General features: G+C 55.1%; 46 protein-coding genes and 5 tRNA genes (1 of these 51 only partly in view). 34 read left to right on the forward strand and 17 right to left on the reverse strand.

The genetic code is table 11. The annotated features are described in order from the left end of the window. The first annotated feature begins 20 nt into the window (after nucleotides 1-20). A complete protein-coding gene (locus FHC51_RS06290) occupies nucleotides 21-491 on the forward strand; it encodes a 4Fe-4S dicluster domain-containing protein (protein WP_220435130.1) in 471 nt (156 codons plus the stop codon). Nucleotides 492-495: 4 nt separating this feature from the next. Here FHC51_RS06290 and avtA read toward each other — a convergent pair whose 3' ends face one another. After that, nucleotides 496-1,752 (reverse strand): valine--pyruvate transaminase, encoded by a 1,257-nt coding sequence (gene avtA, locus FHC51_RS06295; RefSeq protein WP_103177762.1) that lies wholly within the window; start codon nucleotides 1,750-1,752, stop codon nucleotides 496-498. 172 nt (nucleotides 1,753-1,924) lie between these two features. Beyond that, entirely contained in the window at nucleotides 1,925-3,955 is a 2,031-nt protein-coding gene (locus FHC51_RS06300; RefSeq protein WP_220435131.1) for an alpha-amylase, read from the reverse strand. A 313-nt stretch (nucleotides 3,956-4,268) separates the two neighbouring features. On the opposite strand from FHC51_RS06300, the gene FHC51_RS06305 reads away from it, so the two are divergent. Then, nucleotides 4,269-5,096, forward strand: coding sequence for a protein bax (locus FHC51_RS06305; RefSeq protein ID WP_103824347.1), 828 nt, complete (start codon nucleotides 4,269-4,271; stop codon nucleotides 5,094-5,096). A 39-nt stretch (nucleotides 5,097-5,135) separates the two neighbouring features. Here FHC51_RS06305 and xylR read toward each other — a convergent pair whose 3' ends face one another. The 4 genes from xylR to xylF form a co-directional block, all read right to left on the reverse strand. Beyond that, entirely contained in the window at nucleotides 5,136-6,314 is a 1,179-nt protein-coding gene (gene xylR, locus FHC51_RS06310) for a D-xylose utilization transcriptional activator XylR (RefSeq protein WP_103177765.1), read from the reverse strand. Nucleotides 6,315-6,356: 42 nt separating this feature from the next. Continuing rightward, nucleotides 6,357-7,538 (reverse strand): xylose ABC transporter permease XylH, encoded by a 1,182-nt coding sequence (xylH, locus tag FHC51_RS06315; protein WP_220435132.1) that lies wholly within the window; start codon nucleotides 7,536-7,538, stop codon nucleotides 6,357-6,359. Beyond that, nucleotides 7,516-9,057 (reverse strand): xylose ABC transporter ATP-binding protein, encoded by a 1,542-nt coding sequence (locus FHC51_RS06320; protein ID WP_114385533.1) that lies wholly within the window; start codon nucleotides 9,055-9,057, stop codon nucleotides 7,516-7,518. The genes xylH and FHC51_RS06320 overlap by 23 nt, the downstream gene beginning before the upstream one ends. A gap of 71 nt (nucleotides 9,058-9,128) precedes the next feature. Continuing rightward, nucleotides 9,129-10,121, reverse strand: a complete 993-nt coding sequence (gene xylF, locus FHC51_RS06325) for a D-xylose ABC transporter substrate-binding protein (RefSeq protein ID WP_103177768.1) — start codon at nucleotides 10,119-10,121, stop codon at nucleotides 9,129-9,131. Nucleotides 10,122-10,491: 370 nt separating this feature from the next. On the opposite strand from xylF, the gene xylA reads away from it, so the two are divergent. The 3 genes from xylA (at nucleotide 10,492) to yiaA (ending at nucleotide 13,995) form a co-directional block, all read left to right on the forward strand. Then, nucleotides 10,492-11,814 carry a xylose isomerase gene (xylA, locus tag FHC51_RS06330; protein ID WP_114316199.1) on the forward strand — a complete coding sequence of 441 codons (1,323 nt, stop codon included), beginning with the start codon at nucleotides 10,492-10,494 and terminating at the stop codon, nucleotides 11,812-11,814. Between the two features lie 101 nt (nucleotides 11,815-11,915). Beyond that, the gene (xylB, locus tag FHC51_RS06335; RefSeq protein WP_220435133.1) at nucleotides 11,916-13,370 is read left to right on the forward strand and encodes a xylulokinase; all 1,455 of its coding nucleotides are present in this window, start codon (nucleotides 11,916-11,918) and stop codon (nucleotides 13,368-13,370) included. A gap of 202 nt (nucleotides 13,371-13,572) precedes the next feature. Further along, entirely contained in the window at nucleotides 13,573-13,995 is a 423-nt protein-coding gene (yiaA, locus tag FHC51_RS06340) for an inner membrane protein YiaA (protein WP_375373805.1), read from the forward strand. Between the two features lie 81 nt (nucleotides 13,996-14,076). On the opposite strand, the gene FHC51_RS06345 is transcribed toward yiaA, so the two are convergent. Next, on the reverse strand, nucleotides 14,077-15,072 hold the full coding sequence (locus FHC51_RS06345; protein ID WP_103824354.1) for an acyltransferase: 996 nt from the start codon (nucleotides 15,070-15,072) through the stop codon (nucleotides 14,077-14,079). A gap of 189 nt (nucleotides 15,073-15,261) precedes the next feature. On the opposite strand from FHC51_RS06345, the gene FHC51_RS06350 reads away from it, so the two are divergent. From FHC51_RS06350 to FHC51_RS06365, 4 genes are all read left to right on the forward strand, one after another. Beyond that, a complete protein-coding gene (locus FHC51_RS06350) occupies nucleotides 15,262-15,558 on the forward strand; it encodes a YsaB family lipoprotein (RefSeq protein WP_370463904.1) in 297 nt (98 codons plus the stop codon). 159 nt (nucleotides 15,559-15,717) lie between these two features. Beyond that, the gene (glyQ, locus tag FHC51_RS06355; RefSeq protein ID WP_003860141.1) at nucleotides 15,718-16,629 is read left to right on the forward strand and encodes a glycine--tRNA ligase subunit alpha; all 912 of its coding nucleotides are present in this window, start codon (nucleotides 15,718-15,720) and stop codon (nucleotides 16,627-16,629) included. A 9-nt stretch (nucleotides 16,630-16,638) separates the two neighbouring features. Then, the gene (glyS, locus tag FHC51_RS06360; RefSeq protein ID WP_103824356.1) at nucleotides 16,639-18,708 is read left to right on the forward strand and encodes a glycine--tRNA ligase subunit beta; all 2,070 of its coding nucleotides are present in this window, start codon (nucleotides 16,639-16,641) and stop codon (nucleotides 18,706-18,708) included. A gap of 239 nt (nucleotides 18,709-18,947) precedes the next feature. Then, entirely contained in the window at nucleotides 18,948-20,567 is a 1,620-nt protein-coding gene (locus FHC51_RS06365) for an ABC-F family ATP-binding cassette domain-containing protein (protein WP_220435134.1), read from the forward strand. Between the two features lie 40 nt (nucleotides 20,568-20,607). Here the strand turns inward: FHC51_RS06365 and FHC51_RS06370 are convergent, their stop codons facing one another. Beyond that, nucleotides 20,608-20,898 carry an HTH-type transcriptional regulator gene (locus FHC51_RS06370; RefSeq protein ID WP_103177777.1) on the reverse strand — a complete coding sequence of 97 codons (291 nt, stop codon included), beginning with the start codon at nucleotides 20,896-20,898 and terminating at the stop codon, nucleotides 20,608-20,610. Between the two features lie 332 nt (nucleotides 20,899-21,230). On the opposite strand from FHC51_RS06370, the gene FHC51_RS06375 reads away from it, so the two are divergent. Next, the gene (locus FHC51_RS06375) at nucleotides 21,231-21,941 is read left to right on the forward strand and encodes a DUF3053 domain-containing protein (RefSeq protein ID WP_103177778.1); all 711 of its coding nucleotides are present in this window, start codon (nucleotides 21,231-21,233) and stop codon (nucleotides 21,939-21,941) included. 335 nt (nucleotides 21,942-22,276) lie between these two features. After that, nucleotides 22,277-22,489 (forward strand): RNA chaperone/antiterminator CspA, encoded by a 213-nt coding sequence (cspA, locus tag FHC51_RS06380; RefSeq protein WP_032615822.1) that lies wholly within the window; start codon nucleotides 22,277-22,279, stop codon nucleotides 22,487-22,489. A gap of 54 nt (nucleotides 22,490-22,543) precedes the next feature. Here the strand turns inward: cspA and ghrB are convergent, their stop codons facing one another. From ghrB to FHC51_RS06410, 6 genes are all read right to left on the reverse strand, one after another. Beyond that, nucleotides 22,544-23,518: a glyoxylate/hydroxypyruvate reductase GhrB gene (gene ghrB, locus FHC51_RS06385; RefSeq protein ID WP_103824358.1), complete on the reverse strand. Its 975-nt coding sequence runs from the start codon at nucleotides 23,516-23,518 to the stop codon at nucleotides 22,544-22,546. A gap of 27 nt (nucleotides 23,519-23,545) precedes the next feature. Next, nucleotides 23,546-24,826 carry an MFS transporter gene (locus FHC51_RS06390; protein ID WP_103824359.1) on the reverse strand — a complete coding sequence of 427 codons (1,281 nt, stop codon included), beginning with the start codon at nucleotides 24,824-24,826 and terminating at the stop codon, nucleotides 23,546-23,548. 96 nt (nucleotides 24,827-24,922) lie between these two features. Continuing rightward, nucleotides 24,923-25,861 (reverse strand): sugar kinase, encoded by a 939-nt coding sequence (locus tag FHC51_RS06395; RefSeq protein WP_103824360.1) that lies wholly within the window; start codon nucleotides 25,859-25,861, stop codon nucleotides 24,923-24,925. Nucleotides 25,862-25,864: 3 nt separating this feature from the next. After that, the gene (locus FHC51_RS06400) at nucleotides 25,865-26,614 is read right to left on the reverse strand and encodes a sugar phosphate isomerase/epimerase (RefSeq protein WP_156237487.1); all 750 of its coding nucleotides are present in this window, start codon (nucleotides 26,612-26,614) and stop codon (nucleotides 25,865-25,867) included. 102 nt (nucleotides 26,615-26,716) lie between these two features. Next, nucleotides 26,717-27,733, reverse strand: coding sequence for a LacI family DNA-binding transcriptional regulator (locus tag FHC51_RS06405; RefSeq protein WP_220435135.1), 1,017 nt, complete (start codon nucleotides 27,731-27,733; stop codon nucleotides 26,717-26,719). A 111-nt stretch (nucleotides 27,734-27,844) separates the two neighbouring features. Next, on the reverse strand, nucleotides 27,845-28,507 hold the full coding sequence (locus tag FHC51_RS06410; protein WP_103824363.1) for an OmpA family lipoprotein: 663 nt from the start codon (nucleotides 28,505-28,507) through the stop codon (nucleotides 27,845-27,847). A 168-nt stretch (nucleotides 28,508-28,675) separates the two neighbouring features. Here FHC51_RS06410 and FHC51_RS06415 point away from each other — a divergent pair, with 168 nt between their 5' ends. Then, the gene (locus FHC51_RS06415) at nucleotides 28,676-31,003 is read left to right on the forward strand and encodes a molybdopterin guanine dinucleotide-containing S/N-oxide reductase (RefSeq protein ID WP_220435136.1); all 2,328 of its coding nucleotides are present in this window, start codon (nucleotides 28,676-28,678) and stop codon (nucleotides 31,001-31,003) included. Here FHC51_RS06415 and FHC51_RS06420 read toward each other — a convergent pair. Both FHC51_RS06420 and tag read right to left on the reverse strand, forming a co-directional pair. Beyond that, nucleotides 30,966-31,412: an N-acetyltransferase gene (locus tag FHC51_RS06420; RefSeq protein ID WP_220435137.1), complete on the reverse strand. Its 447-nt coding sequence runs from the start codon at nucleotides 31,410-31,412 to the stop codon at nucleotides 30,966-30,968. The genes FHC51_RS06415 and FHC51_RS06420 overlap by 38 nt on opposite strands. After that, nucleotides 31,390-31,971 (reverse strand): DNA-3-methyladenine glycosylase I, encoded by a 582-nt coding sequence (gene tag, locus FHC51_RS06425; RefSeq protein ID WP_114385546.1) that lies wholly within the window; start codon nucleotides 31,969-31,971, stop codon nucleotides 31,390-31,392. The genes FHC51_RS06420 and tag overlap by 23 nt, the downstream gene beginning before the upstream one ends. 179 nt (nucleotides 31,972-32,150) lie before the next feature. Here tag and FHC51_RS06430 point away from each other — a divergent pair, with 179 nt between their 5' ends. The 9 genes from FHC51_RS06430 (at nucleotide 32,151) to dppF (ending at nucleotide 42,746) form a co-directional block, all read left to right on the forward strand. After that, the gene (locus FHC51_RS06430; protein WP_220435138.1) at nucleotides 32,151-32,855 is read left to right on the forward strand and encodes an autotransporter domain-containing protein; all 705 of its coding nucleotides are present in this window, start codon (nucleotides 32,151-32,153) and stop codon (nucleotides 32,853-32,855) included. A 205-nt stretch (nucleotides 32,856-33,060) separates the two neighbouring features. After that, on the forward strand, nucleotides 33,061-34,263 hold the full coding sequence (locus FHC51_RS06435; protein ID WP_103824368.1) for an MFS transporter: 1,203 nt from the start codon (nucleotides 33,061-33,063) through the stop codon (nucleotides 34,261-34,263). Nucleotides 34,264-34,529: 266 nt separating this feature from the next. Further along, nucleotides 34,530-36,221, forward strand: coding sequence for a kdo(2)-lipid A phosphoethanolamine 7''-transferase (eptB, locus tag FHC51_RS06440; protein WP_103824369.1), 1,692 nt, complete (start codon nucleotides 34,530-34,532; stop codon nucleotides 36,219-36,221). Nucleotides 36,222-36,312: 91 nt separating this feature from the next. Further along, nucleotides 36,313-36,389, forward strand: a tRNA-Pro gene (locus FHC51_RS06445). A 643-nt stretch (nucleotides 36,390-37,032) separates the two neighbouring features. Continuing rightward, nucleotides 37,033-38,640: a dipeptide ABC transporter periplasmic-binding protein DppA gene (gene dppA, locus FHC51_RS06450; RefSeq protein ID WP_103177792.1), complete on the forward strand. Its 1,608-nt coding sequence runs from the start codon at nucleotides 37,033-37,035 to the stop codon at nucleotides 38,638-38,640. 177 nt (nucleotides 38,641-38,817) lie between these two features. After that, nucleotides 38,818-39,837 (forward strand): dipeptide ABC transporter permease DppB, encoded by a 1,020-nt coding sequence (gene dppB / locus FHC51_RS06455; RefSeq protein ID WP_103177793.1) that lies wholly within the window; start codon nucleotides 38,818-38,820, stop codon nucleotides 39,835-39,837. Between the two features lie 9 nt (nucleotides 39,838-39,846). Further along, nucleotides 39,847-40,743: a dipeptide ABC transporter permease DppC gene (gene dppC / locus FHC51_RS06460; RefSeq protein WP_103177794.1), complete on the forward strand. Its 897-nt coding sequence runs from the start codon at nucleotides 39,847-39,849 to the stop codon at nucleotides 40,741-40,743. Between the two features lie 10 nt (nucleotides 40,744-40,753). Then, nucleotides 40,754-41,746 carry a dipeptide ABC transporter ATP-binding protein gene (gene dppD, locus FHC51_RS06465; RefSeq protein WP_103824372.1) on the forward strand — a complete coding sequence of 331 codons (993 nt, stop codon included), beginning with the start codon at nucleotides 40,754-40,756 and terminating at the stop codon, nucleotides 41,744-41,746. Then, nucleotides 41,733-42,746 carry a dipeptide ABC transporter ATP-binding subunit DppF gene (dppF, locus tag FHC51_RS06470; RefSeq protein ID WP_220435139.1) on the forward strand — a complete coding sequence of 338 codons (1,014 nt, stop codon included), beginning with the start codon at nucleotides 41,733-41,735 and terminating at the stop codon, nucleotides 42,744-42,746. The genes dppD and dppF overlap by 14 nt, the downstream gene beginning before the upstream one ends. A 53-nt stretch (nucleotides 42,747-42,799) precedes the next feature. Here the strand turns inward: dppF and coaA are convergent, their stop codons facing one another. Further along, entirely contained in the window at nucleotides 42,800-43,750 is a 951-nt protein-coding gene (gene coaA, locus FHC51_RS06475) for a type I pantothenate kinase (RefSeq protein ID WP_220436658.1), read from the reverse strand. A gap of 336 nt (nucleotides 43,751-44,086) precedes the next feature. Here coaA and FHC51_RS06480 point away from each other — a divergent pair. From FHC51_RS06480 to rpoC, 13 genes are all read left to right on the forward strand, one after another. Beyond that, nucleotides 44,087-44,162, forward strand: a tRNA-Thr gene (locus tag FHC51_RS06480). An 8-nt stretch (nucleotides 44,163-44,170) separates the two neighbouring features. Continuing rightward, nucleotides 44,171-44,255: transfer RNA gene (locus tag FHC51_RS06485), tRNA-Tyr, on the forward strand. Nucleotides 44,256-44,372: 117 nt separating this feature from the next. Further along, a tRNA-Gly gene (locus FHC51_RS06490) sits at nucleotides 44,373-44,447 on the forward strand. A gap of 6 nt (nucleotides 44,448-44,453) precedes the next feature. Next, nucleotides 44,454-44,529 (forward strand) — tRNA-Thr (locus FHC51_RS06495). A 118-nt stretch (nucleotides 44,530-44,647) separates the two neighbouring features. Beyond that, nucleotides 44,648-45,832: an elongation factor Tu gene (gene tuf, locus FHC51_RS06500; RefSeq protein ID WP_059307073.1), complete on the forward strand. Its 1,185-nt coding sequence runs from the start codon at nucleotides 44,648-44,650 to the stop codon at nucleotides 45,830-45,832. Nucleotides 45,833-46,061: 229 nt separating this feature from the next. Continuing rightward, on the forward strand, nucleotides 46,062-46,445 hold the full coding sequence (secE, locus tag FHC51_RS06505) for a preprotein translocase subunit SecE (protein WP_003862342.1): 384 nt from the start codon (nucleotides 46,062-46,064) through the stop codon (nucleotides 46,443-46,445). A gap of 1 nt (nucleotide 46,446) precedes the next feature. After that, nucleotides 46,447-46,992, forward strand: a complete 546-nt coding sequence (gene nusG, locus FHC51_RS06510) for a transcription termination/antitermination protein NusG (RefSeq protein ID WP_003862341.1) — start codon at nucleotides 46,447-46,449, stop codon at nucleotides 46,990-46,992. 154 nt (nucleotides 46,993-47,146) lie between these two features. After that, complete coding sequence (rplK, locus tag FHC51_RS06515; RefSeq protein WP_004097640.1) at nucleotides 47,147-47,575, forward strand: 50S ribosomal protein L11; 429 nt, start codon at nucleotides 47,147-47,149, stop codon at nucleotides 47,573-47,575. Between the two features lie 3 nt (nucleotides 47,576-47,578). Then, the gene (gene rplA, locus FHC51_RS06520) at nucleotides 47,579-48,283 is read left to right on the forward strand and encodes a 50S ribosomal protein L1 (RefSeq protein ID WP_103177798.1); all 705 of its coding nucleotides are present in this window, start codon (nucleotides 47,579-47,581) and stop codon (nucleotides 48,281-48,283) included. Between the two features lie 289 nt (nucleotides 48,284-48,572). Then, on the forward strand, nucleotides 48,573-49,070 hold the full coding sequence (rplJ, locus tag FHC51_RS06525; RefSeq protein ID WP_004097644.1) for a 50S ribosomal protein L10: 498 nt from the start codon (nucleotides 48,573-48,575) through the stop codon (nucleotides 49,068-49,070). 66 nt (nucleotides 49,071-49,136) lie between these two features. Then, on the forward strand, nucleotides 49,137-49,502 hold the full coding sequence (gene rplL / locus FHC51_RS06530; RefSeq protein WP_103177800.1) for a 50S ribosomal protein L7/L12: 366 nt from the start codon (nucleotides 49,137-49,139) through the stop codon (nucleotides 49,500-49,502). A 318-nt stretch (nucleotides 49,503-49,820) separates the two neighbouring features. Further along, nucleotides 49,821-53,849 carry a DNA-directed RNA polymerase subunit beta gene (gene rpoB, locus FHC51_RS06535; protein ID WP_103177801.1) on the forward strand — a complete coding sequence of 1,343 codons (4,029 nt, stop codon included), beginning with the start codon at nucleotides 49,821-49,823 and terminating at the stop codon, nucleotides 53,847-53,849. Between the two features lie 76 nt (nucleotides 53,850-53,925). Continuing rightward, nucleotides 53,926-57,671, forward strand: the 5' portion of a protein-coding gene (gene rpoC / locus FHC51_RS06540) for a DNA-directed RNA polymerase subunit beta' (protein ID WP_103825466.1). It continues 478 nt past the right edge of the window; only the first 3,746 of its 4,224 coding nucleotides appear in the window; it begins with the start codon at nucleotides 53,926-53,928; its stop codon lies beyond the right edge, outside the window.

Below are 57,671 nucleotides of genomic sequence, written 5' to 3' on the forward strand. Positions count from 1 at the left end.
CAACAAGGATGGAGCAGGCGATGAACCCGTTTATTGTTGCGGACCCGGCGAAATGTATTGGCTGTCGCACCTGCGAAGTGGCCTGCGTGGTATCGCACCAGGAGAATCAGAATTGTGCCGCCGTGACGGCAAAGACCTTTACCTCCCGCATCCGGGTGGTGAAAGGCGGGACGTTCACTACGGCGGTCACCTGCCACCAGTGTGAAGATGCCCCCTGCGCCAACGTCTGCCCGACGCAGGCGATCCAGCGTGAGCAGGGGGTCTGGCGGGTGGAGCAACAGCGCTGTATCGGCTGTAAAAGCTGCATGATTGCCTGCCCGTTCGGGGCGATGCAGATGACGGGAGAGGCGGAAGCGGTGCAGGCGCTGAAGTGCGACCGTTGCGAGCACCGCGAAGGTGGACCCGCCTGCGTGGAGGCCTGTCCAACCCGCGCGTTAAGTTGTGTCGATCCTGCCAGATTACGTGCCGAACGGCTGCGTTATCTGGCATAGATCATTACTGACCGTTTTCCCGCCAGGCGAGGTCGATCTCCTCGGCGAGGATCTTCACGCCCGCTTCGATTTTTTCCGGGTCCGGGACATAGTTCATGCGCATGCACTGGTGGGTGTGCGGCCACGGCTTGTCCAGCCCCGGGAAGAAGTAATCCCCCGGCACCATCAATACTCCGCGCTTTTTCAGACGCTGATAGAGCAGCTCGGTAGTGATCGGCAGATCCTTAAACCACAGCCAGAGGAAAATTGCCCCTTCGGGTTTGTGGATCAGACAGCGCTCTTCCGGGAGATAGCGGCGGATAGTCGCAATGGTCTCCTGGACGCGCTGATAGTAGAAGGGCTTAATCACCTCGTTGGACAGGCGCAGCAGATCGTTGCGCTTAATCATCTCGCACATCATCGCCGGGCCGATCCCGCCAGGGGAGAGGCTGATGATGCCGTTCATGTTGGTAATGGCGGTGATAATTTTCTCATTGGCGATGATAATCCCGCAGCGGCTACCCGGCAGACCCAGCTTGGAGAGGCTCATGCACAGCACAATGTTCGGGTTCCACAGCGGACGCGCTTCGCTGAAGATAATGCCCGGGAAGGGAACCCCGTAGGCGTTATCGATCACCAGCGGAATATCATGCTGGTTCGCCAGCGCATCCAGCTTAATCAGCTCTTCATCGGTGATGACGTTGCCGGTCGGGTTGGTGGGGCGCGAGACGCAGATCATCCCCGTCTCTTCGCCAATATGCAGATGCTCAAAATCGACGTGATACTTGAACTGGCCTTCCGGCAACAGCTCGATGTTCGGGCGCGCGGCGACGAAAAGATCGTCCTCAAGGCCGGAGTCGGCATAACCGATGTACTCCGGCGTCAGCGGAAACAGCACCTTTTTGGTGGTGCCGTCGGCACGTCGTCCCGCGAAGAGGTTAAATAAGTAGAAAAACGCGCTCTGGCTGCCGTTTGTCAGAGCAATGTTCTGTGGATCAATCTCCCAGCCGAGGGTGTCGCGCAGCATCTCCGCGAGGGCAGCGAGCAGCTCGGTTTTGCCCTGCGGGCCGTCGTAATTGCACAGCGCATCTCTGGCTTTGCCATTTTCCAGCATGTCCGCGAGGAGCGTCTGAAAATATGCGTTCATCTCGGGGATTTGTGCCGGGTTACCGCCGCCGAGCATGATGGCGCCCGGTGTGCGCAGCCCGTCGTTGAGATCCTCCATCAGGCGGGTAATGCCTGAATGGCGGGTGAATTTGTCGCCGAAAAGTGAAAAAGTCATAGCAGGTGATCTGTCGAGCGTGTTCTAAGTGTGGCTCACCATAACGCTACAACTGCGCAGGTGCAAATCAGCGTCGAAACGAAGATGTGTGACTTTATGTTGTTAGTTTGCCATCAGGCAGCAAGTTATCCTGCTTCCCTCTCCCGTGGGAGAGGGATTTTGCCCCTGCCGATCAGCGATTGCCTGCCCACACCACCATCACTTTGTCGCCCTGATGCTCGCGTACAAAGCCGTAGCCCTGAGGCAAGGTTAACGTGGTTTGTCTGCCTTCACCGATCGCCGGATGGCGGGCGCGGAACTGCCCGAGCCGCTGCCAGTGGGCGACGGTTGCAGCCTGCGCGCCGCTGATATCCTGCCAGTTCATGTCCGAGCGCGTGCCCTGTAAAGGATCGGAACCCGTCGGGCCGAACGGTCTTGCAGATTCATCGCCATAAAAGATCTGCACGCTGCCCGGCGCCAGCAACAGCAGCTCTGCCGCACGCTGGTCACCCTCGCGGAACAGACGGGTGTCATGGGAGGAGAGATAGCTCAGGACGTTAAAGCTCTGCAGCTTTTCCGCCATCTGCTGCCAGGTCAGGTCGATGTCGGCCAGGCAATCTACCGCTTTGGCCGCCTGCTCCTGGTAATCAAAATTGATCATCGCATCGAAGCCGTGACGGTAGTAATCGCTCTGCATCACCCCGTGCCCCCAGGATTCACCGGTCATCCAGAACGGCGCATCGTCGAGTTTTTTCTCCGGGTTAGCCGCTTTCCATGCTTTAAGGGCATCGCTGGCCTGGTCTTTCAGCTGCTGCCAGCCCGCCAGCTCAACGTGCTTGGCGGTATCGACGCGGAAACCGTCGATACCGTATTCACGCACCCACTGACTCAGCCAGTGGGTGAGGTAATCCCGGGGCGTGTAACCGTCAATGGCCTTCGCCCGGGTGTCGGGCTTGTGGCGATAAAAATTCGGTAAGCCTGATGGGGTGGTCGATTCCGTTTTCAGGTCCGGCAGGAAGGCCAGCGACATGGTCAGATCGTCGAAGCCGGGGTTGTCGTAGTCACCAATGTCGGTACGTACCCACTTCTTGCCCCACCAGTTTTCCCAGCCCGCTTTATCGCTGAAGTTGATGTAGTCATTAAAGCTGTGCCAGCTCTGTCCGGTGCCCGGTTTCCAGTCGGTCCAGCGTTCGCCCAGGGTTTTCTTCAGCTCTTCCCCCTGCAGATAGAGCGAGCCGAACTGGTACTCCTGCATATCGGCCAGCGTCGCGTAACCGGTGTGGTTCATCACCACGTCAAAGAGGATGCGAATCCCCCGGCGATGGGCTTCATCCACCAGCTGACGTAAATCATCCTCCGTACCCATGTTGGCATCGAGCCGGGTCCAGTCCTGGGTGTAATAGCCGTGATAGGCGTAATGTGGGAAATCCCCCTTGGTGCCGCCGCCGACCCAGCCGTGGATCTGCTCCAGCGGGGAGCTGATCCACAGGGCGTTAACGCCAAGCTGTTGCAGATAATCCAGCTTGCTGGTGAGCCCTTTCAGGTCGCCGCCGTGAAAGGTGCCGATCTCCTGCATACCATCTTTATGGCGCCCGTAGCTGTTGTCGTTGCCCGGATCGCCATTCTCAAACCGGTCGGTGAGAACAAAATAGACGGTGGCGTTTTGCCAGCTGAACGGGGCGGGCTTGTCCGTTTCTGCCCGTTCAAGTAACAGCAGGCCGTTGCTCCCCGGTGCGGGTTGCAGGGTAATTTTACCCTGCTGCACCGTCGCGGTCTGTTTGCTGTAAAAATCACGCACCACGCTCCCTTCCGGGAAGGTATTGCTGACATCGAGCGTCAACGGTTTGCCGTCCCATTTGGGACACTGGCGCACTACCGATGCCACCGCCTGTTCGTTGGCGCTGGCAACGGTCAACATCAGCGTTGGCGTGCCGGAGCGGGTATCAATTCGTGCCTGATAATCCCCGTCGCGGAAGATGCGCCACTGCGCCGGATCGCCTTCGCACGGCTTCAGTGACATCATCTCGTTGAGTTTTATGGCGTTGGTGGGTTGCCAGCACGCCTTGTCAAAACTCAACGTCAGCGGGCGAGTACCCTTCGTCAGCTTTGCCTGTGCCGTGAAGACCCCCGATCCTTCAGCGGTAAAGGCCGGAAAGCCGGGGGCGGACCAGTCGGCGCTGGCCAGTGCAGGCAAGAACAGAAGAGCGAGAGCAGAACGTTTCATACCATTTTCCTGTCACAGCATTTTGCTCAGTTTGCCATCTATTTTAGTGGGCAAACTCATCCCCTGGCGCTATCGCGCAGGGAGGAGCAAAGAGGGTGAGTGATCTCACGCTAAGTACGCTGTTTAACTGCGATATTGAGCACGTTTTCGCGAAAATGATGCTGAAACGCGCAGATTCCAGGTGACAGGGTTTCGGATTTGGACTATTTCTAAGGATGCTCTTCTCGTCTATTCTTGCTAGGATTTGAGATTCGCCTCTCAATTTTCGAAAAAAATAAGGTGTTGGAATGTTTCTATCCGACCAGGAGACCTAATGATATCGACTCCCATTCGACGATATGGGGCTGCGATACTCATGTTACTCACCACGGCATTTTCTGGTGGGGTGCTTGCAAAGACGCACACGGATACAACGAGTAAGAAAGCCCACGTCATAAAGACGACAACAAGTAGTAAGGTTAGCAGTAAACAAGAGTATTCTCGCAATAGTGCAAAGAGTAGTTCACTTCCTGATTTGCGAAAATACCCTTCCGGAACACCAAGGAAAAAAGCGTTTCTCCGGACGGTAATGCCTTACATCACAAGTCAAAATGCCGCGATTACGGCGGATCGTAACTGGCTTATTTCCAAGCAGTACGACAGCCGCTGGTCGCCGTCCGAGCGTGCGCGCCTGAAAGAGATAGCCAAAAACTATAAAGTGAGCTGGAACGGGAACACACGTCGTGTACCGTGGAACACCTTGCTTGAGCGTGTGGATATCATCCCAGGCAGCATGGTCGCAACGATGGCAGCAGCCGAAAGTGGCTGGGGCACCTCTAAGCTGGCCCGTAGCAATAACAACCTGTTCGGCATGAAATGTGCGAAAGGTCGTTGTACTAATGCGCCGGGCAAAGTGAAAGGTTACTCGCAGTTTGAATCGGTAAAAGATTCCGTGAATGCGTATGTCGTGAACCTGAACACGCATCCGGCCTATAAATCCTTCCGTAAGTCGCGCGCGCAGCTGCGTAAAGCAGACCAGGAAGTGACGGCGAGCAATATGATCCACAAGCTGAAAGGTTACTCAACCCAGGGCCAACGCTATAACAACTATCTGTTTGCGATGTACCAGGATAACCAGCGCTTAATTGCCGCTCATATGTAATCTTAAAAAAAGGCCTTCCATCCGGAAGGCCTTTTTTATTTATATCAGTACTTCACTGTAGCGATCGCGATACTCTTTCGGCGTGGTGTCATACTCTTTTTTAAAGACCGAATAGAAATACTGCAACGACGGATAACCGCACATCTGCGAAATCTCGTTAATGGAGAGCGAGGTCGAAATCAGCAGGCTGCGGGCTTTCTCCAGTTTTTCCGCATGGATAACCGCATGGATCGTCTCGCCCACCTCTTCTTTAAAGCGCTTCTCCAGATTTGAACGCGAAATCCCTACCGCATCCAGCACCTGATCCACTTTGATGCCTTTGCAGGCGTGGTTACGAATGTAGTGCATGGCCTGAATGACGGCCGGGTCGTTCAGCGAGCGGTAATCCGTTGAGCGTCGCTCCACCACACGAACCGGTGGCACCAGCAGACGTTGCAGGGGAAGATTTTCGTTATCCAGCAGCCGGTGCAGCAGCTTGGCCGCCTGATAGCCCATCTGACGTGTTCCCTGCGCCACGGACGACAGCGCCACGCGTGACAGGTAGCGGGTGAGCTCTTCATTATCGATCCCGATGACGCACAGCTTTTCCGGCACCGGAATATGCAGATGTTCGCACACCTGCAGCACATGCCGGGCGCGGGCATCGGTCACGGCGATAATGCCAGTCTGCGGCGGCAGGGTTTGCAGCCAGTCGGCGAGACGGTTCTGCGCGTGCTGCCAGTTTTCCGGGGCCGTTTCCAGCCCCTGATAAACCACGCCGCGATACTTCTCCTTTGCGACCAGCTGACAGAAAGCGTATTCCCGTTCCGCCGCCCAACGTTTTCCGCTGGACGTGGGCAGGCCATAAAAGGCGAAGCGGTGCACTCCTTTCTCCTTTAGATGGAGAAACGCGCTCTCTACCAGAGCGTGATTGTCGGTGGCAATATAGTGAACGGCAGGGTAGTGTTCCGGCTGGTGGTAAGAGCCGCCGACGCCGACGATGGGCACATCGACATCGACCAGCAGTTGCTGGATAACAGCGTCGTCAAAATCCGCGATGACGCCGTCGCCCAGCCAGTCTTTGATATTTTCGATTCGCGTGCGGAAATCTTCTTCGATGAAAATATCCCACTCGGATTGCGACGCCTGCAAATATTCCCCAACGCCCTCGACGACCTGACGGTCATAAGCTTTGTTGGCATTGAATAACAACGTAATGCGGTGACGCTTCTCAAACATGGCGCTATTTTTCCAGTATCAGTGACAGATGAAAAGGCATCCTCAGGCGCGCCGTTTGGTAGCGGAATCCATCCATACCGCCAGCAACAAAATGGCACCCTTGACGATATACTGCCAGAATGTCGGGACGTCCATCATACTCATTCCGTTATCCAGCGACGCCATAATAAATGCCCCCATAACTGCCCCTGCGACGCTACCGACACCTCCGGCAAGACTGGTTCCGCCGATGACACAGGCGGCGATGGCATCGAGTTCGGCAATATTCCCGGCAGACGGCGAGCCCGCACCCAGACGCGAGCTTAAGATCAGGCCCGCTACGGCAACCATCAGGCCATTAATGGCAAAGACGGCAAGTTTGGTGCGTTCAACATTAATACCTGACAGACGTGCGGCCTCAAGGTTGCCGCCGATGGCATAAATACGCCGACCAAAGGCGGTGCGGGTCGCCATAAACATGCCTGCCAGTAATAACAGAACCAGTATCAGCACCGGCGTCGGCACGCCACGATAGTCGTTCAGCAGCCAGATTGCCCCCAGCACGATCACCGCAGTCAGCGCCTGACGCCCGACGACAGAGGTGGAAGGCGCTGTGGCTAACCCTAACGTCTGACGGCGCATTCTGCCGCGCCATTGCCAGGCAACAAACGCCATCAGGCCAATCGCGCCGAGACTAAAACCCACTCCGCCGGAGAGATAGCTCTGCCCAATCTGCGACATGGAGGCGCTGGTGGGGGAGACGGTGGTGCCGTTGGTGATACCAATCAGAATGCCGCGGAAGGCCAGCATTCCCGCCAGCGTGACGATAAACGACGGTACTTTGCGGTAGGCCACCCACCAGCCGTTCCAGGTGCCGAGCAGCAAGCCGAGCAGCAGGGTGACCACGATAGTGAGCGGCAGTGGCCAGCCCAGCCAGACGTCGAAAATTGCCGCCACGCCCCCCAGCAGGCCCATCATCGAACCCACGGAGAGGTCGATTTCCGCGGAGATAATCACAAACACCATCCCCACCGCCAGAATGCCGGTAATGGCGGTCTGGCGCAGCAGGTTGGAGACGTTACGGGCGCTGAGATAGGAGCCGTCGGTCATCCATGTGAAGAACAGCATGATCGCCACGATAGCGGCAATCATGACAAACACCTGCAGATTGAGCGCTTTTAGCCCGGAAAACAGACCCGGTGCGGGTGCCGTGACTTTTAACTCAGAGGGGTTGCTTTTCGACATGGCGTTCGCTCCTTAGTGCGGCTTCCATCACCTGTTCCTGCGTCAGGTTCTGGTTTATCAGGTTGGCTTTCAGTTTTCCTTCGTGCATCACCAGTACCCGGTCACTCAGACCCAGCACTTCGGGAAGCTCCGAGGAGATCACAATCACGGCGATACCCTGCTGGACCAGCTGGTTGATCAGCTTGTAGATTTCGTATTTCGCACCGATATCAATCCCGCGGGTGGGTTCATCGAGGATCAGGATGCGCGGGTTGAGCAACAGGCAGCGGGCGAGGATCGCCTTCTGCTGATTACCCCCGCTCAGGCGGCCAATCGCCAGCTCCGGGGAGGAGGTTTTGACTTTCAGCTGCTGTAAAGAGTGAAGAATGCAGTGCTGTTCCGCGGCATCATCCAGACTGCTCAGCGTGCCGCTGAACTGATCTAATGCGGCAAGGGTGATATTTTTGCCCACCGCCATCACCGGTACGATGCCATCTTTTTTGCGATCTTCCGGCACCATCGCGATACCCTGGGCGATGGCCTGCTGACAGTTTTTGATCTCTACCTGCTGCCCATCAATAAAGATGCTGCCCTCCCAGCGACCAGGCCAGACGCCGAACAGACACTGCACAGCCTCGGTGCGCCCGGCGCCAACCAGCCCGGCCACCCCCAGGATCTCACCGCGATGCAGGGAGAAGGAGACATCATTAACCCGTTTAATATGGCGATTCACCGGATGCCAGGCGGTAAGGTGCTCCACGCGCAGCACCTCTTCCCCCAGGGTGTGGGGTTCGTTCGGGTAGAGTGCGGTGAGCTCACGGCCCACCATCATGGTAATAATGTCGTCCTCGCTCATCCCCTGCGCTTCCCGGGTGCCGATATGCTGCCCGTCGCGAATTACGCACACCGTGTCCGAAATCGCTTTCACTTCGTTGAGCTTGTGGGAGATATAAATGCAGGCAATCCCGTGGTTTTGCAGGTCACGAATGATGTCCAGCAATACCGCGGTTTCCTGTTCCGTCAGCGATGCTGTTGGTTCATCGAGGATCAGCAGACGCACCTGTTTGTTCAGGGCCTTGGCGATCTCCACGAGTTGCTGCTGTCCCAGACCTAAATCACCCACCCGGGTGTCGGGAGAGATCGTCAGACTGACCTGCGCCAGCAGCTTTTCGCAGCGCAAGGTCATGGTGTCGTAATCCAGGACGCCGTGGCGGGTTATCTCGGCGCCGAGGAAGATGTTCTCCAGCACGGTCAGATGCTTCACCAGCGCCAGCTCCTGGTGAATGATGGCGATCCCTTTGCGCTCGGTGTCGCGGATATGTGTGGCCTGCAGCGTTTCGCCGGAAAAGACAATTTCACCCTCGTAGCTGCCGTGAGGATAGATGCCACACAAAACCTTCATTAAGGTGGATTTGCCCGAGCCATTTTCGCCGCATAACGACATGATCTCGCCGGGGTTTAAGCGCAAGCTGACGTTGTCGACGGCCTTCACCGCGCCAAACGCTTTGGTGATACTTTTCATTTCAAGTAAATAAGACATAACTGCTCCACATGACCCGAAGGAAAACAGTACAAGTCGATGTGCCCCCGCAAGCCGGGGGCGATGATGGATTACAGTTCGCTCTTTTTATGGAAACCGTCTTTCACAACGGTGGCGTCAATGTTCTCTTTATTGACTTCGATAGGGGTAAGCAGTCGGGAAGGCACATCTTTCAGGCCGTTGTTTAAGCTGGCATCCGCTTTAGGCTGTTGGCCATTGCCGAGCTCAACGGCAATTTCTGCGGCGGTGGTGGCAAGCTCGGTGATCGGCTTATATACCGTCATGGTCTGGGTGCCAGCCACGATACGTTTCACCCCGGCAAGGTCCGCATCCTGCCCGGAGATCGCCACTTTTCCGGCCAGACCCTGGGCGCTGAGTGCCTGAATAGCGCCGCCTGCGGTTGCATCGTTAGAAGCCACCACGGCATCGATTTTGTTATTATTGGCGGTGAGGGCGTTTTCCATAATTTTTAACGCGTTTTCAGGTAACCAGCCGTCCGCCCACTGATCGCCAACGATCTTAATTTTGCCTTCATCAATATAGGGCTTCAGCACCTTCATCTGTCCGGCGCGGAAGAGTTTGGCGTTGTTGTCCACCGGGGAGCCGCCCATCAGGAAGTAATTGCCTTGTGGGACTTTGGCGACCAGGCTTTGCGCCTGTAATTCGCCGACTTTTTCATTGTCGAAGGAAATATAATAATCAATGTCCGCATTATTAATCATGCGGTCGTAGGCCAGCACTTTAATCCCTTCGCGCTTGGCTTCTTTTACCACGTTACTTAAAACCTGACCGTTATAAGGAATAATAACCAGCACGTCGACGCCGCGGTTTATCATATTTTCGATTTGCGACATTTGCGTTTCTTCATTGCCATTGGCAGACTGGACGAAAACTTTCGCACCTAATGCTTCTGCCTTATTGACAAAAATATCGCGATCTTTTTGCCAGCGCTCCAGACGGAGGTCATCAATCGCCATGCCGATTTTGACTTCTTTTGCATGACTCGCCGTACTCGCCAGCAGTAGCGATGCACAAAGAGTGAGGCACAGGTTCTTTATCTTCATAATTGTATTGCCTTTTGTAGGGTTAGGTTGCTGAGATAAAAGAAACAATCATTGCAAGAGACGTAGCAAATTCTTAACGGGGAATGGCAGGCTGGCAATTACAGATTTTTATCTTCTCGTTATGATATTTGGTTTATTTTCGAATTTATGACCGCGATCGAATTTTAAATTCTATAAGCTCTTAATTACACGTGATTATGGAATTTGTGCTGTGAAATTTGTTTGTCTGCAAATTGATTTTGCGAGCCAGCGCACGTTTGTGCATTCTCTCAATAGCAGTGTGAAATAACGTAATTGAGCAACCTGCGATCCCTATTCAGTATTACTCCAGTATCAACTCTTTGCTGTATCCCTGATTATGGAGCTCACTATGCAAGCTTATTTCGATCAACTCGATCGCGTTCGTTATGAAGGTCCGAAATCCTCAAATCCTTTAGCGTTTCGTCATTACAACCCGGACGAGCTGGTGCTGGGTAAGCGCATGGAAGATCACCTGCGTTTTGCTGCCTGCTACTGGCACACCTTCTGCTGGAACGGTGCCGATATGTTTGGCGTGGGCTCATTCGATCGTCCGTGGCAGCAGCCAGGCGAAGCGCTGGAGCTGGCAAAACGCAAAGCGGATGTCGCCTTTGAGTTCTTCCACAAGCTGAATGTCCCTTATTACTGCTTCCACGATGTGGACGTTTCACCGGAAGGCGCATCGCTGAAAGAGTATCTGAATAACTTTGCGCAGATGGTCGATGTGCTGGCCGAAAAACAGCAGCAGAGCGGCGTGAAGCTGCTGTGGGGCACCGCCAACTGCTTTACCCATCCGCGCTATGGCGCAGGCGCTGCCACCAACCCGGACCCGGAAGTCTTCAGCTGGGCGGCCACGCAGGTGGTGACGGCAATGAATGCTACCCATAAGCTGGGCGGTGAAAACTATGTGCTGTGGGGCGGGCGCGAAGGCTACGAAACGCTGCTCAATACTGACTTACGTCAGGAGCGCGAGCAGATTGGCCGCTTCATGCAGATGGTGGTCGAGCATAAACACAAAATCGGCTTCCAGGGTACGCTGCTGATTGAGCCAAAACCGCAGGAGCCGACCAAGCATCAGTACGACTACGACGTGGCGACGGTCTACGGCTTCCTGAAGCAGTTCGGGCTGGAAAAAGAGATCAAGGTGAATATCGAAGCCAACCACGCGACGCTGGCGGGCCACTCGTTCCATCACGAGATCGCCTCCGCTATCGCGCTGGGCATTTTCGGCTCCGTAGATGCCAACCGCGGCGATCCGCAGCTCGGCTGGGATACCGACCAGTTCCCGGTCAGCGTGGAAGAAAACGCGCTGGTGATGTACGAAATTATCAAAGCGGGTGGCTTCACCACCGGCGGCCTGAACTTTGACGCCAAAGTGCGCCGTCAGAGCACCGATAAATACGATCTCTTCTATGGCCATATCGGGGCGATGGATACCATGGCGCTGTCGTTGAAAGTGGCTGCCCGCATGATTGAAGATGGCGAGCTGGATAAGCGCGTGGCGAAACGTTATGGCGGCTGGAACAGTGAGCTGGGTCAGCAAATTTTGAAAGGCCAGTTATCACTGACCGAACTGGCGAAGTACGCTGAACAGCATAACCTTGCGCCGCAGCACCAGAGCGGTCATCAGGAACTGCTGGAAAATCTGGTGAATCATTATCTGTTTGATAAGTAACCGGGTATTGCCGGGCAGCGCGACGCTTGTCCGGCTTACGGTTAGCCCAGGCCCGGAACCGCTGCAAGCGTCCGGGCATTTCTGTTAAAGGAGTCACCGCAATGTATATCGGGATCGATCTTGGCACATCGGGTGTGAAAGCCATTCTGTTAAATGAACAGGGCGACGTGCTGGCAACGCAAACAGAAAAACTGCACGTTTCACGGCCACACCCGCTCTGGTCTGAACAGGATCCTGAAGCCTGGTGGCTGGCCACGGATCGCGCCCTGAAAGCGCTTGGCGAGCAACACTCTCTGCGCGAGGTAAAAGCGCTGGGCATTGCCGGACAGATGCATGGTGCCACGCTGCTGGATAAGGACAACCGCGTTCTGCGCCCGGCGATTTTATGGAACGATGGCCGCTGCGGTGAAGAGTGCGCCCTGCTGGAAGAGTGCGTCCCAACCTCGCGGGAGATCACCGGCAACCTGATGATGCCGGGCTTTACCGCGCCAAAACTGCTGTGGGTGCAGCGCCATGAACCCGAAATTTTTAGCCAGGTGGCGAAGGTACTGCTGCCGAAAGATTATCTGCGGTTGCGCATGACCGGAGAGTACGCCAGTGATATGTCCGATGCCGCTGGCACTATGTGGCTCGACGTCGCAAAGCGTGACTGGAGCGAGACGATGCTCGAGGCCTGCCATCTTACCCGCGACCATATGCCTGCGCTGTTTGAAGGCTGTGAGCAGACGGGCACGCTGCTGCCGTCGGTGGCGCAACAGTGGAATATGCCGGCTGTTCCGGTCGTGGCGGGGGGCGGGGATAACGCCGCCGGCGCGGTTGGCGTAGGCATGGCCGATGCCGGGCAGGCGATGCTGTCGCTGGGTACCTCCGGCGTTTACTTCGCCGTGAGCGACGGCTATCGCAGTAATCCTGACAGCGCAGTGCACAGTTTCTGCCATGCGCTGCCCGGAAAATGGCATCTGATGTCGGTGATGCTCAGTGCGGCGTCTTGCCTGGACTGGGCGGCGAAACTGACCGGATTAGAGAGCGTGCCGGCTCTGCTCGATGCCGCGCAGCAGGCGGATGAAAACGCCGATACCGTCTGGTTCCTGCCCTATCTTTCCGGCGAGCGCACGCCGCATAACAACCCCCAGGCGAAAGGGGTGTTCTTTGGCTTAACCCATCAACACGGCCCGGCTGAACTGGCGCGTGCGGTGCTGGAAGGGGTGGGCTATGCGCTGGCCGATGGGATGGATGTGGTGCATGAGTGCGGACTCAAACCGACCAGCATTACGCTGATTGGCGGGGGAGCACGTAGCCCTTACTGGCGCCAGATGCTGGCGGATATCAGCGGACAACAGCTCGATTACCGTACCGGTGGGGATGTCGGGCCTGCGCTGGGTGCGGCGCGGCTGGCGCAAATTGCAATGAATCCGGGCAAGCCGCTGGCGTCGCTGTTGCCGCAGCTGGCGCTGGAACAGCAGCACACCCCGGACCCCGATCGTCATGCCCGCTATGCAGGGCGTCGGGACGTGTTCCGCAAAATCTATCAGCAGCTTCTGCCACTGATGTCGTGATACAGCGCCGGGTGGCGGCTTCGCCTAACCCGGCCTACCCATCTCTATATTTTAAATGATTGATTCTAAATAATTATTGATTTGTATGGTTTTCTTCCGAATTCGGACTTCTCCGCGCCCTTCATTGCAGTGGATCGCAAGACTTCATCCATAATGCCTCGTTTAGTTCCCTGGTGAGGTTTATGTGAAAATGGAAAGAGACGTGACAAATAGCTCCCCTGCTTTTAATGCCGTATCCTGGCTTGCCCTTCTTGGTGGGATCATTAGCTATCTGGTTGGTTTATGGAATGCGGATATGCAGCTCAATGAGAAAGGGTATTACTTTGCGGTCATTATCCTTGGCTTGTTTTCTGCCGCCTCTTATCAGAAAACCGTTCGTGACAAATATGAAGGGATCCCGACGACGTCGCTCTACTATATGACGTGCCTGACGGCATTCATTATCGCCGTCGCGCTTTTAGTGGTGGGTTTGTGGAATGCCACTCTGTTGCTGAGCGAAAAGGGCTTTTATGGTCTTGCGTTCTTCTTAAGCTTGTTTGGTGCGGTGGCAGTGCAAAAAAACGTGCGGGACAGTGCGGCGCACACTTCGTCTGATACGATCGCAGAACAGAAAGAGATCGTCTGAAAAAGCGCCCGGTGGCGCTTCGTTTGCACAGCCTTGTAGGCCCGTGCAAGCGAAGCGCCGCCGGGCAAACAAGCCGCACACTCAGCTCACAAACCTGCGCGTATCAACGCGCTGTAACAGCATCGACAGTAGCAGGCTGACCGCCACCGTTATGGAGAAGATCCAGACGATATCCAGAAGCGGCCAGCTCTTTAACTCCACGCCACGGGTGCGCAGAGCGTGGATCACCAGCGCGTGAAAACCGTAGATCCCCAGCGAGTTCCGTGAAATTAACCCCAGCAGCGGCAGGGGGCGCGCATTGAGCGTGTTTTTCACCAGGGTAAATAACGAAACCGCGCAGATAAAGACCATCGGGCCACAGTAGAGATACCAGGTATCGGCGAAAGTGCCGCGCCACTGCAGCTCATGCAGCGTACCGCGAGAGATAATCGCCACCGCGGCAATAAACAGGGCGGCACACAGGGCATTCAGCCAGCGTTTGCGGGTATCCATCATTCCCAGGGCGCGGCCCAGCATGCCGTACAGCACGTAATAGAAGGTGTCGCCGTTGATATAGAGATTGATGGGCAGCCATTCAAACCCGCCCATTTTTTGCGAGACCGTATTGGGGTTCGCCACGATGCCAATCACGACCATCAGCGCCAGCAGCATTTTGCCGCTCGTGCTTTTCACCTGCACCAGCGGGGAGAGCAGATAAATCACGATAATGGCGAAGAAAAACCACAGGTGATAGAAGACCGGCTTTTGCAGCAGGTATTTCAGCGACAGCTCGCTGTTGATCGAGGTAAAGAGCACGATATAGAGGAATGCCACGGTGCTGTAAAACAGCAAACACAGACCGATGCGTAAAAAGTGGCGCGGTTGCGCGCTGCGTTCGCCAAAAAAGAGATAGCCGGAGATCATGAAAAAGAGCGGCACGCTCACCCGCGAGGCGGAGTTGAGCACGTTGGCGACATCCCAGTTTATAAGACTGACGGCGGGGGCGTTGGTGATATACCAGGTGGTGGTATGGATCATCACCACCATCAAACAGGCGATTCCCCGCAAATTATCAATCCAGTTAATTTTTTCCTGCATCCATCCCTCTGTTTACACATTAAAAAGAGTCTGACTGTGATATTGATTCAGACGCTCGTTGGAAAATTCTGAGTTTGCATCGTCCTGCTTGTGCCGGGGCGGTGAGATTCGCAGAATGCCGGACCATAATCTATAAAGTTTAGAGTTTAAAAATAACAGCCACAGCAGAGGGCGGTAATATAAATGATGATGCGTGCGATATGGCTTTTGCTACCCGCGCTACTGGCCAGCTGCGCGGCTCAGGAGACCTCCCCGGCGCAAAAAGCGCAAACCCAAAAAGTCAGCCCGGAGCGTTCCCTGGATATGGAACAGCTGTGTAAGGATCGGGCGGCCCAGCGCTACAATACCGGCGCGCAAAAAATCGACGTCACCGCCTTTGAGCAGTTTCAGGGTAGCTACGAGATGCAGGGCTTCACTGCCCGCAATGAGAGTTTCATCTGTTCTTTTGACGCAGATGGCCATTTTTTACACCTTTCGATGCGTTGAGATAGCCGCTTAATGCGGTGGCTGCGCCTGCAGGGTGCTGTCAGCTATGCTTATTTCCCAATTTTCCCTAAACAACCCCGTTTCGTACTGTATATCTTGCACTCAGCGGGTATACTGAACCCTTCCATTTAAAACCACACGTATCCAGCACGAAATACTATGCAAAAGTTTGATACTAAGACCTTCCAGGGCCTGATCCTGACCTTACAGGATTACTGGGCTCGCCAGGGCTGCACCATTGTTCAACCTTTGGACATGGAAGTGGGCGCCGGCACTTCACACCCGATGACCAGCCTGCGTGCACTGGGGCCAGAGCCGATGGCTACCGCCTATGTACAGCCATCCCGCCGCCCGACCGATGGTCGCTACGGTGAAAACCCGAACCGTTTACAGCATTACTATCAGTTCCAGGTGGTGATTAAGCCATCACCAGACAACATTCAGGAACTGTATCTCGGGTCGCTGAAAGAGCTGGGTATGGATCCGACCATTCATGACATTCGTTTCGTGGAAGATAACTGGGAAAACCCAACGCTGGGTGCCTGGGGTCTGGGTTGGGAAGTGTGGCTGAACGGAATGGAAGTGACGCAGTTCACCTACTTCCAGCAGGTTGGCGGTCTGGAATGTAAACCGATCACCGGTGAAATCACCTACGGTCTGGAACGTCTGGCCATGTATATTCAGGGCGTAGACAGCGTTTACGACCTGGTCTGGAGCGACGGCCCGCTGGGTAAAACCACCTACGGCGACGTGTTCCATCAGAACGAAGTGGAACAATCCACCTATAACTTTGAATACGCGGACGTGGACTTCCTGTTCACCTGCTTCGAGCAGTACGAGAAAGAAGCCCAGCAGCTGCTGGCGCTGGAGACTCCGCTGCCACTGCCTGCCTACGAGCGTATTCTGAAGGCCGCCCACAGCTTCAACCTGCTGGACGCCCGTAAAGCGATCTCCGTGACTGAACGTCAGCGCTACATTCTGCGTATTCGTACCCTGACCAAAGCCGTTGCAGAAGCTTACTATGCGTCCCGTGAAGCCCTTGGCTTCCCGATGTGCAACCGAAACAAATAAGAGGCGGCCATGTCTGAGAAAACTTTCCTGGTGGAAATTGGCACCGAAGAGCTGCCACCAAAAGCCCTGCGCAGCCTGGCGGAATCTTTCGCTGCGAACGTGACTGCTGAGCTGGATAACGCTGGTCTGGCGCACGGTAAAATTGAGTGGTTTGCTGCTCCGCGTCGTCTGGCGCTGAAAGTGGCTAACCTGGCGGCATCTCAGCCCGATCGCGAAGTTGAAAAACGCGGCCCGGCGATTGCCCAGGCGTTCGACGCCGAAGGCAAACCGAGCAAAGCGGCAGAAGGCTGGGCGCGTGGTTGCGGCATCACCGTTGACCAGGCCGAGCGTCTGACTACCGACAAAGGCGAATGGCTGCTCTATCGCGCCCACGTGAAAGGCGAAAGCGCAGAAGCGCTGCTGCCAAACATGATTGCCACCTCGCTGGCGAAGCTGCCAATTCCAAAACTGATGCGCTGGGGTGCAAGCGACGTGCACTTCGTGCGTCCGGTTCACACCGTGACCCTGCTGCTGGGCGATACCGTTATTCCTGCCACCATTCTGGGTGTTGCGTCCGATCGCGTGATCCGCGGCCACCGCTTCATGGGCGAGCCGGAGTTCACCATCGACAACGCCGATCAGTACCCTGAAATCCTGCTGGAACGCGGTAAAGTCATTGCTGACTACGAACAGCGTAAAGCCAAAATTAAAGCGGACGCGGAAGAAGCGGCCCGCCAGATTGGCGGTAAAGCCGATCTGAGCGACAGCCTGCTGGAAGAGGTGACCTCCCTGGTGGAATGGCCGGTTGTGCTGACCGCGAAGTTCGAAGAGAAGTTCCTCGCGGTTCCGGCGGAAGCGCTGGTTCACACCATGAAGGGCGACCAGAAGTACTTCCCGGTCTATGCCAACGATGGCAAGCTGCTGCCGAACTTCATCTTCGTGGCGAACATCGAATCGAAAGATCCGGTGCAGATCATCTCCGGTAACGAGAAAGTGGTTCGTCCACGTCTGGCGGATGCCGAGTTCTTCTTCAATACCGACCGTAAAAAACGTCTGGAAGATCACCTCCCGCGCCTGCAAACCGTGCTGTTCCAGCAGCAGCTGGGTACCCTGCGCGACAAGACCGACCGTATCGCAGAGCTGGCTGGCTGGATCGCCCGTGAAATCGGTGCCGACGTTAACCACGCTACCCGCGCAGGTCTGCTCTCCAAGTGCGACCTGATGACCAATATGGTGTTTGAATTTACCGACACCCAGGGCGTGATGGGCATGCACTACGCGCGTCACGATGGCGAAGCGGAAGATGTGGCCGTCGCCCTGAACGAGCAGTATCAGCCGCGCTTTGCCGGTGACGATCTGCCGTCCAACCCGGTAGCCTGTGCCGTGGCGATTGCCGACAAGATGGACACCCTGGCGGGTATTTTCGGTATCGGTCAGCATCCGAAAGGGGATAAAGACCCGTTCGCGCTGCGTCGTGCTGCGCTGGGCGTGCTGCGTATCATCGTTGAGAAGAACCTCAACCTCGATCTGCAAACCCTGACGGAAGAAGCGGTGCGTCTGTACGGCGACAAGCTGACCAACGCCAACGTAGTGGATGAGGTTATCGACTTTATGCTGGGCCGTTTCCGCGCCTGGTATCAGGACGAAGGCTACAGCGTTGACACCATTCAGGCGGTGCTGGCGCGTCGTCCAACCCGTCCGGCCGATTTCGATGCCCGTATGAAGGCGGTCTCCCACTTCCGTACCCTGGAAGCGGCATCGGCGCTGGCTGCGGCCAACAAGCGTGTCTCCAACATCCTGGCGAAATCCGATGAGACGCTGAACGAGCGCGTAAATGCCGCGACGCTGAAAGAGCCGGAAGAGATCGCCCTGGCGATGCAGGTTGTTGTGCTGCGCGACAAGCTGGAGCCGGCCTTCGCTGAAGGTCGCTACCAGGAAGCGCTGGTGGAACTGGCTGAACTGCGCGACGTTATCGACGCCTTCTTCGAGAAAGTGATGGTGAACGTAGAGGATAAGGATCTGCGTATTAACCGCCTGACCATGCTCGAAAAACTGCGCGAGCTGTTCCTGCGTGTGGCGGATATTTCTCTGCTGCAGTAAGGGACTTTTGCCCGGCGGCGCTACGCTTGCTAAAAAACCCGCTTCGGCGGGTTTTTTTATGGCGTGCCGTTGAAAATTTAACCTTGAAACCCTGAACAAAAACCGGCTATCCTTTCTTCGGTTACTTTTCGCCCTCTGGAGCGCCCCCCAAAAATGAACAAACACGACTGATGAATTTCGATCCTTGCTAAACGCCACCGCGTCGGCAGGGGATGTTTTGATTTCATTCAGGAGTGCTTATGGCTCATTTTGCGCAATCCCCTTCTTTTATTTTGCATCAGGTCACCTGTCAGTTTCCGACAGGCGATACCCTTTTTGGCCCGCTGAATCTCTCGCTGGAGCCCTCGCTGTGCGCACTGGTTGGCCGTAACGGCAGCGGCAAGACCCGTCTCCTGCGCCTGCTGGCCGGGCTGGACTTGCCTGCCAGCGGCCATATCGAGCGTTTCGGCACGCACTGCTATGTGGCGCAACAGCACGATATTTCTCCCCACACCACGCTGGCCCAGCTGCTTGGCTATGAAAACCTTTTCGCAGCCCGCGAGCGTATCGACAGTGGTGATTATCTGCCTGAGGATCTGGAGCGTCTCGACGGTTACTGGGATTTAACGGAACGACTGAGAGAGGCGTTTATCGGCGCCGGGCTTGCGCCGTTTGATCCCAACAGGCTGGCCGCTGAACTGAGCGGCGGCGAGCGGGTTCGCGCTCTGCTGTGCGGCGCGTTTACGGCGAATGCGGACTCTCTGCTACTGGACGAACCCACAAACCACCTCGACAGGCAGGGGCGGGCGTGGTTTTACGAGCAACTTGCCCGACATGCCGGTTGCGTGCTGGTCGCTTCACACGATCGTGAGCTGCTGGCACAGGTGCCGCGCATTCTGGAACTCAGCGCGTCGGGGTTACACAGCTACGGTGGCAATTACGCGGACTATCAGCGCCAGCGGAATGCGGAGCAGCAGGCCGCCCGCGCGGCACTGGAGCATGCAACCACCGAGCGCAAACGCACCCGTGCCCGTCTGCAAAAGGAGCATGACGACAGCCTGCGCCGGTCAGCGAAAACCCTGCGCACGGTGGATAGTCTTAATATCGCCTCGTTTGAGCGCGTTAAGTATAAAGGGGCAGCAAAGGAGCGTCCGGGCGCGTGGCGCAAACAGCATCATGAGCAACAGGATGCGATGAACGCGGCGGTCAATCAGGCGCGGGAGCGGGTGGAAGAGGAAAACCCGGTGATGTTTACCCTGCCAGGCAGCCAGATTGCGGAGGGGAAACAGGTGCTGGTGCTGGAGGATCTGGTGCTGCCGCACGTCACGATGGCGCCGCTTAACTGGCGCATGGATGGGCCGATGCGGGTGGCGTTGCGGGGGCCGAATGGCTGCGGGAAATCCACCTTGCTGAAAGCTATCCTCGGCCAGTGCCTGCCTGTTTCGGGACATTGCCGGACGTCGGTCACGGTGGCGTATCTCGATCAGCACTTATCGCAGCTGGATTTGTCGCAATCCGTTATCTCCCACCTCAATTTGCATAACACGCCGCTGGAGGAGGGGGTACTGCGCAGCCGTCTGGCCCAGCTGCAGCTGGGCGCCGATCGGGTGATGCTCCCGCTTTCAGCGCTCAGCGGCGGCGAACGCTTAAAAGCGGCGCTGGCTTGTGTGCTGTGGCGGGAAGAGGCGACGCAGCTCTTGCTGCTCGATGAACCGACTAACCATCTGGATCTGGCTTCGACACGTGCTATCGAGGCGGCGCTGGCTGGCTTTACAGGCGCACTGCTGGTGGTATCGCATGACGACGCTTTTCTGGATGGTCTGAAGCTGACCCATGAACTGGCATGGCTGGACGGGGAGTGGCGCGGTGAAAGGCGGTAATAAAAACACAAACCCCCGCAAATGCGGGGGCTAAACATTACTACTCAGTCAACTGCTTGCGGAGTGCTGGGTTAGCCTGAATCAGGCTCATCAGCTTCAGCTCGGTCATGGAGGGCTTCACTCTTTTTGATTCCCACTCCTGAACCATCGCTACGCTGACACCCATTGCTCGTGCGAAATCATCGGTTTTCATCCCTGTCCCTTTGCGTAAGCGCTCAAATTCCGTAAAGGGGTTAGACTTTTGCGAACGGGTCACCGTCTGCGGTGCATCCTTAAAAACAATCTGTTCCAGACTGCTTAGCAGATCAAACATAGGATCTTTTAATTCCATTGAGAACTCCTCATAAATCACACTGCGGGATCGTGAACATTAGAGAGCAATTTAAGAATAGTCGCTAAAACTGAGAACAGATCGTAACGTGCGTGATTAATTGTTAGAGATACGTTTCGCTGGCTCGCTTTTCAAACCGACTGAGTATGCTAATGACTTGATTATTCAGTAGCGCCATAGCACCAGGTATTTTTTTGTAAATAGTAAGAATTTATATGGCAATAATCGTTTTACATGAAAAGGGTATCTTGCGGGCCTGACCTGGACTATTCTGTCACCGTTGGGCACGCGTGTGCCGGTGTGCGCTTTTTTGGGTGAAAGGAGTAATAACAATGGCGACAGGAAAGCCCTGCTCTCGCTGGTTTGCGCCGCTTGCGGCGTTGTTAATGATAGTTAGCCTGAGTGGGTGTTTCGATAAGGAAGGGGATCAGCGCAAAGCGTTTATCGACTTCCTGCAAAATACTGCGATGCGTAGTGGCGAGCGTTTGCCAACGCTGACTGCGGATCAGAAAAAACAGTTTGGTCCCTTCGTTTCTGACTATGCCATTTTGTATGGTTATTCACAGCAGGTGAATCAGGCGATGGACGCCGGACTGCGTCCGGTGGTGGATAGCGTGAATGCGATTCGCGTACCGCAGGATTACGTGACCCAGCGTGAACCGCTGAGCCAGTCAAACGGTGCACTGGGTGTGCTGGGCCAGCAGCTGCAGAACGCCAAAATGCAGGCCGATGGCGCGCGCTCTGCGCTTAAGCAGGGCGAAGATCTGAAGCCTGTGTTCGACAAAGTGTATGAAAAAGTGGTGACCAAACCTGCCGAAGCTCTGCAGCCGCTTATTCCAGCAGCTCAGATCTTTACACAGCAGCTGGTGCAGGTAGCGGATTATATTTCCCAGCAGGGCACCCAGGTGAGCTTTGTCTCCAACGGTATTCAGTTCCCGACCTCGCAGCAGGCCAGCCAGTACAATGCGCTGATTGGGCCGCTGGCCGCGCAGCATCAGGCGTTCAGCCAGGCGTGGAGCGCGGCGATGGCCGCAACGGAATAACGTCTGAAAGCGTACTCGCATTTTGCCGGGCAATGCTGCGTAAACCTGTAGGCCCGCGCAAGCGAAACGCTGCCGGGCACATTCCAGAATAAAAAACCCCGCTGCAAAGCGGGGTTTTTTATCTTCTCAGAAAATAAAGCTTGTCTTTGATCCGCGAACTATGTCTTAATACACCTCGTCGGTTTGTTACACAGACCTAGAGCAGTTTAGTTAAGCAGTCCAGATGCGTTATCTTAGATACCCTTCGTAGTGACCCTTCCTTCATCGCTTAAAAATCTGTAACACATTCCATCATCGCGCCGGAAGGCAAAACAAATTTTTAAAAGGTAATATCTATGTCTGGTAAAATGACTGGTCTGGTAAAATGGTTCAACGCTGATAAAGGTTTCGGCTTCATCACTCCTGACGATGGCTCTAAAGACGTGTTCGTACACTTCTCTGCTATCCAGAACGATGGCTACAAATCTCTGGACGAAGGTCAGAAAGTTTCCTTCACCATCGAAAGCGGCGCTAAAGGCCCAGCAGCTGGTAACGTTGTAAGCCTGTAAGCTTCCAACTCAGCGAAAGAATTTAAAAACCCGCCTCTGGCGGGTTTTTTTCGTTTAAGGTTTAACTTGCGGATTGACGCAGTTTTTATCCACCTTGCCCTGCAGGGCGTCGATCAGGTTTTCCACCGCACAGGCCGCCATGTTATAGCGCGTTTCGTGGGTGGCGGAGCCAATATGCGGCAGCGCGACCACGTTTGGCATTTTCAGCAGTTCCGAGCTCACCGGTAGTGGCTCCTGCTCAAATACGTCCAGCCCCGCGGCGTGGATCTCACCGTTTTTCAACGCTGCAATCAGCGCCTGTTCATCCACCACCGGACCGCGTCCTGCATTAATAAAGATGGCGGATTTCTTCATCTTCTCAAACTGCGCTTTGCCGAACATATGGTGAGTTTCATCGGTCAGCGGCAGGATCAGGCAGACGAAATCCGCTTCCTGCAACAGGGTATCCAGGTCACAGGGACGGGCGTTAAAGCGTTCTTCAGCTTCTTTATGCTGGCGGCGCGCGTTATACAGAATCGGCATGTTGAAACCGAAGTGGGCGCGCTGGGCCAGCGCCATGCCGATGCGGCCCATCCCGACAATACCCAGCGTTTTGCCATGCACATCGACACCAAACCAGTCCGGGCCGATGCTTTTAGTCCACTCTCCAGCTTTAACGCGCTCGGCCACTTCCACCACGCGGCGCGCGCTGCTGAGCACCAGCGCCATCAGCGTATCCGCCACGGTTTCGGTGAGCACGGTTGGCGTGTGCATCAGCAGGATGTTGCGGGCATTCAGCGCATCGACGTCAAAGTTGTCATAGCCTACCGAGATGGTCGAGGTTGCACGCAGCGCAGGCATTTTTTCCAGCAGTGCGGCATCCACCTTTTCGCTGGAGCCCAGCAGCCCGACGGCACCGGCGAACGCCTCAGCATGCTGCTCCACCGTCTCCGGGCTCAGGTTGTTAACCCGGGTAACGGTGAAATGATCTTCAAGGCGCTGCTGCAGGGCATCAGGCAGGGCTTTATACAAAATGACGGACGGCTTCATGCTAATCTCCGTTGATTTTAAAAGGGTTCAGGCGTGGCGTGCGCCGACGGGAAGGTTCTGATTATTAGCAGGCTTAACAATTAAAGTAAGCCACACCGAGGCAAAAAGCGCCACCCCCATAAAGATGTACGAGGCTGACGGGCCGCCGGTCACACCGTTCAGATAGCCCACGAACCATGAACCAAAGAATGAGCCCAGCGCACCCATGCTGTTGATGAGCGCCATCGCACCGCCCGCCACGTTACGCGGCAGCATTTCCGGGATGATGGCAAAGAACGGACCATACGGGGCATACATCGCGGCACCGGCAATCACCAGCAGCGTATAGGAAACCCAGAAGTGGTTCGCGCCCACCGCCCACGAGCCGATAAAGGCACAGGCGGCAATCAACAGCAGCGGCCAGACGAACAGCTTACGGTTTTGCAGTTTGTCCGACGCCCAGGAGACCACAATCATGGCGATGGTTGCTGCCAGATAAGGCACGGAGGAGAGCCAGCCCACTTCAACCATGCCGAGGTTATCGCCCGCGCTGCGGATGATAGACGGCAGCCACAGAACGAAACCGTAAACACCGATACTCCAGGTGAAATATTGCATGCACAGCAGTACCACGTTGCGGGAGCGGAAGGCTTCGCCGTAGTTACGCACCGCTTTCAGTCCCTGCTGCTCTTTATCCAGCTGCGCCTGCAGGGCCGCTTTTTCATCTTCAGAGAGCCATTTGGCCTGGGCCGGTTTGTCTTTCACCAGCACCCACCAGCAGAAGGCCCAGATAATGGCCGGCACACCTTCAATAATGAACATCTCACGCCAGCCGAAGGACTGGATCAGATACCCGGAGACCACCGACATCCACAGTACCGTGACCGGGTTGCCGAGAATAAGGAAGGTATTGGCGCGCGAGCGTTCGGATTTGGTAAACCAGTTGCTGATGTAGATCAGCATCGCGGGCATGACCGCCGCTTCCACTACGCCGAGAATAAAACGAATGGCCGCCAGCGCCGGGATGTTATTCACCACCCCAGTGAGGGAGGCGCAGGCACCCCAGAGGATCAGGCAGATGAAGATCAGTTTGCGGACGCTGCGGCGTTCGGCATAGATGGCGCCAGGGATCTGGAAAAAGAAGTAACCGAGGAAGAAGAGGGCGCCCAGCAGCGAGGAGACGCCTTTGGTGATCCCCAGGTCTTCCGTAATGCCTGCGGCAGACGCGAAGCTAAAGTTCGCACGATCAAGGTACGCCAGGCTGTACGTGATAAACACGACAGGCATGATGTACCACCAGCGTTTTACTGCGTTTGTTGCATTGTTCATAGGCTTGCCTCTGTCGTTGAGGGGGTTACCGCCGTTGTCTGTAGGGTACACGGTGGTTTAATCGTTAGCCCACTCTCCCCTGTAGGGAGAGGGAATTTATGCGTCCAGTTGCGCCCGGGTGGGTAATCCTTCGCTGTCGCCCTGAACCTGGATCGCCAGCGAGCCGATAACATTGCCGCGCGTGACGGCCTGATGCAGCGTTTTGCCTTCCAGCAGGGCGCTGACCACGCCCACGGCAAAGCCGTCTCCCGCGCCGACGGTATCGACGACGTTCTCGACCTTCACTGCCGCCACGGCACCTTGCTCGCCATCGGCGGTTTTATACCAGGCGCCGTCGGCACCGGTTTTCAGGATCACGGCCTTCACGCCCCGGTTCAGATAAAAATCGGCGATCCCTTCCGGGGTGTTTTCCCCGGTCAGGATGAGGCCCTCTTTCAGGCCGGGTAATACCCAGTCGGCCTGGAAGGCGAGGTGGTTCAGCTTCTCCACCATCTCCGCTTCGCTTTTCCACAGCACCGGGCGCAGATTGGGATCGAACGAAATGGTTTTCCCCGCGGCTTTCATGGCACCCGCCGCGTGATCGAGCAGGGCGTAAGAGCTGGCGGACAGCGCTGCTGCCACGCCGCTCAGGTGCAGATGCCTTGCTGCGGTAAACCCGATCGGATTGAAATCTTCAACGGAGAGGTGGCTGGCCGCCGAGCCTTTGCGGAAATACTCCACAATGGGATCGGTTCCATCGGTGACTTTTGATTTAAGCTGGAAGCCCGTCGGATAACGGTCGTCTATGGTCACGCCTGCGGTCTCGATCCCCTCTTTTTTCAGGGTGTCGAGCACAAACTGGCCGAAGCTGTCATTGCCGACGCGGCTCACCCAGCCCACCTTCAGGCCAAGGCGTGCCAGCCCGGTGGCAACGTTCAGCTCGGCACCCGCGACGCGCTTCATAAAGTGATCGACTTCGCTTAAGTCACCGGTGTGGGTAGCCACAAACATAGCCATCGCTTCACCAATGGTGATGACATCCAGAGTATTCGGCATCGCTTACGCCTCCCGCAGTAAATTGACGTAATGACGGGTGACCGCCGTCAGATCGGGCCCTTCAAGCGGAAACTCGATCCCGCGTGGGACATCGCCGGGCAGTTGCTCCAGCAGGGCCTGCCAGCGGGTGCTGTCCTGGTCCGGCGGCACGGCGCGATACTGCTGCTGATGAGGAACGGCGGCCTTAACGTGGATATAGCTCACCGCGGGCGCCAGATGCTTCGCGGCTTCTTCCGGTGATTCACCCACCCACAGCCAGTTGCCCATATCAAATGTCAGCGTGACCGGCAGGCTCATTACCCGGCAGGCCGCCTTGAAACGCTGCATCGGCGCCAGCTGGCCGCAACGCGTCTGGTCGTTTTCCACCACCAGCGTCATGCCGGTTTCATCGAGCAGGGCGCGCAGCGCATCGAGCTGCTGCTTATCGCTGAAGTTGCCGAGGGAGACCTTCAGCCACAGGGCGTTGAGCGTCGCGGCCTCGGCAAGGTAGCGGGGCAGCAGTGGGTTGAGGGTGCCATCCGCGCTAAACAGCGCATCGGGAGCGGAGTAGCAGGCCAGCAGGCCGAGCAGTTCAATGGACTCGGCCAGGGTGGGTAAGGTTGCCAGTTCGGCATCGCTGAATAACTCCCGGCGGATCTCGACGCCATCGGCGCCTGCCCCGGCGATAACCGGCAGCATGGCGCGCTGCCCACCCGCTTGCCGTACCTGGTCAGCGCCATACGCGGCGGTGACAACAATAATTTTTCTGCCCATCGGCGGACTCCATCACGTAGCTGATACTCTTTACGCTAGATGGAACCGGTTCCAAAGAAAAGTTCAGGATGCCGGATTTATGATCGCCATCACGAAGGGGGATTAACGCGCCGTGGAACCGCGCACGATCAGCTCGCCGGAGAAGACCTGCTCCCGGACCGCTTCATCGGTGCCGTTGATCCGGCGAACCACCTGCTCGACGGCGGCGAAGCCAATCTGCCAGGTGGGCTGTTTGAGGGTGGTGATGCCGACACCGGCCAGCTCGGCCCACTCCAGCTCGTCAAAGCCCAGCAGACCGATATCGCTGCCCCAGTGCAGGCCGATGCGCTTAAGCGATCGGGCGACCTGTAGCGTTAAGGCGCCGTTAGCGGAGATGACCGCCTTGCGCATGCCGCGATGACGGGTATGGAACTGGCGCAGGGCATTATCCATCTGCCCGGCTTCATGGAGGGGGATTTCGACGTTCTCGGCGATCACGCCAGTATAACGGGCGAGGGTCGCGCGAAACGCGCTGAGGCGCTCGCGACGGGTGTTGACCATCCCCAGCGGTTCGCTCAGGAACAGAATCGCTTCAAACCCTTGTTCTATCAGGTGTTCCGTGGCGGTGGTGGCGGCCTGGGTGTTGTCCAGCCCTACCACATCACAGGCGAAATCCGGGATTTTGCGGTCAATCAGCACCATCGGCAGGGCGGACTGTTGCAGGCGGTTCAGCCCCTCTTCACGCATTCCCACGGCGTTAACCACAATGCCCTCTACCTGATAGCTGCGCAGCAGATCGAGGTAGTGCAGCTCCTGGTCAAGTTCGTTGTTGGTGTTACACACCAGCGGGGTAAAGCCTTTTTCCCGGCAGGCGGCTTCGATGCCGCTAAGGACGTTAACAGAGTAGGGGTTGGTGATATCGGCGAGGATAAGCCCGATCAGGCGGGTTCGCCCGCGCTTCAGTCCCCTGGCCATCAGGCTGGGACGATAGTCGAGTTCGGCGATGGCCTGTTCAATGCGGGCTAACAGCGCGTCGGACAGCAGGTGTTTTTCGCCGTTGAGGTAACGGGAGATGCTGGTCTTACCGGTTTTTGCGGCTTTCGCCACATCGCTGATGGTGGGCCGTGTTGATTTGCTCATCGCTGGTTTCCTTGCCTTGGGTGAGCATACCTTAGCGCGAAAATGCCCGGTGGCGCTACGCTTACCGGGACGACTGGCCGGGCAGGGCGATGCCGCCACCCGGCACACCCCTTACTGAATCGGGCTTAAGGTGATCTCAACGCGACGGTTCTGGGCTTTGCCTTCCGCCGTGCTGTTGCTGGCGATCGGATTCGCCGGGCCCATACCGCTGGTGCGAATACGGGTCGCCGCTACGCCCTGGGTGATCAGCGAGCTGGCCACCGCGTCAGCACGTTGCTGGGAGAGACGCATATTCAGATCCTGGCTGCCGGTGCTGTCGGTATAGCCCAGCACGTTTACCGCGGTTTTTTCGTACTCCTTGAGCACCATCGCCACGCCGGTCAGGGTATTGGCACCCGCTGGTTTCAGCGTTGCGCTGTTACTGTCGAAGGTGACGTTGTTTGGCATGTTCAGAATGATGTTATCGCCGCTGCGGGTTACGCTCACGCCGGTGCCCTGCATTTTGTCGCGCAGCTTCGCTTCCTGCACGTCCATGTAATAACCGACACCGCCGCCCAGGGCTGCGCCTGCTGCGGCGCCAATCAGCGCGCCTTTGCCGCGATCTTTCTTCGAGGAGGAGAGTGCGCCAACACCTGCGCCTACCAGGGAGCCGAGGCCTGCGCCAATGCCTGATTTACCCGCTTCGCGTTCGCCGGTGTAAGGGTTGGTGGTGCAGCCTGAAACAACCAGTGCGCCGCTCACCACGGCGGCAATCATAAGTGCGCTTTTTTTCATCTTCTTTCCTTAAGCTTTTTTATTCTTTGCCACGACGGGCGTGGCGGTTGATTATGACGTGCAGTTACGGAGAAAATTCCGGGGATAACTCTTAAATTTGTGTCTAATCATAAACAGCCTCAATGAAGGCTGAGAAAACCTGCAACAGGCAATCCAGGAGCACACGCTGTGACCACTTCAACGAAAACCATTCTGACTGCAGCCCACTGGGGGCCGATGCTGGTCGAGACCGACGGCGAGACGGTACTGTCATCCCGCGGCGCGTTGCCGACAACGTATCCCAACTCCTTGCAGACCGCGGTGCGCGACCAGGTGCACAGCAAAACGCGTGTGCGCTGGCCAATGGTGCGTAAGGGCTTTCTCGCCTCGCCGGATAATCCGCAGGGGGTGCGCGGGCAGGATGAGTTTGTGCGCGTAAGCTGGGATGAGGCGTTGACGCTTATCGATGCGCAGCATAAACGTATTCGCCAGAGTTATGGCCCATCATCCATTTTCGCCGGTTCGTACGGCTGGCGTTCCAATGGCGTGCTGCACAAAGCCGCAACCCTGCTTCAGCGCTATATGAGCCTGGCGGGTGGCTATACCGGCCATCTGGGGGACTATTCCACCGGTGCGGCGCAGGCCATCATGCCGTATGTGGTGGGCGGTAACGAAGTGTATCAGCAGCAGACCAGTTGGCCGCTGGTGCTGGAGCACAGCGAGGTGGTGGTGCTCTGGAGCGCCAACCCGCTCAACACCCTTAAGATCGCCTGGAACGCCAGCGACGAGCAGGGCATCTCCTATTTCGACGCGCTGCGTAAAAGCGGCAAGCGCCTGATCTGCATCGATCCGATGCGCTCCGAAACCATGGATTTCTTTGGCGAGCGCGCCGAGTGGATCGCCCCGCATATGGGCACCGATGTGGCGATGATGCTCGGCATCGCCCATACGCTGGTTGAGAACGGCTGGCAGGATGAAGCGTTTCTTGCGCGCTGTACCTCCGGGTATGAAAAGTTTGCCGACTACCTGCTCGGAACGACGGACGGTATCGCCAAAACTGCCGAGTGGGCCGCCAACATTTGCGGGGTTCCGGCAGATAAAATTCGTGAACTGGCGGCGTTGTTCCACAATAACACCACCATGTTGATGGCGGGGTGGGGGATGCAGCGCCAGCAGTTTGGTGAGCAAAAACACTGGATGCTGGTCACCCTCGCGGCGATGCTCGGCCAGATTGGTACGCCGGGTGGCGGCTTTGGCCTGTCGTATCACTTTGCCAATGGCGGTAACCCGACCCGTCGTGCGGCGGTGCTGGCCTCAATGCAGGGCTCGGTCAAGGGCGGTACCGACGCGGTGGATAAGATCCCGGTAGCCCGCATTGTGGAAGCCCTGGAAAACCCCGGCGGTTTTTATCAGCACAACGGCCTGGATCGCCACTTCCCGGATATTCGCTTTGTCTGGTGGGCAGGCGGGGCCAACTTTACCCATCATCAGGACACCAACCGCCTGATCCGCGCCTGGCAAAAACCGGAGCTGGTGGTGATCTCCGAGTGCTTCTGGACCGCGGCGGCGAAGCATGCCGATATCGTGCTGCCGGCGACCACCTCGTTTGAACGTAACGACATGACCATGACCGGCGACTACAGCAACCAGCATATGGTGCCGATGAAGCGGGTCGTACCGCCGCGCGATGAAGCGCGTGACGATCTTGATGTGTTTGCCGAGCTGAGCGAGCGCTGGGAGCAGGGCGGCGGCGAGCGTTTCACCGAAGGTAAAACCGATCTGGAGTGGCTGGAGACGTTTTATGAGATTGCCGGGCAGCGCGGCGCGGCACAGGGAGTGACCCTGGCACCCTTTGCCGAGTTCTGGGAAGCCAATGCTATCGTTGAAATGCCGGAATCTGAGGAGAACGCCAGGTTCGTGCGCTTCGCGGATTTCCGTCGCGATCCCGAGGGCCATCCGCTTAAAACCGAGAGCGGCAAAATCGTGATTTACTCAGAGCGCATCGCCAGCTTTGGCTATGCCGACTGTCCACCTCACCCGATGTGGCTGGCGCCGGACGAGTGGCATGGCAATGCTGAGCCGGGGCAGTTACAAATTCTCTCTGCCCATCCGGCGCATCGTCTGCACAGCCAGTTGAACTACTCTGCCCTGCGCGAGCAGTATGCGGTGGCCGGACGCGAGCCGGTGACGCTCCATCCGGATGATGCGAAAGCGCGCGGCATTGCCGATGGCGACGTGGTCCGCGTCTGGAACCATCGCGGCCAGGTACTGGCAGGCGCGGTGGTCAGCGAGGGCATTAAGCCGGGGGTGATCTGCATTCATCAGGGGGCATGGCCGGATCTGGATCCTGATAACGACGGGATTTGTAAGAACGGGGCGGTCAACGTGCTGACCAAAGATCTCCCCAGCTCGAAGCTGGGGAATGGCTGCGCGGGAAATACCGCGCTGGCGTGGCTGGAAAAATATCAGGGGCCAGCGCTTACGCTGACGGCGTTTGATCCGCCTGCCAGCTCATAAGCCAGGTCGGGTGTTGGGTATCTTCCTGCCAGGCGCTGTCTTCAATGCGAAAGCCCTGAGCGTGATAGAAATTCACCGCCCGATTGTTCTTCTGGTAGACCTCGAGACTTAAAGAGGGGTAGCGCTGCTGAACATGTTTTATCAGCGCATGCCCGATCCCTTTGCCCGCAAAGGCCGGATCGACAAACAGCGCGCCGATAAACCGGGATTCCATCACGCTGATAAACCCGCGAAGCTGGCCTCTCTCTTCCCATACCCATGTCTCGGCCGACGGCAGGTAAACCTCTCGCACCACCGCTTTGCTCTCCAGCCAGTATTGCGCATCGATAAAGGGATGGGCGACGGTGGTGCTCTCCAGCCAGAGTGCCAGCAGGGGCTCGACATCGTCATTGAGCCATTTGCGGATCATGTTGACCTCCGGGGTGACAGTGGCAGGCGGTGACGTGATCGTTGACCAGCCCGCAGGCCTGCATAAAGGAGTAACAGATGGTGGTGCCCACGAATTTAAAGCCGCGCTTTTTCAGCGCCTTCGACAGGGCATCTGAGGCTGGCGTAGAGGTGGGGATCTCTGCAAGCGTCGCCGCCTGGGTCACCTGCGGGGTGTTATCGACAAAAGACCAGACGAAATCGGAAAAGCGCTCGCCGTTCTCTTCCATCGCCAGATAGGCCCGGGCGTTGCCGATAATGGCTTCGATTTTGCCGCGATGGCGAATAATCCCCGCGTCCAGCACTAACCTGTCGACATCGGCAGAGGTCATCCCGGCGACAAGGACCGGATCAAACTGATGAAAGGCCTGACGATAGTTTTCCCGTTTTTTAAGCACGGTGATCCAGGATAAACCGGCCTGCTGACCTTCGAGACAGATCATCTCGAATAAATGCTTTCCGTCAGTTTCCGGTACACCCCACTCTTGATCGTGATAGGCGATATAAAGCGGATCCTGGCTAACCCAGCCACAACGTTGCATCGTTTCTCTCCCTATTTGCTCCTGAAATTACAAAAATTTCAATCGACCCGGCTTGACGTGTCACCTAAAGAGACAATAGTTAATACAGGTTGATACGCAACATCCCTCATGTTGCAACCTGGCCTCAATTAAACAAACACAAATGTCGCCGAACTCGGCTCTTCTCTGGAGTCGCTTTGATGATGATAAAAAATATCAGTGGCCGCCATGCCGTGACAGGTATGGTGAGCTTGTTGGCCTGTCTGATTTCAGGCAACACAGCAAACGCCTGGCAACAGGAATATATCGTTTCGGATACAAAAAGTAATACCACCGAGCGTTATACATGGGACAACGATCACCAACCGCGTTATGAGGACATTCTCAAAGAGCGGATCCTCTCCTCGCAGAATACGCCCGGTTTAGCGCTGAATTTACCTGATTCCTCTCCTGTGGAGGCGACCAGCTCAATGAGTGTGGGCTGGAGTATTCCCGTGGCCCGCCGTTTCACGACCGGACCGGTTGCCGCCTGGCACTATGACGGCTCCACGCCCAATATGTACAACGAGTTTGGCGATAGCGTGAACACGCAGTCATTGATCGACCCGCTGTGGCACGCCAGCGTAAGTACGCTCGGCTGGCGCGTGGACACGCGCGTCGGCGATGTGCGACCGTGGGCGCAAATCAGCTATAACCAGCAGTTCGGTGATAACCAGTGGAAAATGCAGTCCGGCCTGGGACGCCTGATGCCGTCCACCCAATACGGTAACTGGATGGATGTCACCGTCGGGGCCGATATGCTGATCAATCCTTATATGGCGGCCTATGCCTCGATGTCGCAGGCTGAAAATATGACCGCCGGCGAGGATTATCTTTATACCCTCGGCGTCAGCGCCAGATTCTGAATTAGCCACGTAAATCGCCTGTGCAGCACCGGAAGCGAGCCTTCTCCGGTGCGGTTCAGACGGTTGTCCAGGCCATTCATTCCTGATTTTCGGCATTTCATTCCGCGCCCTCTGCATTTCATGCCGTTTTACCCCTGGTAAGGTAAGGTTTTGGATATCGTTGTCAGCAGTGAATTTCCCTTTTTTCTGCTGCAGGACAACTGCCATGAACACTTCAACTTACAACCGCACCCGCTGGCTGACCCTCTTCGGTACTATCGTGACCCAGTTCGCTCTGGGGTCGGTCTATACCTGGAGCCTGTTTAACAGCGCCCTTTCCGACAAACTCAATGCCCCGATAAGCCAGGTGGCTTTCTCCTTTGGTTTGCTGAGCCTGGGCCTGGCGCTCTCTTCGTCCATCGCCGGTAAATTGCAGGAACGCTTCGGCGTGAAGCGCGTCACGATGGCTTCCGGTGTGTTGCTGGGGCTGGGCTTCTTCCTGACCGCATATTCCAACAATCTGATGATGCTGTGGCTGAGCGCCGGGGTGCTGGTCGGGCTGGCAGATGGCGCAGGCTATCTCTTAACCCTGTCGAACTGTGTGAAATGGTTCCCGGAGCGTAAAGGGCTGATCTCCGCCTTTGCCATCGGTTCTTATGGCCTTGGCAGCCTGGGCTTCAAATTCATCGACAGCCAGTTACTCGCCACCGTCGGCCTTGAAAAGACCTTTATGATCTGGGGCGCAATCGTGCTGGTGATGATCCTGTTTGGCGCTACCCTGATGAAAGATGCGCCGCAGCAGGAGGTGCAGACGGTCAATGGCGTAGTCGAGAATGACTTTACGCTGGCGCAGTCGATGCGTAAGCCGCAGTACTGGATGCTGGCTGTGATGTTCCTGACGGCCTGCATGAGCGGTCTGTATGTAATTGGCGTGGCGAAAGATATCGCCCAGGGGATGGTGAAACTGGATGCGGCAACAGCGGCCAACGCGGTAACCATTATCTCTATTGCTAACCTCTCTGGTCGCCTGGTACTGGGGATCCTCTCCGATAAAATTGCCCGTATCCGTGTCATTACCCTCGGCCAGGTGGTTTCACTGGTGGGAATGGCGGCTCTGCTTTTCGCCCCGCTCAACGAAGTGACCTTCTTTGCGGCTATCGCCTGCGTCGCGTTTAACTTCGGCGGCACCATCACCGTCTTCCCGTCGCTGGTCAGTGAGTTCTTCGGCCTGAATAATCTGGCGAAAAACTACGGCGTTATTTATTTAGGTTTTGGTATCGGCAGTATTTGCGGTTCGCTTATTGCTTCGCTGTTCGGCGGTTTTTATGTGACTTTCTGCGTAATATTCGCCTTACTTATCATTTCGCTGGCCCTGTCCACCACTATTCGTCAGCCGCAGCGTGAAGCATTGCAACAAGCGCATGCTTGATTGAAACCACCTCTAAAGGCCGGATATTCCGGCCTTTTTTGTTTTTGTAGAGTGTAAAGAACAGGCCGTTGGTATGCCATCGGACTTGTTTTTTTGTAAATATTTGCAGGGATCACATTCTCTGCTGCCACTTTTTCTTTTCCCTGTGGTCTACTTACCGCGCTTAAAGACGTTTCTGACAACGTACTCCCAGGCAATGAAATAACCTGTTCACTTTTCGACCAAGAGTGAAGCGGCTCTACTTTACCTTTTTCCAGGTTGCATTAATGAAATATATCAAAGCGATGACGCAACAAAAGCTCAGCTTTTTACTTGCGTTGTACATCGGCCTGTTTATGAATGGCGCAGTTTTTTTCCGTCGGTTTGATGGTTATGCGCAAGACTTTACCGCCTGGAAAGGAATCGCTGCGGTCGTTGAACTGGTTGCCACTGTACTGGTTACCTTCTTTTTACTGCGTTTGCTGTCGCTGTTTGGCCGCCGTGTCTGGCGGGTACTCGCCACGCTGGTGGTGCTGTGCTCGGCGGGTGCCAGCTATTACATGACCTTTATGAACGTGGTGATCGGCTATGGCATTATTGCCTCGGTGATGACCACAGATATCGACCTCTCGAAAGAGGTGGTCGGTTTACACTTTATTCTCTGGCTGGTTTGCGTGAGCATCCTGCCGCTGCTGCTTATCTGGAACAACCGCTGCCGCTATACGTTGTTGCGCCAGCTGCGTACTCCCGGACAGCGCACCAGAAGCGCCGCGGTGGTGGTGCTGGCAGGCTTAATGGTCTGGGGACCTATCCGCCTGCTGGATTTACAGCAGAAGAATGTTGAGCGTACCTCCGGCGTGGATATGCCGAGCTATGGCGGCGTGGTGGCGAACTCCTATCTGCCTTCCAACTGGATCTCCGCGCTGGGGTTATACGCCTGGGCGCAGGTGGATGAATCTTCCGACAATAAATCGCTGATGAATCCGGCGAAGAAATTCACCTATCAGGCGCCTGCGGATCTTGATGACACCTACGTTGTCTTCATTATCGGTGAAACCACGCGCTGGGATCACATGGGCCTTCTGGGCTATGAGCGGGATACCACGCCGAAGCTGGCGCAGGAGAAAAACCTTGTCGCCTTCCGCGGTTACTCATGCGATACCGCGACCAAACTCTCGTTGCGCTGCATGTTTGTGCGTGAGGGCGGGGCGAGCGATAACCCACAGCGGACGCTGAAAGAGCAGAACGTCTTCTCAGTGCTGCGTCAGCTGGGCTTTACCTCCGACCTCTATGCGATGCAGAGCGAGATGTGGTTCTACAGCAACACCATGGCCAATAACATCGCCTACCGTGAGCAGATTGGCGCTGAGCCGCGTAACCGCGGTAAGAGCGTGGACGACATGCTGCTGATCGACGAGATGCAACGCTCGCTGGAGGGCAACCAGGACGGTAAGCATATGATCATCCTGCATACCAAAGGGTCGCACTTTAACTATACCCAGCGTTATCCACGCAGCTTTGCGAAATGGACGCCGGAGTGTAAAGGCGTGGATAAAGACTGCAGTAAACAGCAGTTGATCAACTCCTACGACAACTCGGTGACCTATGTGGATCACTTTATCGACAGCGTGATTGACCAGGTGCGCGATAAGAAAGCCATTGTTTTCTATGCCGCCGACCACGGTGAGTCGATTAACGAGAAAGAGCACCTGCACGGTACGCCGCGCAAGATGGCCCCGCCGGAGCAGTTCCGCGTACCGATGATGGTGTGGATGTCTGATAAGTATCTGGAGAACCCGGAGAAAGCCAAAATGTTTGCGCATCTTAAAGCGCAGGCGGATATGAAAGTGGCGCGTCGTCATGTGGAGCTGTACGACACCATTCTGGGTTGCCTCGGTTATACCTCGCCGGACGGTGGAATTAACGAGAATAACAACTGGTGTAAAGTGCCGGACAGCACGGCGAAAGCCGCAAAGTAACAGGTCTGGCGACTTTATAGCCGATCGAAAGGCTTTTGCAAAATAAGGGATTGACGGAGGCAGAGCGTAGCAGTAAGATGCGCTCCGCATTCGGCGAGTAGCGCAGCTTGGTAGCGCAACTGGTTTGGGACCAGTGGGTCGGAGGTTCGAATCCTCTCTCGCCGACCACATTCGAAAACCCCGCTCTTTGAGCGGGGTTTTCTGCTTTTACGGGTTGCAGTAATACGCCCCATCAGAACGTTATTATTCAAAAGTAATTAAAATAGCGGTTACCGCGCTTTCCCCCTGCCTGTTAACGATTATGTGACATATTCCATTGTATTTTTTTATATATGGAATGATCTTTTTTCGCGTTGCTTATACATAACCTCAGCATTTTCCCCTGTGCGTTTTAACGTTCACGGCATTTAGTGCGCAGATAATCGCCATTCCGTAAGAAAATTTACCCCGGTTGAATAAATGTTAATCACTGGTTGTAGCAGAATGCATAGAGAGTTGTGCTGCATCATGGCGGGTAGCATAAATTTCCCTGCTGAAAATAGGCCCCGGTGGTTTTTTTAATCTTTGTTTGCCAATTCTCACACTTAGCGTAAATCCCCGTCACCTGTATTGACGTTTTCACATTCTGTTGACAGATTGTAGGGCACGAGGGGCATTTCAGGGAGGATCTGCGCTGCAACTCAGTCGCTCTTCTGAAAGGAATCTCCATCCCTTATCACGCCTTAGGGCAACACCGACCAGACCGGGTAAAAAAAAATTAAAGGTCAGGCGGAGTAACACAACAAAAACATCACATTGGAGCAGAATAACAATGAGTATTTCCTTGAAGAAGTCAGGGATGCTGAAGCTTGGTCTGAGCCTGGTAGCCATGACTGTCGCAGCAAGCGTACAGGCAAAAACCCTGGTCTACTGTTCTGAAGGCTCGCCGGAAGGCTTTAACCCACAGCTCTTTACCTCTGGTACAACGTACGACGCAAGCTCTGTACCTATCTATAACCGTCTGGTTGAATTCAAAACCGGTACTACAGAAGTTATTCCGGGTCTGGCAGAGAAGTGGGACATCAGCGAAGACGGCAAGACCTACACCTTCCACCTGCGCCCGGGCGTGAAGTGGCAGGACAGCAAAGAATTTAAACCTACGCGCGACTTTAACGCCGACGACGTGGTGTTCTCCTTTGACCGTCAGAAAAATGCCCAGAACCCGTACCACAAAGTATCCGGCGGCAGCTATGAATACTTTGAAGGGATGGGTCTGCCGGATCTGATCAGCGAAATCAAAAAAGTGGACGACAACACCGTTCAGTTCGTGCTTACCCGTCCGGAAGCGCCATTCCTGGCTGACCTGGCTATGGACTTCGCCTCTATTCTCTCTAAAGAGTATGCGGACAACATGCTGAAAGCCGGCACCCCGGAGAAAGTTGACCTGAACCCAATCGGTACCGGTCCGTTCCAGCTGCTGCAGTATCAGAAAGACTCCCGCATCCTGTACAAAGCGTTTGAAGGTTACTGGGGCACCAAGCCGCAGATCGACCGTCTGGTCTTCTCCATCACGCCTGACGCCTCCGTGCGTTACGCCAAGCTGCAGAAGAACGAGTGCCAGGTTATGCCGTACCCGAACCCGGCTGACATCGCACGCATGAAGCAGGATAAAAACATCAACCTGATGGAGCAGGCGGGTCTGAACGTCGGCTATCTCTCCTTCAACACCGAGAAGAAACCGTTTGATGACGTGAAAGTACGTCAGGCGCTGACCTACGCGGTGAACAAAGAAGCGATCATCAAGGCCGTTTATCAGGGCGCTGGCGTTGCTGCCAAGAACCTGATCCCACCAACCATGTGGGGCTACAACGACGACGTTAAGGATTACACCTATGACGTTGAGAAAGCGAAAGCGCTGCTGAAAGAAGCGGGCCAGGATAAAGGCTTTACCGTTGAGCTGTGGGCGATGCCAGTACAGCGTCCTTACAACCCGAACGCGCGCCGTATGGCCGAAATGGTTCAGGCTGACTGGGCTAAGATCGGCGTTCAGGCCAAGATCGTGACCTACGAGTGGGGCGAGTACCTCAAGCGTGCTAAAGCGGGTGAGCACCAGGCTGTGATGATGGGCTGGACCGGCGACAACGGGGATCCAGATAACTTCTTCGCGACCCTGTTCAGCTGCGCCGCGGCGAAAGATGGTTCTAACTACTCTCGCTGGTGCTACAAGCCGTTTGAAGATCTGATTCAGCCAGCGCGTGCTGCAGAAGATCACAACAAGCGTATTGAGCTGTACAAACAGGCTCAGGTTGTCATGCATGAGCAGGCGCCAGCGCTGATCGTGGCTCACTCAACCGTGTACGAACCAGTGCGTAAAGAAGTTAAAGGCTATGTGGTTGATCCACTGGGCAAACACCACTTCGAAAACGTCTCAGTTGAATAATTAAAAGCAACGCCAGGCGGCGCTGCGCTTGCACTGGCCTACGGTATGTAGGCCGGGTAAGCGTAGCGCCACCCGGCAGCAGTGCTTTATTCCCTCTCTGAAAGGGGAGGGAATAAGATTTGTGAGCAATACAGACGTCGCGCCTCCAGGCGTACGTCATTAGAGAGAATCCGGGTTATGTTGCAGTTCATCCTCCGACGTCTGGGACTTGTTATCCCCACGTTTATCGGTATCACCCTTCTCACCTTCGCTTTCGTCCATATGATTCCCGGTGACCCGGTAATGATTATGGCGGGCGAGCGTGGCATTTCTCCTGAACGTCATGCACAGCTGTTGGCCGAACTGGGGCTGGATAAGCCGATGTGGCAGCAGTATCTCCACTATATCTGGGGTGTGATGCATGGTGATTTGGGCATTTCGCTGAAAAGCCGTCTTCCGGTGTGGGAAGAGTTCGTACCACGTTTTAAAGCGACGCTGGAGCTCGGTGTCTGCGCCATGATTTTTGCCGTCGCCGTTGGTATTCCGGTGGGTGTGCTGGCTGCGGTGAAACGTGGCTCCATCTTTGATCATACTGCCGTTGGCCTGGCGCTGACTGGCTACTCCATGCCTATCTTCTGGTGGGGCATGATGCTGATTATGCTGGTTTCGGTGCAGCTGAACCTGACGCCTGTCTCAGGGCGCGTCAGCGATATGGTCTTCCTCGATGACACCAATCCGCTGACCGGCTTTATGCTGATCGACACGGCTATCTGGGGTGAAGAGGGCAACTTTATTGATGCGCTGGCGCACATGATCCTGCCTGCGATGGTGCTCGGGACAATCCCGCTGGCGGTCATCGTGCGTATGACCCGTTCGTCGATGCTGGAAGTGCTGGGCGAGGACTATATCCGTACTGCCCGCGCCAAAGGGCTGACCCGTATGCGGGTGATCATCATTCATGCCCTGCGCAACGCCATGCTGCCGGTGGTCACGGTTATCGGTCTGCAGGTGGGGACGCTGCTTGCAGGGGCGATTCTGACCGAAACCATCTTCTCCTGGCCGGGCCTGGGCCGCTGGTTGATTGACGCGCTGCAGCGCCGTGACTATCCGGTGGTTCAGGGCGGTGTGTTGCTGGTGGCGACGATGATTATCCTCGTCAACCTGCTGGTCGATTTGCTGTACGGCGTGGTGAACCCGCGTATTCGTCATAAGAAGTAAGGGGCCATCATGTCACAAGTTACTGTAAATAAAGCTGCACCGGTGCCAATGACGCCGATGCAGGAGTTCTGGCATTACTTCAAACGCAACAAAGGCGCGGTGGTAGGGCTGGTATACGTTTCCATCATGATCCTGATTGCCGTGTTTGCGAACGTGCTCGCGCCGCATAACCCGGCGGAGCAGTTCCGTGATGCGCTGCTTGCACCCCCGGTATGGCAGGACGGCGGTACCCTGACGCATCTGCTGGGTACCGATGACGTGGGCCGTGATGTGCTTTCCCGTCTGATGTACGGCGCACGTCTGTCGCTGCTGGTTGGCTGTCTGGTGGTGGTGCTGTCATTGATCCTCGGCGTGGTGCTGGGCCTGATCGCCGGTTACTTTGGCGGCCTGATTGATAACACCATCATGCGTATCGTCGACATCATGCTGGCTCTGCCAAGCCTGCTGCTGGCGCTGGTGCTGGTGGCGATCTTCGGCCCGTCAATCGGCAACGCCGCGCTGGCTCTGACCTTTGTTGCCCTTCCTCACTACGTGCGATTAACCCGCGCGGCGGTGCTGGTAGAAGTGAACCGTGACTACGTTACCGCCTCTCGCGTGGCGGGCGCTGGCGCGATGCGTCAGATGTTCATCAACATTCTTCCAAACTGCCTTGCGCCGCTGATTGTTCAGGCGTCGCTCGGTTTCTCTAACGCCATTCTCGATATGGCCGCTCTTGGCTTCCTTGGCATGGGTGCGCAGCCGCCAACACCGGAGTGGGGCACCATGCTCTCCGACGTGTTGCAGTTCGCGCAAAGCGCCTGGTGGGTCGTGACCTTCCCGGGTCTGGCGATCCTGCTGACGGTGCTGGCATTTAACCTGATGGGTGATGGTCTGCGTGATGCACTTGATCCCAAACTGAAGCAGTAAGAGGCACGAGATGGCGTTATTAAATGTAGATAAATTATCGGTGCACTTCGGTGACGTAGGCTCCGAGTTTCGCGCCGTAGATCGGGTCAGCTACAGCGTAAATCAGGGTGAAGTGGTCGGCATTGTGGGCGAGTCCGGTTCCGGTAAATCGGTAAGCTCCCTGGCAATCATGGGACTGATTGATTTCCCTGGCCGCGTGATGGCGGAAAACCTGGAATTTAACGGGCAGGATCTGAAGCGCATTTCCGAAAAAGAGCGCCGCAACCTGGTCGGTGCCGAAGTGGCGATGATCTTCCAGGATCCGATGACCAGCCTTAACCCATGCTACACCGTGGGCTTCCAGATTATGGAAGCCATTAAGGTGCACCAGGGCGGCAACAAGAAAACCCGTCGTCAGCGGGCAATCGATCTGCTGACCCAGGTGGGTATTCCGGACCCGGCCTCGCGTCTGGATGTCTATCCGCACCAGCTCTCCGGCGGGATGAGCCAGCGTGTGATGATCGCCATGGCGATTGCCTGTCGGCCAAAACTGCTGATTGCCGATGAACCGACAACCGCGCTGGACGTGACCATTCAGGCACAGATCATCGAGTTGCTGCTGGAGTTACAGCAGAAAGAGAACATGGCGCTGATCCTGATCACTCATGACCTGGCGTTAGTGGCCGAAGCCGCGCACAAAATCATCGTGATGTATGCCGGGCAGGTTGTGGAAACCGGCAGCTCGCACGATATCTTCCGCGCGCCGCGTCACCCCTATACTCAGGCCCTGCTGCGCGCACTGCCGGAGTTTGCCCAGGATAAGGCGCGCCTGGCGTCACTGCCGGGCGTGGTACCGGGTAAATATGACCGCCCGACCGGCTGTCTGCTGAACCCGCGCTGCCCGTATGCCACGGATAAATGTCGCGTTGACGAGCCGGCGCTGAACACCGTGGACGGCGGCCGCCAGTCTAAATGTCACTACCCACTTGATGACGCCGGGAGGCCGAACTATGAGTACGCATGAGGCCACCATGCAACAGCCGCTGCTGCATGCTATCGATCTGAAAAAACACTACCCGGTGAAGAAGGGGCTGTTTGCCCCGGAACGTCTGGTTAAAGCACTGGATGGCGTCTCCTTTACCCTCGAGCGCGGTAAGACATTAGCGGTGGTGGGTGAGTCCGGCTGCGGGAAATCCACGCTGGGTCGCCTGCTGACGATGATTGAAACCCCGACCGGGGGCGAGCTGTACTATCAAGGGCAGGATCTGCTGAAGCACGATCCCGACGCGCAGAAACTGCGTCGCCAGAAAATCCAGATTGTCTTCCAGAACCCCTATGGTTCGTTGAACCCGCGTAAAAAAGTGGGGCAGATTCTGGAGGAGCCATTGCAGATCAACTCCACGCTGAGTAAAGAGCAGCGTCGCGAGAAGGCGCTGGCGATGATGGCGAAAGTGGGGCTCAAGACCGAGCACTACGATCGCTATCCGCATATGTTCTCCGGCGGTCAGCGTCAGCGTATCGCTATCGCCCGTGGTCTGATGCTCGATCCGGATGTGGTGATCGCCGATGAACCGGTCTCCGCACTGGACGTTTCCGTCCGTGCGCAGGTGCTGAACCTGATGATGGATTTGCAGCAGGATTTAGGTCTGTCGTATGTCTTCATCTCTCACGACCTCTCAGTGGTAGAGCATATCGCGGATGAAGTGATGGTGATGTATCTGGGCCGCTGTGTGGAGAAGGGGACGAAAGATCAGATCTTTAATAACCCGCGCCATCCTTATACCCAGGCGCTGCTCTCTGCGACCCCGCGTCTGAACCCGGATGACCGCCGGGAGCGTATTAAGCTGACCGGCGAGCTGCCGAGCCCGCTTAACCCGCCACCGGGCTGTGCTTTCAATGCCCGTTGCCGCCGCCGTTTTGGGCCATGCACCCAGCTGCAACCGCAGTTAAAAGATTATGGCGGTCAACTGGTCGCCTGCTTTGCCGTCGATCAGGATGAAAACGGCGAAAAGCCTCTGGCGTAATTCATAAAAAAACCGGCGATAAGCCGGTTTTTTTTTATTGGAACGGTGAAAGACTATTTCCGTAAGCGAATCTGGTCGACAGCATGTTTCTCACTTTTGGTGAGGATCAGGCTGGCGCGCTCACGCGTTGGCAGAATGTTCTCTTTCAGGTTCACGTAGTTGATCTCATTCCACAGCGACGTCGCCACATTAACGGCCTCTTCTTTCGAGAGCTGGGCATAGTTGTGGAAATAGGAGTCAGGATCGGTGAACGCCCCTTCGCGGAACTTCAGGAAGCGGTTGATGTACCAGCTTTGCAGTAAATCTTCCGGGGCATCGACATAAATAGAGAAGTCGACAAAGTCGGAGACAAAGACATGATGCGGGTCATGAGGATAGTCCATCCCGCTTTGCAGAACGTTTAACCCTTCCAGAATCAGAATGTCCGGCTGGACCACGGTTTTGTCCCCGTCGGGGATACGGTCATAAATCAGGTGCGAATAGACCGGGGCCGTAACGTTCGGCACGCCGGATTTCAGATCCGACACGAATTTCACCAGACGGTGCATATCATAAGAGAGCGGGAAGCCTTTCTTCTTCATCAGACCGCGCTCTTTTAACACCTCGTTCGGGTGCAGGAAGCCGTCGGTGGTGATCAGCTCAACGCTACGATGCTCTGGCCAGCGGCTCAGCAGCGCCTGCAGTACGCGCGCGGTGGTGCTTTTACCCACGGCCACGCTGCCGGCAATACTGATGATATAAGGAATGCGCTGCCCGTTAGTCCCGAGGAACTGTTCCAGCACGGCCTGTCGACGAAGGTTGGAACTGATATAGAAATTCAGCAAACGTGACAGAGGCAAATAAATTTCAGCCACTTCTTCAAGCGACAGGTCTTCGTTTATCCCTTTTAACCGTGCGATTTCGCCTTCCGTTAAGGTCATCGGGACGGAGTCACGCAGAGCAGCCCACTGGCTGCGGCTAAACTGGAGATAAGGCGTCATTAACGTTTGCTCTTTTTTGCTCATAAGCATGCTTGAGTGAGCCATCGCATCCCACAACAGAGGCTGGGTAGGGGGGAGTGGCACATCATTGATTAGTTAATTTTGGACAATGGGCAGGAGGTTAACACCAGATGAGCCGAATAATAAGAAAAAAAGTGGCCCCGTGTTGCGTTAAGCGGGAATCGTCACAGACCGGGTTTGAGCCCATTACGGAACAGCATATGGTGAATATTTGCGCGCGTCTGCCTGAAAATACAGCGTTATTCACTCTTCTAGCACAAAATGTGAGCGAAAGAACAATTTATGCAAATTTTTAGTTGCATGACCGCCCATGTCTCCATAGAATGCGCGCTACTTGATGCCGACTTAGCTCAGTAGGTAGAGCAACTGACTTGTAATCAGTAGGTCACCAGTTCGATTCCGGTAGTCGGCACCATCAAGTCCGGTGGGGTTCCCGAGCGGCCAAAGGGAGCAGACTGTAAATCTGCCGTCACAGACTTCGAAGGTTCGAATCCTTCCCCCACCACCACTTTCTGGCAGCGTTAACGCCGCCGGAGTTGGTTGAAAAAATTAACCAGCTCGAACTTAAAAAGAGAGAAATCTCTTTTTTTGTTACAGAAAGAACTGGGTAGCCGAGTTTCAGGATGCGGGCATCGTATAATGGCTATTACCTCAGCCTTCCAAGCTGATGATGCGGGTTCGATTCCCGCTGCCCGCTCCAATACGTGCTGATATGGCTCAGTTGGTAGAGCGCACCCTTGGTAAGGGTGAGGTCCCCAGTTCGACTCTGGGTATCAGCACCACTTCACTTCTCCCTCCCATTTCTCTCTGTTTCAATTTAAATGTATTCAACAGTTCAGGCATTTCGCCTGGTTGATGTGGTGATATCACCGATTTATCCGTGTCTTAGAGGGACAATCGATGTCTAAAGAAAAGTTTGAACGTACAAAACCGCACGTTAACGTCGGTACTATCGGCCACGTTGACCATGGTAAAACAACGCTGACCGCTGCAATCACTACCGTTCTGGCAAAAACCTACGGTGGTTCTGCTCGCGCATTCGACCAGATCGATAACGCACCAGAAGAAAAAGCTCGTGGTATCACCATCAACACTTCTCACGTTGAATACGACACCCCGACTCGCCACTACGCACACGTAGACTGCCCAGGCCACGCCGACTATGTTAAAAACATGATCACCGGTGCTGCGCAGATGGACGGCGCGATCCTGGTTGTTGCTGCGACTGACGGCCCAATGCCTCAGACCCGTGAGCACATCCTGCTGGGTCGTCAGGTAGGCGTTCCTTTCATCATCGTGTTCCTGAACAAATGCGACATGGTTGATGACGAAGAGCTGCTGGAACTGGTAGAAATGGAAGTTCGTGAACTTCTGTCTCAGTACGATTTCCCAGGCGACGATACCCCAATCGTTCGTGGTTCTGCTCTGAAAGCGCTGGAAGGCGAAGCTGAGTGGGAAGAGAAAATCATCGAACTGGCTGGCTACCTGGATTCTTACATCCCAGAACCAGAGCGTGCTATCGACAAGCCGTTCCTGCTGCCAATCGAAGACGTATTCTCCATCTCCGGTCGTGGTACCGTTGTTACCGGTCGTGTAGAGCGCGGTATCATCAAAGTTGGTGAAGAAGTTGAAATCGTTGGTATCAAAGATACTGCGAAATCTACCTGTACTGGCGTTGAAATGTTCCGCAAACTGCTGGACGAAGGCCGTGCTGGTGAGAACGTTGGTGTTCTGCTGCGTGGTATCAAACGTGAAGAAATCGAACGTGGTCAGGTTCTGGCGAAGCCAGGCTCAATCAAGCCACACACCAAGTTCGAATCTGAAGTGTACATCCTGTCCAAAGACGAAGGCGGCCGTCATACTCCGTTCTTCAAAGGCTACCGTCCACAGTTCTACTTCCGTACTACTGACGTGACCGGTACCATCGAACTGCCAGAAGGCGTTGAGATGGTAATGCCAGGCGACAACATCAAAATGGTTGTTACCCTGATCCACCCAATCGCAATGGACGATGGCCTGCGTTTCGCAATCCGCGAAGGCGGCCGTACCGTTGGCGCGGGCGTGGTTGCTAAAGTTCTCGGCTAATTGCTGATAACATTTGACGCAATGCGCATGAAAAGGGCATCATTTGATGCCCTTTTTGCACGCTTTCACATCAGAACCTGGCTCATCAGTGATTATTTTTGTCATAATCATTGCTGAGACAGGCTCTGCAGAGAGCGTATAATCCGAAAAGCGAATTAGCATTTCGATTTGGTTTGCCTCGCGCTCGCGGGGTGAAAATGTTTGTAGAATACTTCTGACAGGTTGGTTTATGAGTGCGAATACCGAAGCTCAAGGGAGCGGGCGCGGCCTGGAAGCGATGAAATGGGTAGTAGTAGCCGTATTGTTGATCGTAGCAATCGTGGGCAACTACCTTTATCGTGACATGATGCTGCCGCTACGCGCGCTGGCAGTGGTAATTCTGATTGCTGCAGCGGGTGGTGTCGCGCTGTTGACGACCAAAGGTAAAGCGACCGTCGCTTTTGCCCGCGAAGCGAGAACGGAAGTCCGTAAGGTCATTTGGCCGACTCGCCAGGAAACATTGCACACCACGCTGATTGTAGCTGCGGTTACCGCTGTAATGTCACTGATCCTGTGGGGACTGGATGGTATTCTGGTTCGCCTGGTATCCTTTATCACTGGCCTGAGGTTCTGAGATGTCTGAAGCCCCTAAAAAGCGCTGGTACGTCGTTCAGGCGTTTTCCGGTTTTGAAGGCCGCGTAGCAACGTCGCTGCGTGAGCATATCAAATTACACAACATGGAAGAGTTGTTTGGTGAAGTTATGGTTCCGACCGAAGAAGTGGTCGAGATCCGTGGCGGCCAGCGTCGCAAAAGCGAGCGCAAATTCTTCCCGGGTTACGTGCTTGTTCAGATGGTGATGAACGACGCAAGCTGGCACTTAGTGCGCAGCGTACCGCGCGTAATGGGCTTTATCGGCGGCACGTCTGACCGTCCGGCGCCAATCAGCGATAAAGAAGTTGATGCGATTATGAACCGCCTGCAGCAGGTTGGTGATAAGCCGCGTCCGAAAACGCTGTTTGAACCGGGTGAAATGGTACGTGTTAATGACGGTCCGTTTGCTGACTTTAACGGTGTGGTTGAAGAAGTGGACTATGAGAAGTCCCGCCTGAAAGTTTCTGTTTCTATCTTCGGTCGTGCGACCCCGGTAGAGCTGGACTTCGCTCAGGTAGAAAAAGCCTAAGCAGCGATCAAAAAAGCGACGATTTAAACGTTGCACAGGGCGCGAGATTGGAATACAATTTCGCGCCTTTTGTTTTTATGGATGCAATCCGTAAAACGAATTTTATCACGGGGAGCCTCCTTGAGGCGCTATAACCCAATCAGAGGATTTTAGAATGGCTAAGAAAGTACAAGCCTACGTCAAGCTGCAGGTTGCAGCTGGTATGGCGAACCCAAGTCCACCAGTTGGTCCAGCTCTGGGTCAGCAGGGTGTGAACATCATGGAATTCTGTAAAGCGTTCAACGCAAAAACCGAATCCCTGGAAAAAGGTCTGCCAATCCCAGTCGTAATCACTGTTTACGCTGACCGTTCTTTCACTTTCGTTACCAAGACCCCGCCGGCAGCAGTTCTGCTGAAAAAAGCGGCTGGTATCAAGTCTGGTTCCGGCAAGCCGAACAAAGACAAAGTAGGTAAAATTTCCCGCGCTCAGCTGCAGGAAATCGCGCAGACCAAAGCTGCCGACATGACTGGTTCCGACATTGAAGCGATGACTCGCTCCATCGAAGGTACTGCACGTTCCATGGGCCTGGTAGTGGAGGACTAAGAAATGGCTAAACTGACCAAGCGCATGTCCGTGATCCGTGACAAAGTTGATGCGACCAAACAGTACGAAATCAACGAAGCTATCGCTCTGCTGAAAGAACTGGCTACCGCTAAGTTCGTTGAAAGCGTTGACGTTGCTGTAAACCTCGGTATCGACGCTCGTAAATCTGATCAGAACGTACGTGGTGCAACTGTACTGCCACACGGTACTGGCCGTTCCGTTCGCGTAGCCGTATTTGCCCAGGGCGCAAACGCTGAAGCTGCTAAAGCTGCAGGCGCTGAGCTGGTAGGTATGGAAGATCTGGCTGACCAGATCAAGAAAGGCGAAATGAACTTTGACGTTGTTATCGCATCTCCAGATGCAATGCGCGTTGTTGGCCAGCTGGGCCAGGTTCTGGGTCCACGCGGCCTGATGCCAAACCCGAAAGTGGGTACTGTAACCCCTAACGTTGCTGAAGCGGTTAAGAACGCTAAAGCAGGTCAGGTTCGTTATCGTAACGACAAAAACGGCATCATCCACACCACCATCGGTAAAGTGGACTTTGACGCTGACAAACTGAAAGAAAACCTGGAAGCTCTGCTGGTTGCGCTGAAAAAAGCAAAACCAACTCAGGCGAAAGGCGTGTACATCAAGAAAGTTAGCATCTCCACCACCATGGGTGCAGGTGTTGCAGTTGACCAGGCCGGCCTGAGCGCTGCTGCAAACTAATACCTTTACGTGGGCGGCGAATTTGTCTACAATCTTCGCCCACGTTTGCTAACTCAGGTTAGCGGGTAACCGAATTGTTCGTTGGAGCCTGGCCTATCCAGGCCTCCGTCGAAGACCGCAGGTGTCTCGCAAGAGGCTTAATCCCCTGCGTAGACGGTGACAGAACGCTAAGATTATTTTTTGATACTCTGGCTTGTTTCTGCTCACCGTATTTAGACGCTCTTCCCGTTGGGAAGAGTGAAGTGAGTTCCAGGGCATGAGCCCTGGCAAACATCCAGGAGCAAAGCTAATGGCTTTAAATCTTCAAGACAAACAAGCGATTGTTGCTGAAGTCAGCGAAGTAGCCAAAGGCGCGCTGTCTGCAGTAGTTGCGGATTCCCGTGGCGTTACTGTAGATAAAATGACTGAACTGCGTAAAGCAGGTCGTGAAGCTGGCGTTTACATGCGTGTTGTTCGTAACACCCTGCTGCGCCGCGTAGTTGAAGGTACTCCTTTCGAGTGCCTGAAAGACACGTTTGTTGGTCCAACCTTGATTGCATACTCTATGGAACACCCGGGCGCTGCTGCTCGTCTGTTCAAAGAGTTCGCGAAAGCGAATGCAAAATTCGAGGTTAAAGCTGCAGCCTTTGAAGGTGAGTTGATCCCGGCATCGCAAATCGATCGCCTGGCAACCCTGCCGACCTACGAAGAAGCAATTGCACGCCTGATGGCAACCATGAAAGAAGCTTCGGCTGGCAAACTGGTTCGCACTCTGGCTGCTGTTCGCGATGCGAAAGAAGCTGCTTAATAGCAGTCCTCTTTATCAAGTATTCGCTTACGTATAAACTTATTCTGATTTTCAGGAACAATTTAAATGTCTATCACTAAAGATCAAATCATTGAAGCAGTATCCGCTATGTCCGTAATGGACGTTGTAGAACTGATCTCTGCAATGGAAGAAAAATTCGGTGTTTCCGCTGCTGCTGCTGTAGCTGTAGCTGCTGGTCCGGTTGAAGCTGCTGAAGAAAAAACTGAATTCGACGTAGTTCTGAAAGCTGCTGGCGCGAACAAAGTTGCTGTAATCAAAGCAGTACGTGCTGCAACTGGCCTGGGTCTGAAAGAAGCTAAAGACCTGGTAGAATCTGCTCCAGCTGCGCTGAAAGAAGGCGTGAGCAAAGACGACGCAGAAGCACTGAAAAAATCTCTGGAAGAAGCTGGCGCTGAAGTTGAAGTTAAATAAGCCAACCCTTCCGGTTGCAGCCTGAGAAATTAGGCTGATGGCTGGTGACTTTTTGGTCACCAGCCTTTTTGCGCTGTAAGGCGCCAGTAGCGTTTCACACTGTTTGACTGCTGGTTGTCCTGACAATGCTTGTTTCTATCGACGACTTAATATACTGCGACAGGGTGCTCGCTCTGGGTAAATCGCAATGAAATGGTTTAAGCGTGATAGCAACAGGCATTGCGGAAAGTGTTCGATTTTCCGATCAACAAAATGGTGTTGCACAAACTGTCCGCCAATGGACAGATGGGTCGACTTGTCAGCGAGCTGAGGAACCCTATGGTTTACTCCTATACCGAGAAAAAACGTATTCGTAAGGATTTTGGTAAACGTCCACAAGTTCTGGACATTCCATATCTCCTTTCTATCCAGCTTGACTCGTTCCAGAAGTTTATCGAGCAAGATCCTGAAGGGCAGTACGGCCTGGAAGCAGCCTTCCGTTCCGTATTCCCGATTAAGAGCTACAGCGGTAACTCCGAGCTGCAATACGTCAGCTACCGCCTTGGCGAACCGGTATTTGACGTTCAGGAATGTCAGATCCGTGGCGTGACCTACTCGGCACCGCTGCGCGTTAAACTGCGTCTGGTGATCTACGAGCGCGAAGCGCCGGAAGGCACCGTTAAAGACATCAAAGAACAAGAAGTCTACATGGGCGAAATTCCGCTCATGACCGACAACGGTACTTTCGTTATCAACGGTACTGAGCGTGTTATCGTTTCCCAGCTGCACCGTAGCCCGGGCGTCTTCTTCGACAGCGATAAAGGTAAAACGCACTCTTCCGGTAAAGTACTGTATAACGCGCGTATCATTCCTTACCGTGGTTCCTGGCTGGACTTCGAGTTCGATCCGAAAGACAACCTGTTTGTCCGTATCGACCGTCGTCGTAAACTGCCTGCGACCATCATTCTGCGTGCGCTGAACTACACCACTGAGCAGATTCTTGATCTGTTCTTTGAGAAAGTTGTCTTTGAAATTCGCGACAACAAGCTGCAAATGGAACTGGTGCCAGAGCGTCTGCGTGGTGATACCGCGTCGTTCGACATCGAAGCCAACGGCAAAGTGTATGTGGAAAAAGGCCGCCGTATTACTGCGCGCCACATCCGTCAGCTGGAAAAAGATGAAATCAAACACATCGAAGTTCCGGTTGAGTACATTGCTGGCAAAGTTGCAGCAAAAGACTACGTTGATGCATCTACTGGCGAGCTGATCTGCCCAGCGAACATGGAGCTGAGCCTGGATCTGCTGGCTAAGCTGAGCCAGTCTGGCCACAAGCGTATCGAAACGCTGTTCACCAACGATCTGGACCACGGTCCGTACATGTCCGAAACCGTACGTGTCGACCCAACCACCGATCGTCTGAGCGCGCTGGTAGAAATCTACCGCATGATGCGCCCTGGTGAGCCACCAACTCGCGAAGCGGCTGAAAGCCTGTTCGAGAACCTGTTCTTCTCCGAAGACCGCTACGATCTCTCCGCGGTTGGTCGTATGAAGTTCAACCGTTCTCTGCTGCGTGACACGATCGAAGGTTCCGGTATCCTGAGCAAAGAAGACATCATCGAAGTGATGAAGAAGCTCATCGATATCCGTAACGGTAAAGGCGAAGTGGACGATATCGACCACCTCGGCAACCGTCGTATCCGTTCCGTAGGTGAAATGGCGGAAAACCAGTTCCGCGTTGGCCTGGTACGTGTAGAGCGTGCGGTGAAAGAGCGTCTGTCTCTGGGCGATCTGGATACCCTGATGCCTCAGGATATGATCAACGCCAAGCCGATCTCCGCGGCAGTGAAAGAGTTCTTTGGTTCCAGCCAGCTGTCTCAGTTTATGGACCAGAACAACCCGCTGTCTGAGATTACGCACAAGCGTCGTATCTCTGCACTCGGCCCAGGCGGTCTGACCCGTGAGCGCGCAGGCTTCGAAGTTCGAGACGTACACCCGACCCACTACGGTCGCGTATGTCCAATCGAAACGCCTGAAGGTCCAAACATCGGTCTGATCAACTCCCTGTCCGTGTACGCACAGACGAACGAATACGGTTTCCTCGAGACCCCGTATCGTAAAGTGACTGACGGTGTTGTAACCGACGAAATTCACTACCTGTCTGCTATCGAAGAAGGTAACTACGTTATCGCCCAGGCGAACACCAACCTGGACGAAGAAGGTCGCTTTGTTGATGACCTCGTTACCTGCCGTAGCAAAGGTGAATCCAGCTTGTTCAGCAACGACCAGGTTGACTACATGGACGTTTCCACCCAGCAGGTGGTTTCCGTCGGTGCGTCCCTGATCCCGTTCCTGGAACACGATGACGCCAACCGTGCATTGATGGGTGCGAACATGCAACGTCAGGCGGTTCCGACTCTGCGTGCTGATAAGCCGCTGGTTGGTACCGGTATGGAACGTGCTGTTGCCGTTGACTCCGGTGTAACTGCAGTTGCTAAACGTGGCGGTACCGTTCAGTACGTGGATGCATCCCGTATCGTTATCAAAGTTAACGAAGACGAGATGTACCCAGGCGAAGCGGGTATCGACATCTACAACCTGACCAAATACACCCGTTCTAACCAGAACACCTGTATCAACCAGATGCCTTGCGTATCTCTGGGTGAGCCAGTTGAGCGCGGCGACGTGCTGGCAGACGGTCCGTCCACCGACCTCGGTGAACTGGCGCTCGGTCAGAACATGCGCGTAGCGTTCATGCCGTGGAACGGTTACAACTTCGAAGACTCCATCCTCGTCTCCGAGCGTGTGGTTCAGGAAGATCGTTTCACCACTATTCACATCCAGGAACTGGCGTGTGTGTCCCGTGACACCAAGCTGGGGCCAGAAGAGATCACCGCTGACATCCCTAACGTGGGTGAAGCAGCGCTCTCCAAACTGGATGAATCCGGTATCGTTTACATCGGCGCGGAAGTGACCGGCGGCGACATTCTGGTTGGTAAGGTAACGCCGAAAGGTGAAACCCAGCTGACGCCAGAAGAGAAACTGCTGCGCGCGATCTTCGGTGAGAAAGCGTCTGACGTTAAAGACTCTTCTCTGCGCGTACCGAACGGTGTTTCCGGTACGGTTATCGACGTACAGGTCTTTACTCGCGATGGCGTAGAAAAAGACAAACGTGCGCTGGAAATCGAAGAGATGCAGCTGAAGCAGGCTAAGAAAGACCTGTCTGAAGAGCTGCAGATCCTTGAAGCTGGCCTGTTTGGTCGTATCTACGCGGTGCTGGTTTCCGGTGGTGTTGAAGCTGAGAAGCTCGACAAGCTGCCGCGTGACCGCTGGCTGGAACTGGGCCTGGCCGACGAAGAGAAACAAAATCAGCTGGAACAGCTGGCTGAGCAGTATGACGAACTGAAACACGAGTTCGAGAAGAAACTCGAAGCGAAACGCCGCAAAATCACTCAGGGCGACGATCTGGCACCGGGCGTGCTGAAGATTGTTAAGGTTTATCTGGCCGTTAAACGTCAGATCCAGCCTGGTGATAAGATGGCGGGTCGTCACGGTAACAAGGGTGTTATCTCTAAGATCAACCCGATCGAAGATATGCCTTACGATGAAAACGGCACGCCGGTAGACATCGTACTGAACCCACTGGGCGTACCGTCTCGTATGAACATCGGTCAGATCCTTGAAACCCACCTGGGTATGGCTGCGAAAGGTATCGGCGACAAGATTAACGCCATGCTGAAACAGCAGCAGGAAGTCGCGAAACTGCGCGAATTCATCCAGCGTGCGTACGATCTGGGTACCGACGTTTGCCAGAAAGTCGACCTGAACACCTTCAGCGATGAAGAAGTGATGCGTCTGGCTGAAAACCTGCGTAAGGGTATGCCAATCGCAACGCCAGTCTTCGATGGTGCGAAAGAGTCTGAAATCAAGGAACTGTTACAGCTGGGTGGCCTGCCAAGTTCTGGCCAGATCACTCTGTTCGACGGTCGTACCGGTGAGCAGTTCGAGCGCCAGGTAACCGTTGGCTACATGTACATGCTGAAACTGAACCACCTGGTTGATGACAAGATGCACGCGCGTTCTACCGGTTCTTACAGCCTGGTTACTCAGCAGCCGCTGGGTGGTAAGGCGCAGTTCGGTGGTCAGCGCTTCGGGGAGATGGAAGTGTGGGCGCTTGAAGCATACGGCGCAGCATACACCCTGCAGGAAATGCTCACCGTTAAGTCTGATGACGTGAACGGTCGTACCAAGATGTATAAAAACATCGTGGACGGCAACCATCAGATGGAACCGGGCATGCCAGAGTCCTTCAACGTACTGTTGAAAGAGATTCGTTCGCTGGGTATCAACATCGAACTGGAAGACGAGTAACTCTCGCTCAAACAGGTCACTGGTGTCGGGGTAACTCCCGACACCAGATTGTGCTAACTCCGACGGGAGCAAATCCGTGAAAGACTTATTAAAGTTTCTGAAAGCGCAAACTAAAACCGAAGAGTTTGATGCGATCAAAATTGCTCTGGCCTCGCCAGACATGATCCGTTCATGGTCTTTCGGTGAAGTTAAAAAGCCGGAAACCATCAACTACCGTACGTTCAAACCTGAGCGTGACGGCCTTTTCTGTGCGCGTATTTTCGGGCCAGTAAAAGATTACGAGTGCCTGTGCGGTAAGTACAAGCGCCTGAAACACCGTGGTGTGATCTGTGAGAAGTGCGGCGTTGAAGTGACCCAGACTAAAGTGCGTCGTGAGCGCATGGGCCACATCGAGCTGGCGTCTCCGACTGCCCACATCTGGTTCCTGAAATCTCTGCCGTCCCGTATCGGCCTGCTGCTGGATATGCCGCTGCGCGATATCGAACGTGTTCTTTACTTCGAATCCTATGTGGTTATCGAAGGCGGCATGACCAATCTGGAACGTAACCAGATCCTGACCGAAGAGCAGTATCTGGACGCGCTGGAAGAGTTCGGTGACGAATTCGACGCGAAGATGGGTGCGGAAGCAATCCAGGCCCTGCTGAAGAGCATGGATCTGGAGCAAGAGTGCGAGCAGCTGCGTGAAGAGCTGAACGAAACCAACTCCGAAACCAAGCGTAAAAAGCTGACCAAGCGTATCAAACTGCTGGAAGCGTTCGTTCAGTCTGGTAACAAACCAGAGTGGATGATCCTGACCGTTCTGCCGGTTCTGCCGCCAGATCTGCGTCCGCTGGTTCCGCTGGATGGTGGTCGTTTCGCGACGTCTGACCTGAACGATCTCTATCGTCGCGTCATTAACCGTAACAACCGTCTGAAACGTCTGCTGGATCTGGCTGCGCCAGATATCATCGTACGCAACGAAAAACGTATGCTGCAGGAAGCGGTAGATGCCCTGCTGGATAACGGTCGTCGCGGTCGTGCGATCACCGGTTCTAACAAACGTCCTCTGAAATCTTTGGCCGACATGATCAAAGGTAAGCAGGGTCGTTTCCGTCAGAACCTGCTCGGTAAGCGTGTTGACTACTCCGGTCGTTCTGTAATCACCGTAGGTCCATACCTGCGTCTGCATCAGTGCGGTCTGCCGAAGAAAATGGCACTGGAGCTGTTCAAACCGTTCATCTACGGCAAGCTGGAACTGCGTGGCCTCGCCACCACCATCAAAGCCGCTAAGAAAATGGTTGAGCGTGAAGAAGCTGTCGTTTGGGATATCCTGGACGAAGTGATCCGCGAACACCCGGTACTGCTGAACCGTGCACCAACCCTGCACCGTCTGGGTATCCAGGCATTTGAGCCAGTACTGATCGAAGGTAAAGCTATCCAGCTGCACCCGCTGGTTTGTGCGGCCTATAACGCCGACTTCGATGGTGACCAGATGGCTGTTCACGTACCGCTGACGCTGGAAGCCCAGCTCGAAGCGCGTGCGCTGATGATGTCTACTAACAACATCCTGTCTCCAGCGAACGGTGAACCAATCATCGTTCCTTCTCAGGACGTTGTACTGGGTCTGTACTACATGACCCGTGACTGTGTTAACGCCAAAGGCGAAGGCATGGTGCTGACTGGCCCGAAAGAAGCTGAGCGTATTTATCGCGCTGGCCTGGCCTCTCTGCATGCGCGCGTTAAAGTGCGTATCACTGAATACGAAAAAGATGAAAACGGCGAATTCGTTGCGAAAACCAGCCTGAAAGACACGACCATTGGCCGTGCCATTCTGTGGATGATCGTACCGAAAGGTCTGCCTTTCTCCATCGTCAACCAGGCGCTGGGTAAGAAAGCGATCTCCAAAATGCTGAACACCTGTTACCGCATTCTGGGTCTAAAGCCGACTGTTATCTTCGCTGACCAGACAATGTACACCGGCTTTGCATATGCAGCGCGTTCAGGTGCATCTGTTGGTATCGATGACATGGTCATCCCAGAGAAGAAACACGAGATCATCTCTGAAGCGGAAGCTGAAGTTGCTGAGATCCAGGAGCAGTTCCAGTCTGGTCTGGTAACCGCAGGCGAACGCTATAACAAAGTTATCGATATCTGGGCAGCGGCGAACGATCGTGTATCCAAAGCGATGATGGACAACCTGCAGACCGAAACGGTAATCAACCGTGAAGGTAAAGAAGAGCAGCAGGTCTCCTTCAACAGCATCTACATGATGGCCGACTCCGGTGCGCGTGGTTCTGCAGCACAGATTCGTCAGCTGGCAGGTATGCGTGGTCTGATGGCGAAGCCAGATGGCTCCATCATCGAAACGCCAATCACCGCGAACTTCCGTGAAGGTCTGAACGTACTCCAGTACTTCATCTCCACGCACGGTGCGCGTAAAGGTCTGGCGGATACCGCACTGAAAACAGCTAACTCCGGTTATCTGACGCGTCGTCTGGTAGACGTTGCGCAGGACCTGGTTGTTACCGAAGACGATTGTGGCACCCTCGAAGGTATCACCATGACCCCGGTTATCGAGGGTGGTGATGTTAAAGAGCCGCTGCGCGATCGCGTACTGGGTCGTGTGACCGCTGAAGACGTTCTGAAGCCGGGCACTGCAGACATTCTGGTTCCGCGTAACACTCTGCTGAACGAGCAGTGGTGTGATCTGCTGGAAGTGAACTCTGTTGACTCCGTGAAAGTACGTTCCGTTGTATCCTGTGACACCGACTTTGGTGTTTGTGCGCACTGCTATGGTCGTGACCTGGCGCGTGGCCACATCATCAACAAAGGTGAAGCAATCGGTGTTATCGCGGCACAGTCCATCGGTGAACCGGGTACACAGCTGACGATGCGTACGTTCCACATCGGTGGTGCGGCATCTCGTGCGGCTGCTGAATCCAGCATCCAGGTGAAAAACAAAGGTAGCATCAAGCTCAGCAACGCGAAGTCGGTTGTGAACTCCAGCGGTAAACTGGTTATCACTTCCCGTAACACCGAGCTGAAGCTGATCGACGAATTCGGTCGTACCAAAGAGAGCTATAAAGTGCCTTACGGTGCTGTGATGGCGAAAGGCGACGGCGAGCAGGTTGCAGGCGGCGAAACCGTAGCAAACTGGGATCCGCACACCATGCCGGTTATCACCGAAGTGGCGGGCTTCATTCGCTTCACCGATATGATCGACGGCCAGACGATTACTCGTCAGACCGACGAACTGACCGGTCTCTCTTCCCTGGTGGTTCTGGACTCTGCAGAACGTACCTCGGGTGGTAAAGATCTGCGTCCGGCCCTGAAAATCGTTGATGCTAACGGCAACGACGTTCTGATCCCAGGCACCGATATGCCGGCTCAGTACTTCCTGCCAGGTAAAGCGATTGTTCAGCTGGAAGATGGCGTACAGATCAGCTCTGGTGACACCCTGGCGCGTATTCCTCAGGAATCCGGCGGTACCAAGGATATTACCGGTGGTCTGCCACGCGTTGCGGACCTGTTCGAAGCACGTCGTCCGAAAGAGCCGGCAATCCTGGCTGAAATCAGCGGTATCATCTCCTTCGGTAAAGAGACCAAAGGGAAGCGCCGTCTGGTGATCACGCCGCTGGATGGCAGCGATCCGTACGAAGAGATGATTCCAAAATGGCGTCAGCTCAACGTGTTTGAAGGTGAACGTGTAGAACGTGGTGACGTGGTTTCCGACGGTCCGGAAGCGCCGCACGACATTCTGCGTCTTCGTGGCGTACACGCGGTAACGCGTTACATCACCAACGAAGTACAGGACGTTTACCGTCTGCAGGGCGTTAAGATCAA

Origin of the sequence: Leclercia sp. EC_58, from assembly GCF_019584355.1 — a bacterium.
GTDB lineage: Bacteria > Pseudomonadota > Gammaproteobacteria > Enterobacterales > Enterobacteriaceae > Enterobacter.

What these genes read in the sequence shown, in the direction of transcription:
- FHC51_RS06300 (WP_220435131.1), bottom strand. Translation starts at nt 3,955, where the DNA reads ATGAAACGTTCTGCTCTCGCTCTTCTGTTCTTGCCTGCACTGGCCAGC.
- FHC51_RS06405 (WP_220435135.1), bottom strand. Translation starts at nt 27,733, where the DNA reads ATGAGCAAATCAACACGGCCCACCATCAGCGATGTGGCGAAAGCCGCA.
- tag (WP_114385546.1), bottom strand. Translation starts at nt 31,971, where the DNA reads ATGCAACGTTGTGGCTGGGTTAGCCAGGATCCGCTTTATATCGCCTAT.
- dppF (WP_220435139.1), top strand. Translation starts at nt 41,733, where the DNA reads ATGAGTACGCATGAGGCCACCATGCAACAGCCGCTGCTGCATGCTATC.
- xylH (WP_220435132.1), bottom strand. Translation starts at nt 7,538, where the DNA reads ATGTCGAAAAGCAACCCCTCTGAGTTAAAAGTCACGGCACCCGCACCG.
- eptB (WP_103824369.1), top strand. Translation starts at nt 34,530, where the DNA reads ATGAAATATATCAAAGCGATGACGCAACAAAAGCTCAGCTTTTTACTT.
- FHC51_RS06365 (WP_220435134.1), top strand. Translation starts at nt 18,948, where the DNA reads ATGGCTCATTTTGCGCAATCCCCTTCTTTTATTTTGCATCAGGTCACC.
- xylF (WP_103177768.1), bottom strand. Translation starts at nt 10,121, where the DNA reads ATGAAGATAAAGAACCTGTGCCTCACTCTTTGTGCATCGCTACTGCTG.
- FHC51_RS06370 (WP_103177777.1), bottom strand. Translation starts at nt 20,898, where the DNA reads ATGGAATTAAAAGATCCTATGTTTGATCTGCTAAGCAGTCTGGAACAG.
- FHC51_RS06375 (WP_103177778.1), top strand. Translation starts at nt 21,231, where the DNA reads ATGGCGACAGGAAAGCCCTGCTCTCGCTGGTTTGCGCCGCTTGCGGCG.
- nusG (WP_003862341.1), top strand. Translation starts at nt 46,447, where the DNA reads ATGTCTGAAGCCCCTAAAAAGCGCTGGTACGTCGTTCAGGCGTTTTCC.
- FHC51_RS06410 (WP_103824363.1), bottom strand. Translation starts at nt 28,507, where the DNA reads ATGAAAAAAAGCGCACTTATGATTGCCGCCGTGGTGAGCGGCGCACTG.
- avtA (WP_103177762.1), bottom strand. Translation starts at nt 1,752, where the DNA reads ATGACTTTTTCACTTTTCGGCGACAAATTCACCCGCCATTCAGGCATT.
- rpoB (WP_103177801.1), top strand. Translation starts at nt 49,821, where the DNA reads ATGGTTTACTCCTATACCGAGAAAAAACGTATTCGTAAGGATTTTGGT.
- FHC51_RS06320 (WP_114385533.1), bottom strand. Translation starts at nt 9,057, where the DNA reads ATGTCTTATTTACTTGAAATGAAAAGTATCACCAAAGCGTTTGGCGCG.
- dppD (WP_103824372.1), top strand. Translation starts at nt 40,754, where the DNA reads ATGGCGTTATTAAATGTAGATAAATTATCGGTGCACTTCGGTGACGTA.
- rplA (WP_103177798.1), top strand. Translation starts at nt 47,579, where the DNA reads ATGGCTAAACTGACCAAGCGCATGTCCGTGATCCGTGACAAAGTTGAT.
- FHC51_RS06430 (WP_220435138.1), top strand. Translation starts at nt 32,151, where the DNA reads ATGATGATAAAAAATATCAGTGGCCGCCATGCCGTGACAGGTATGGTG.
- glyS (WP_103824356.1), top strand. Translation starts at nt 16,639, where the DNA reads ATGTCTGAGAAAACTTTCCTGGTGGAAATTGGCACCGAAGAGCTGCCA.
- FHC51_RS06350 (WP_370463904.1), top strand. Translation starts at nt 15,262, where the DNA reads ATGCGTGCGATATGGCTTTTGCTACCCGCGCTACTGGCCAGCTGCGCG.
- FHC51_RS06395 (WP_103824360.1), bottom strand. Translation starts at nt 25,861, where the DNA reads ATGCCGAATACTCTGGATGTCATCACCATTGGTGAAGCGATGGCTATG.
- xylR (WP_103177765.1), bottom strand. Translation starts at nt 6,314, where the DNA reads ATGTTTGAGAAGCGTCACCGCATTACGTTGTTATTCAATGCCAACAAA.
- FHC51_RS06390 (WP_103824359.1), bottom strand. Translation starts at nt 24,826, where the DNA reads ATGAACAATGCAACAAACGCAGTAAAACGCTGGTGGTACATCATGCCT.
- FHC51_RS06290 (WP_220435130.1), top strand. Translation starts at nt 21, where the DNA reads ATGAACCCGTTTATTGTTGCGGACCCGGCGAAATGTATTGGCTGTCGC.
- dppC (WP_103177794.1), top strand. Translation starts at nt 39,847, where the DNA reads ATGTCACAAGTTACTGTAAATAAAGCTGCACCGGTGCCAATGACGCCG.
- rplL (WP_103177800.1), top strand. Translation starts at nt 49,137, where the DNA reads ATGTCTATCACTAAAGATCAAATCATTGAAGCAGTATCCGCTATGTCC.
- FHC51_RS06435 (WP_103824368.1), top strand. Translation starts at nt 33,061, where the DNA reads ATGAACACTTCAACTTACAACCGCACCCGCTGGCTGACCCTCTTCGGT.
- rplK (WP_004097640.1), top strand. Translation starts at nt 47,147, where the DNA reads ATGGCTAAGAAAGTACAAGCCTACGTCAAGCTGCAGGTTGCAGCTGGT.
- glyQ (WP_003860141.1), top strand. Translation starts at nt 15,718, where the DNA reads ATGCAAAAGTTTGATACTAAGACCTTCCAGGGCCTGATCCTGACCTTA.
- dppB (WP_103177793.1), top strand. Translation starts at nt 38,818, where the DNA reads ATGTTGCAGTTCATCCTCCGACGTCTGGGACTTGTTATCCCCACGTTT.
- secE (WP_003862342.1), top strand. Translation starts at nt 46,062, where the DNA reads ATGAGTGCGAATACCGAAGCTCAAGGGAGCGGGCGCGGCCTGGAAGCG.
- dppA (WP_103177792.1), top strand. Translation starts at nt 37,033, where the DNA reads ATGAGTATTTCCTTGAAGAAGTCAGGGATGCTGAAGCTTGGTCTGAGC.
- FHC51_RS06345 (WP_103824354.1), bottom strand. Translation starts at nt 15,072, where the DNA reads ATGCAGGAAAAAATTAACTGGATTGATAATTTGCGGGGAATCGCCTGT.
- xylB (WP_220435133.1), top strand. Translation starts at nt 11,916, where the DNA reads ATGTATATCGGGATCGATCTTGGCACATCGGGTGTGAAAGCCATTCTG.
- xylA (WP_114316199.1), top strand. Translation starts at nt 10,492, where the DNA reads ATGCAAGCTTATTTCGATCAACTCGATCGCGTTCGTTATGAAGGTCCG.
- coaA (WP_220436658.1), bottom strand. Translation starts at nt 43,750, where the DNA reads ATGAGCAAAAAAGAGCAAACGTTAATGACGCCTTATCTCCAGTTTAGC.
- rplJ (WP_004097644.1), top strand. Translation starts at nt 48,573, where the DNA reads ATGGCTTTAAATCTTCAAGACAAACAAGCGATTGTTGCTGAAGTCAGC.
- cspA (WP_032615822.1), top strand. Translation starts at nt 22,277, where the DNA reads ATGTCTGGTAAAATGACTGGTCTGGTAAAATGGTTCAACGCTGATAAA.
- FHC51_RS06305 (WP_103824347.1), top strand. Translation starts at nt 4,269, where the DNA reads ATGATATCGACTCCCATTCGACGATATGGGGCTGCGATACTCATGTTA.
- ghrB (WP_103824358.1), bottom strand. Translation starts at nt 23,518, where the DNA reads ATGAAGCCGTCCGTCATTTTGTATAAAGCCCTGCCTGATGCCCTGCAG.
- FHC51_RS06420 (WP_220435137.1), bottom strand. Translation starts at nt 31,412, where the DNA reads ATGATCCGCAAATGGCTCAATGACGATGTCGAGCCCCTGCTGGCACTC.
- FHC51_RS06400 (WP_156237487.1), bottom strand. Translation starts at nt 26,614, where the DNA reads ATGGGCAGAAAAATTATTGTTGTCACCGCCGCGTATGGCGCTGACCAG.
- tuf (WP_059307073.1), top strand. Translation starts at nt 44,648, where the DNA reads ATGTCTAAAGAAAAGTTTGAACGTACAAAACCGCACGTTAACGTCGGT.